General features: G+C 60.5%; 53 protein-coding genes and 1 other RNA gene (1 of these 54 cut by a window edge). 31 read left to right on the forward strand and 23 right to left on the reverse strand.

Annotated features, from left to right (window positions below; genetic code table 11):
• A partial coding sequence (locus JH25_RS29075; RefSeq protein ID WP_236648050.1) for a hypothetical protein occupies positions 1-369 on the forward strand: 369 nt, incomplete at its 5' end.
• Here JH25_RS29075 and JH25_RS11875 read toward each other — a convergent pair.
• Positions 366-830 (reverse strand): TIGR02444 family protein, encoded by a 465-nt coding sequence (locus tag JH25_RS11875; RefSeq protein WP_032878795.1) that lies wholly within the window; start codon positions 828-830, stop codon positions 366-368. The two genes, JH25_RS29075 and JH25_RS11875, sit on opposite strands and share 4 nt — an antisense overlap.
• 50 nt (positions 831-880) lie before the next feature.
• On the opposite strand from JH25_RS11875, the gene JH25_RS11870 reads away from it, so the two are divergent.
• The 5 genes from JH25_RS11870 to JH25_RS11850 all read left to right on the forward strand — a co-directional run bounded on the left by JH25_RS11870 (position 881) and on the right by JH25_RS11850 (position 6,578).
• Positions 881-2,791 carry an ATP-binding cassette domain-containing protein gene (locus tag JH25_RS11870; RefSeq protein WP_032878796.1) on the forward strand — a complete coding sequence of 637 codons (1,911 nt, stop codon included), beginning with the start codon at positions 881-883 and terminating at the stop codon, positions 2,789-2,791.
• Positions 2,791-3,363 (forward strand): mechanosensitive ion channel family protein, encoded by a 573-nt coding sequence (locus JH25_RS11865; protein ID WP_005792426.1) that lies wholly within the window; start codon positions 2,791-2,793, stop codon positions 3,361-3,363. The genes JH25_RS11870 and JH25_RS11865 overlap by 1 nt, the downstream gene beginning before the upstream one ends.
• A gap of 89 nt (positions 3,364-3,452) precedes the next feature.
• Positions 3,453-4,085, forward strand: a complete 633-nt coding sequence (locus JH25_RS11860; protein WP_005792425.1) for a LysE family transporter — start codon at positions 3,453-3,455, stop codon at positions 4,083-4,085.
• Positions 4,086-4,225: 140 nt separating this feature from the next.
• On the forward strand, positions 4,226-6,121 hold the full coding sequence (locus JH25_RS11855; protein ID WP_032878797.1) for an FTR1 family protein: 1,896 nt from the start codon (positions 4,226-4,228) through the stop codon (positions 6,119-6,121).
• A 1-nt stretch (position 6,122) separates the two neighbouring features.
• Entirely contained in the window at positions 6,123-6,578 is a 456-nt protein-coding gene (locus tag JH25_RS11850) for a YaiI/YqxD family protein (RefSeq protein WP_032878798.1), read from the forward strand.
• A 44-nt stretch (positions 6,579-6,622) separates the two neighbouring features.
• On the opposite strand, the gene elbB is transcribed toward JH25_RS11850, so the two are convergent.
• Complete coding sequence (elbB, locus tag JH25_RS11845) at positions 6,623-7,288, reverse strand: isoprenoid biosynthesis glyoxalase ElbB (RefSeq protein ID WP_005792422.1); 666 nt, start codon at positions 7,286-7,288, stop codon at positions 6,623-6,625.
• A 115-nt stretch (positions 7,289-7,403) separates the two neighbouring features.
• Between elbB and JH25_RS11840 the strand changes: the two genes are divergently transcribed.
• Positions 7,404-8,639, forward strand: a complete 1,236-nt coding sequence (locus tag JH25_RS11840) for a sterol desaturase family protein (RefSeq protein ID WP_032878799.1) — start codon at positions 7,404-7,406, stop codon at positions 8,637-8,639.
• Here JH25_RS11840 and JH25_RS11835 read toward each other — a convergent pair.
• Positions 8,620-9,255, reverse strand: coding sequence for a DedA family protein (locus tag JH25_RS11835; RefSeq protein ID WP_032881179.1), 636 nt, complete (start codon positions 9,253-9,255; stop codon positions 8,620-8,622). The two genes, JH25_RS11840 and JH25_RS11835, sit on opposite strands and share 20 nt — an antisense overlap.
• A gap of 208 nt (positions 9,256-9,463) precedes the next feature.
• On the opposite strand from JH25_RS11835, the gene hemB reads away from it, so the two are divergent.
• Complete coding sequence (gene hemB, locus JH25_RS11830; RefSeq protein ID WP_032878800.1) at positions 9,464-10,477, forward strand: porphobilinogen synthase; 1,014 nt, start codon at positions 9,464-9,466, stop codon at positions 10,475-10,477.
• Positions 10,478-10,495: 18 nt separating this feature from the next.
• Positions 10,496-12,718: a polyphosphate kinase 1 gene (ppk1, locus tag JH25_RS11825; RefSeq protein ID WP_005792418.1), complete on the forward strand. Its 2,223-nt coding sequence runs from the start codon at positions 10,496-10,498 to the stop codon at positions 12,716-12,718.
• A gap of 73 nt (positions 12,719-12,791) precedes the next feature.
• On the opposite strand, the gene ppx is transcribed toward ppk1, so the two are convergent.
• Complete coding sequence (ppx, locus tag JH25_RS11820; RefSeq protein ID WP_005792416.1) at positions 12,792-14,294, reverse strand: exopolyphosphatase; 1,503 nt, start codon at positions 14,292-14,294, stop codon at positions 12,792-12,794.
• 479 nt (positions 14,295-14,773) lie between these two features.
• Here ppx and JH25_RS11815 point away from each other — a divergent pair, with 479 nt between their 5' ends.
• The 4 genes from JH25_RS11815 (at position 14,774) to JH25_RS11800 (ending at position 19,282) form a co-directional block, all read left to right on the forward strand.
• Positions 14,774-15,421 carry a DUF1120 domain-containing protein gene (locus JH25_RS11815; RefSeq protein WP_032878801.1) on the forward strand — a complete coding sequence of 216 codons (648 nt, stop codon included), beginning with the start codon at positions 14,774-14,776 and terminating at the stop codon, positions 15,419-15,421.
• Between the two features lie 178 nt (positions 15,422-15,599).
• Positions 15,600-16,229, forward strand: a complete 630-nt coding sequence (locus JH25_RS11810; protein WP_032878802.1) for a fimbria/pilus chaperone family protein — start codon at positions 15,600-15,602, stop codon at positions 16,227-16,229.
• Positions 16,230-16,236: 7 nt separating this feature from the next.
• Positions 16,237-18,738, forward strand: coding sequence for a fimbria/pilus outer membrane usher protein (locus JH25_RS11805; RefSeq protein WP_177327407.1), 2,502 nt, complete (start codon positions 16,237-16,239; stop codon positions 18,736-18,738).
• Entirely contained in the window at positions 18,704-19,282 is a 579-nt protein-coding gene (locus JH25_RS11800) for a hypothetical protein (RefSeq protein ID WP_050549377.1), read from the forward strand. Before JH25_RS11805 ends, JH25_RS11800 begins: the two co-directional genes overlap by 35 nt.
• Here JH25_RS11800 and JH25_RS11795 read toward each other — a convergent pair.
• Genes JH25_RS11795 through JH25_RS11780 form a run of 4 tightly spaced genes read right to left on the reverse strand, consistent with a single transcriptional unit; the run spans position 19,254 to position 22,093 of the window.
• A complete protein-coding gene (locus JH25_RS11795; RefSeq protein ID WP_032878805.1) occupies positions 19,254-19,991 on the reverse strand; it encodes an amino acid ABC transporter ATP-binding protein in 738 nt (245 codons plus the stop codon). The two genes, JH25_RS11800 and JH25_RS11795, sit on opposite strands and share 29 nt — an antisense overlap.
• The gene (locus JH25_RS11790; protein ID WP_032878807.1) at positions 19,978-20,628 is read right to left on the reverse strand and encodes an amino acid ABC transporter permease; all 651 of its coding nucleotides are present in this window, start codon (positions 20,626-20,628) and stop codon (positions 19,978-19,980) included. Before JH25_RS11790 ends, JH25_RS11795 begins: the two co-directional genes overlap by 14 nt.
• Positions 20,625-21,293, reverse strand: coding sequence for an amino acid ABC transporter permease (locus tag JH25_RS11785; RefSeq protein WP_032878808.1), 669 nt, complete (start codon positions 21,291-21,293; stop codon positions 20,625-20,627). The genes JH25_RS11790 and JH25_RS11785 overlap by 4 nt, the downstream gene beginning before the upstream one ends.
• A gap of 14 nt (positions 21,294-21,307) precedes the next feature.
• A complete protein-coding gene (locus tag JH25_RS11780) occupies positions 21,308-22,093 on the reverse strand; it encodes a transporter substrate-binding domain-containing protein (protein WP_032878810.1) in 786 nt (261 codons plus the stop codon).
• A 255-nt stretch (positions 22,094-22,348) separates the two neighbouring features.
• Between JH25_RS11780 and JH25_RS11775 the strand changes: the two genes are divergently transcribed.
• The 6 genes from JH25_RS11775 (at position 22,349) to JH25_RS11750 (ending at position 29,621) form a co-directional block, all read left to right on the forward strand.
• Positions 22,349-23,044 (forward strand): FadR/GntR family transcriptional regulator, encoded by a 696-nt coding sequence (locus JH25_RS11775; protein WP_032878811.1) that lies wholly within the window; start codon positions 22,349-22,351, stop codon positions 23,042-23,044.
• Positions 23,045-23,164: 120 nt separating this feature from the next.
• Positions 23,165-23,494: a thioredoxin TrxA gene (trxA, locus tag JH25_RS11770; RefSeq protein ID WP_032881181.1), complete on the forward strand. Its 330-nt coding sequence runs from the start codon at positions 23,165-23,167 to the stop codon at positions 23,492-23,494.
• Positions 23,495-23,728: 234 nt separating this feature from the next.
• Positions 23,729-24,988: a transcription termination factor Rho gene (rho, locus tag JH25_RS11765; RefSeq protein WP_003176825.1), complete on the forward strand. Its 1,260-nt coding sequence runs from the start codon at positions 23,729-23,731 to the stop codon at positions 24,986-24,988.
• A 156-nt stretch (positions 24,989-25,144) separates the two neighbouring features.
• Positions 25,145-27,127: an acyltransferase family protein gene (locus JH25_RS11760; protein ID WP_032878812.1), complete on the forward strand. Its 1,983-nt coding sequence runs from the start codon at positions 25,145-25,147 to the stop codon at positions 27,125-27,127.
• Positions 27,128-27,186: 59 nt separating this feature from the next.
• Positions 27,187-28,653 carry a 4-hydroxy-3-polyprenylbenzoate decarboxylase gene (gene ubiD / locus JH25_RS11755; RefSeq protein ID WP_003195329.1) on the forward strand — a complete coding sequence of 489 codons (1,467 nt, stop codon included), beginning with the start codon at positions 27,187-27,189 and terminating at the stop codon, positions 28,651-28,653.
• The gene (locus JH25_RS11750; RefSeq protein ID WP_032878813.1) at positions 28,653-29,621 is read left to right on the forward strand and encodes a CDP-6-deoxy-delta-3,4-glucoseen reductase; all 969 of its coding nucleotides are present in this window, start codon (positions 28,653-28,655) and stop codon (positions 29,619-29,621) included. Before ubiD ends, JH25_RS11750 begins: the two co-directional genes overlap by 1 nt.
• Positions 29,622-29,742: 121 nt before the next feature.
• Here JH25_RS11750 and JH25_RS11745 read toward each other — a convergent pair whose 3' ends face one another.
• The gene (locus JH25_RS11745; RefSeq protein WP_005792403.1) at positions 29,743-30,225 is read right to left on the reverse strand and encodes a hypothetical protein; all 483 of its coding nucleotides are present in this window, start codon (positions 30,223-30,225) and stop codon (positions 29,743-29,745) included.
• Between the two features lie 326 nt (positions 30,226-30,551).
• Between JH25_RS11745 and JH25_RS11740 the strand changes: the two genes are divergently transcribed.
• Positions 30,552-32,939, forward strand: a complete 2,388-nt coding sequence (locus JH25_RS11740) for a TonB-dependent receptor plug domain-containing protein (RefSeq protein ID WP_032878814.1) — start codon at positions 30,552-30,554, stop codon at positions 32,937-32,939.
• A 27-nt stretch (positions 32,940-32,966) separates the two neighbouring features.
• A complete protein-coding gene (locus JH25_RS11735) occupies positions 32,967-33,620 on the forward strand; it encodes a gamma-glutamylcyclotransferase (protein WP_032878816.1) in 654 nt (217 codons plus the stop codon).
• On the opposite strand, the gene glpT is transcribed toward JH25_RS11735, so the two are convergent.
• On the reverse strand, positions 33,617-34,954 hold the full coding sequence (gene glpT, locus JH25_RS11730; RefSeq protein WP_032878817.1) for a glycerol-3-phosphate transporter: 1,338 nt from the start codon (positions 34,952-34,954) through the stop codon (positions 33,617-33,619). The genes JH25_RS11735 and glpT overlap by 4 nt on opposite strands.
• 292 nt (positions 34,955-35,246) lie before the next feature.
• Positions 35,247-36,224, reverse strand: a complete 978-nt coding sequence (locus JH25_RS11725; protein ID WP_032878818.1) for an NADPH:quinone oxidoreductase family protein — start codon at positions 36,222-36,224, stop codon at positions 35,247-35,249.
• A gap of 150 nt (positions 36,225-36,374) precedes the next feature.
• On the opposite strand from JH25_RS11725, the gene JH25_RS11720 reads away from it, so the two are divergent.
• Positions 36,375-36,782: a flagellar basal body-associated protein FliL gene (locus JH25_RS11720; RefSeq protein ID WP_032878819.1), complete on the forward strand. Its 408-nt coding sequence runs from the start codon at positions 36,375-36,377 to the stop codon at positions 36,780-36,782.
• A 41-nt stretch (positions 36,783-36,823) separates the two neighbouring features.
• On the opposite strand, the gene JH25_RS11715 is transcribed toward JH25_RS11720, so the two are convergent.
• The 4 genes from JH25_RS11715 to JH25_RS11700 form a co-directional block, all read right to left on the reverse strand.
• Entirely contained in the window at positions 36,824-37,942 is a 1,119-nt protein-coding gene (locus JH25_RS11715; RefSeq protein ID WP_032878820.1) for an ABC transporter permease, read from the reverse strand.
• On the reverse strand, positions 37,942-40,659 hold the full coding sequence (gene rbbA / locus JH25_RS11710; protein ID WP_032878822.1) for a ribosome-associated ATPase/putative transporter RbbA: 2,718 nt from the start codon (positions 40,657-40,659) through the stop codon (positions 37,942-37,944). Before rbbA ends, JH25_RS11715 begins: the two co-directional genes overlap by 1 nt.
• Positions 40,656-41,621 (reverse strand): HlyD family secretion protein, encoded by a 966-nt coding sequence (locus JH25_RS11705; RefSeq protein WP_032878823.1) that lies wholly within the window; start codon positions 41,619-41,621, stop codon positions 40,656-40,658. The genes rbbA and JH25_RS11705 overlap by 4 nt, the downstream gene beginning before the upstream one ends.
• A gap of 68 nt (positions 41,622-41,689) precedes the next feature.
• Positions 41,690-42,139, reverse strand: coding sequence for an EVE domain-containing protein (locus tag JH25_RS11700; RefSeq protein WP_032878824.1), 450 nt, complete (start codon positions 42,137-42,139; stop codon positions 41,690-41,692).
• A gap of 194 nt (positions 42,140-42,333) precedes the next feature.
• On the opposite strand from JH25_RS11700, the gene JH25_RS28685 reads away from it, so the two are divergent.
• Positions 42,334-42,480 carry a hypothetical protein gene (locus JH25_RS28685; protein WP_005792392.1) on the forward strand — a complete coding sequence of 49 codons (147 nt, stop codon included), beginning with the start codon at positions 42,334-42,336 and terminating at the stop codon, positions 42,478-42,480.
• A gap of 7 nt (positions 42,481-42,487) precedes the next feature.
• On the opposite strand, the gene JH25_RS11695 is transcribed toward JH25_RS28685, so the two are convergent.
• From JH25_RS11695 to JH25_RS11685, 4 genes are all read right to left on the reverse strand, one after another.
• Complete coding sequence (locus tag JH25_RS11695) at positions 42,488-43,117, reverse strand: 5-formyltetrahydrofolate cyclo-ligase (RefSeq protein WP_032878825.1); 630 nt, start codon at positions 43,115-43,117, stop codon at positions 42,488-42,490.
• A 58-nt stretch (positions 43,118-43,175) separates the two neighbouring features.
• Positions 43,176-43,354, reverse strand: a non-coding RNA gene (gene ssrS, locus JH25_RS28145) — 6S RNA.
• A gap of 30 nt (positions 43,355-43,384) precedes the next feature.
• Positions 43,385-43,702 carry a cell division protein ZapA gene (locus JH25_RS11690; protein WP_005792389.1) on the reverse strand — a complete coding sequence of 106 codons (318 nt, stop codon included), beginning with the start codon at positions 43,700-43,702 and terminating at the stop codon, positions 43,385-43,387.
• Positions 43,699-43,908 carry a TIGR02449 family protein gene (locus JH25_RS11685; RefSeq protein ID WP_003177365.1) on the reverse strand — a complete coding sequence of 70 codons (210 nt, stop codon included), beginning with the start codon at positions 43,906-43,908 and terminating at the stop codon, positions 43,699-43,701. Before JH25_RS11685 ends, JH25_RS11690 begins: the two co-directional genes overlap by 4 nt.
• 138 nt (positions 43,909-44,046) lie before the next feature.
• On the opposite strand from JH25_RS11685, the gene JH25_RS11680 reads away from it, so the two are divergent.
• From JH25_RS11680 to gcvH, 8 genes are all read left to right on the forward strand, one after another.
• The gene (locus JH25_RS11680) at positions 44,047-44,604 is read left to right on the forward strand and encodes a YecA/YgfB family protein (RefSeq protein WP_032878826.1); all 558 of its coding nucleotides are present in this window, start codon (positions 44,047-44,049) and stop codon (positions 44,602-44,604) included.
• Positions 44,605-44,624: 20 nt separating this feature from the next.
• Entirely contained in the window at positions 44,625-45,947 is a 1,323-nt protein-coding gene (gene pepP / locus JH25_RS11675; protein WP_032878828.1) for a Xaa-Pro aminopeptidase, read from the forward strand.
• Positions 45,944-47,131 (forward strand): 2-octaprenyl-6-methoxyphenyl hydroxylase, encoded by a 1,188-nt coding sequence (ubiH, locus tag JH25_RS11670; protein ID WP_032878830.1) that lies wholly within the window; start codon positions 45,944-45,946, stop codon positions 47,129-47,131. Before pepP ends, ubiH begins: the two co-directional genes overlap by 4 nt.
• Positions 47,132-47,192: 61 nt before the next feature.
• Entirely contained in the window at positions 47,193-48,410 is a 1,218-nt protein-coding gene (locus tag JH25_RS11665; protein ID WP_164699558.1) for a 2-octaprenyl-3-methyl-6-methoxy-1,4-benzoquinol hydroxylase, read from the forward strand.
• Positions 48,411-48,570: 160 nt separating this feature from the next.
• Entirely contained in the window at positions 48,571-49,575 is a 1,005-nt protein-coding gene (locus tag JH25_RS11660; RefSeq protein WP_032878835.1) for an extracellular solute-binding protein, read from the forward strand.
• Between the two features lie 162 nt (positions 49,576-49,737).
• Complete coding sequence (locus JH25_RS11655; RefSeq protein WP_032878836.1) at positions 49,738-51,354, forward strand: ABC transporter permease; 1,617 nt, start codon at positions 49,738-49,740, stop codon at positions 51,352-51,354.
• A gap of 156 nt (positions 51,355-51,510) precedes the next feature.
• Positions 51,511-52,593, forward strand: a complete 1,083-nt coding sequence (gene gcvT, locus JH25_RS11650; protein ID WP_032878838.1) for a glycine cleavage system aminomethyltransferase GcvT — start codon at positions 51,511-51,513, stop codon at positions 52,591-52,593.
• Positions 52,594-52,646: 53 nt separating this feature from the next.
• Positions 52,647-53,030 carry a glycine cleavage system protein GcvH gene (gene gcvH, locus JH25_RS11645; protein ID WP_032878840.1) on the forward strand — a complete coding sequence of 128 codons (384 nt, stop codon included), beginning with the start codon at positions 52,647-52,649 and terminating at the stop codon, positions 53,028-53,030.
• 144 nt (positions 53,031-53,174) lie between these two features.
• Here gcvH and JH25_RS11640 read toward each other — a convergent pair whose 3' ends face one another.
• The 4 genes from JH25_RS11640 to JH25_RS11625 form a co-directional block, all read right to left on the reverse strand.
• Entirely contained in the window at positions 53,175-54,317 is a 1,143-nt protein-coding gene (locus JH25_RS11640) for a DegT/DnrJ/EryC1/StrS family aminotransferase (protein WP_032878841.1), read from the reverse strand.
• A gap of 164 nt (positions 54,318-54,481) precedes the next feature.
• Entirely contained in the window at positions 54,482-54,796 is a 315-nt protein-coding gene (locus JH25_RS11635) for a DUF2388 domain-containing protein (protein WP_003176799.1), read from the reverse strand.
• Between the two features lie 68 nt (positions 54,797-54,864).
• Positions 54,865-55,311 carry an NfeD family protein gene (locus JH25_RS11630; protein ID WP_005792377.1) on the reverse strand — a complete coding sequence of 149 codons (447 nt, stop codon included), beginning with the start codon at positions 55,309-55,311 and terminating at the stop codon, positions 54,865-54,867.
• 10 nt (positions 55,312-55,321) lie between these two features.
• On the reverse strand, positions 55,322-56,099 hold the 3' portion of the coding sequence (locus JH25_RS11625; protein WP_003195285.1) for an SPFH domain-containing protein. 143 nt of this gene lie beyond the right edge of the window; only the last 778 of its 921 coding nucleotides appear in the window; its start codon lies off the right edge, out of view; it ends in the stop codon at positions 55,322-55,324.

The raw sequence follows: 56,099 nt of genomic DNA on the forward strand, positions 1-56,099 counted from the left end.
CCTGCAGCCGCGAAACCAGCAGCCAAGCCAGCCGCTAAACCTGCAGCCGCGAAACCAGCAGCCAAGCCAGCCGCTAAAACTGCAGCTGCCAAACCAGCAGCCAAGCCAGCCGCTAAACCTGCAGCCGCGAAACCAGCAGCCAAGCCAGCCGCTAAACCTGCAGCCGCGAAACCAGCAGCCAAGCCAGCCGCCAAACCTGCTGCCGCGAAACCAGCAGCCAAGCCAGCCGCTAAACCTGCTGCTGCCAAACCAGCAGTCGCCAAGCCAGCCACTCCAGCGGCACCGGCAGCATCCACCGCTCCAACCGCATCGGCCAGCACCACGCCTGCACCGGTAGCGCCAAGCACCACCCCAGCCAGCGCTTCCTAAGCGTCGGTGGCCGCGACGCGCAGCGCCTGCAGCGCGTCGTGGTCAAGGTTGGCGGCTTCGGTCGCCAGGCCTTCAAGCCATTCGTACTGACCCACCACCTCATTGATCGGCCATGCCTGCGCCAAGGTTTCCAGGCGCGCCAGCAGTGTTCGTTCAGCCTCCAGCTCCAGGGCTTTGACCCGCTCGCGCAACGATGCCAGCTGCGTATCCTGCTGCGCCAGGGCTCGCCATTGCACGCGCAGGTATCGCAACGGTTCGACAACCTGCACCCGCCACGGACGGGCAAGCTGTTGCAGCGCCTGCACCCGCTCAGGTGTATGTGCCACACCGCGCCGCTCCAGCCAGGCACCACACAGCAGCAGGCATACATCCGCGCCTTGTTCCTGCAAACGCAGGCAAGCGGCCTCTACACCCGGGCGAGCGTAGGTAGAAAGGGCAAAGCTCCACAGGTCAGCGCACATATTCACACCCAAGCCAGCGGCCAACGAAGCTGGTAGACTCCGCCGCCATTATGATCCGACTTCAAAGCCTAACATTACAGCGTGGCCCGCAACGTCTTCTCGAAGACGCCGAGCTGACCCTGCACGCCGGTCACAAAGCCGGCCTGATCGGTGCCAATGGCGCCGGCAAATCCACGTTGTTCGCCTTGCTGCTCGGTGAGCTGACCCCGGATTCCGGGGACTGCCTGCTGCCGGCCGACTGGCGCATCGCCCATATGCGCCAGGAGATCGACACCCTGGACCGCATCGCGATCGACTACGTGCTCGATGGCGACCTGCGCCTGCGCCAGGTGCAACACGACCTCGCCGAAGCCGAAAAAGCCCAGGACGGTGCCGCCCAGGCCCGTCTGCACGCCGAGCTGGACAGTGCCGACGGCTACACCGCCGACGCCCGTGCCCGCAAAATGCTCGCTGGCCTTGGCTTTACCAACGAACAGATGGACCGCCCGGTCGCCGACTTCTCCGGCGGCTGGCGCATGCGCCTGAATCTGGCCCAGGCACTGATGTGCCCCTCCGACCTGTTACTGCTCGACGAACCGACCAACCACCTGGACCTCGATGCGATCCTGTGGCTGGAAGATTTCCTCAAGAGCTACCAGGGCACCTTGCTGCTGATTTCCCACGATCGGGATTTCCTCGACGCCGTGGTCGACAACATCGCCCACGTCGAACAGAAGAAAATCACCCTCTACCGTGGCGGCTATACCGCGTTCGAACGTGCCCGTGCCGAGCGCCTGGCCCAGCAGCAACAGGCCTTTGAAAAGCAACAGGCGCAACGTGCGCACATGGAAAGCTACATCGCCCGCTTCAAGGCCCAGGCCACCAAGGCCCGTCAGGCCCAGAGCCGCATCAAGGCGCTGGAGCGCATGGAAGAACTGTCGGCGGCCCACGTCGATTCGCCGTTCGATTTTGTGTTCCGTGAGTCGGTGAAGATCTCAAGCCCCCTGCTCGATCTGTCGGACGCTCGCTTGGGCTACGGCGACAAGACCATCCTGGAGAAGGTCAAGCTGCAGCTCACGCCGGGCGCACGCATTGGTTTGCTCGGCCCCAACGGCGCGGGCAAGTCGACGCTGATCAAGAACCTGTCGGGTGAGCTTGAGCCACTGGCTGGCCGCCTGACCCGTGGCGAGAACACGGTGGTGGGCTACTTCGCCCAGCATCAACTGGACTCGCTTGATGCCAAGGCCAGCCCGCTGTTGCACCTGCAACGCCTGGCGCCCACCGAGCGCGAGCAAACCCTGCGCGACTTCCTCGGCGGTTTCGACTTCCGGGGGGCGCGTATCGACGAGCCAGTGCTGAATTTCTCCGGGGGCGAAAAAGCCCGACTGGCCCTGGCCCTGATCGCCTGGGACCGTCCAAACCTGCTGCTGCTCGACGAACCGACCAACCACCTGGACCTGGAGATGCGCCTGGCACTGACCATGGCCCTGCAGGAGTTCAGCGGTGCGGTACTGGTGGTGTCTCACGATCGCCACCTGCTCAAGAGCACCACCGACAACTTCCTGCTGGTGGCCGACGGCAAGGTCGAAGAATTCGACGGCGACCTGGACGACTACGCACGCTGGCTGACCGAGTACCGCCTGCGCAATGCGCCGGCCAGCAACACCCCGGTCAACCCGGACAAGACCGACAAGAAAGCCCAGCGCCAGGCCGCCGCCGCGCTGCGCCAGCAGCTGGCGCCGCACAAGCGTGAGGCCGACAAGCTGGAAGCCGAGCTGGGCAAGGTGCACGAGCGCCTGGCCAAGATCGAAACCAGCCTGGGTGATAGCTCCGTGTACGAGGCGGCGCGCAAGGATGAGCTGCGTGACCTGCTGGCCGAACAGGCCAAGCTCAAGGTGCGCGAAGGGCAATTGGAGGAAACCTGGATGGAGGCCCTCGAACTGCTCGAAACCTTGCAAGCGGAGCTGGAGGCGCTGTCCTGATGGAAGCGTTGCAACTGCCGGTACCGGCGCAATGGGTCGAGCCCGTATGGATCGGCGTGCAAATCCTGCTGATCCTGCTGGCCGGCTACCTGGCCCAGCGCTTCGTCGCCAAGGGCCTGACGCGCCTGGGTGAGCGTTACCCGTTCCCGCCGCAACTGCTGATGCCCCTGCGCGGCGGCTTGCGCTGGCTGATCATGGGCAGTGCGCTGATCTTTGTGCTGGGGCGCCTGGGGGTGTCTGCCACGGTGTTGTGGACGGCGCTGTCAGGGTTTGTCGCGGTAGCGGCAGTGGCGTTCTTCGCCATGTGGTCGGTGCTGTCCAACCTGTTGTGCGCAATTCTGATCTTCACCGTCGGGCCGTTCCGCCTTGGGGATATTGTCGAGTTGGTGGACACCGTCGACAAACCCGGCGTGAAGGGCAGGGTCGTGGCGATCAACCTGCTTTACACCACATTGATCGAAGTAGAAGAAGCCGGGACCAGCAGCGCGATGGTGCAAGTGCCTAACAGCTTGTTCTTTCAGCGCTCGGTGCGCCGTTGGCCTGGCACCCATGTATTTCCGGGCGACCGCTAGCGTTTACATCTTGTAAAAATCTATAGCCAGCCTTCGGTCGGTAGAGTTAGCTTAAAGGCACAATCGCTGACTCCCTTCTGAGGTGCGCAATGGCTCTCGACACATGGCTGGCCTTTTTCCTGGCCAGTTGGATCATCTCCCTTTCTCCTGGCGCCGGTGCCATCGCCTCGATGTCCAGCGGCCTGCAATACGGTTTTGTCCGTGGCTACTGGAACGCCATTGGCCTGCAACTGGGCCTGGCGATGCAGATTGCCGTGGTCGCGGGTGGCCTGGGGGCCATTCTGGCGGCGTCGTCTACCGCGTTCTATGCGATCAAATGGTTTGGCGTGGCCTACCTGGTGTACCTGGCCATCAAGCAATGGCGCGCCCTGCCCATGGACATGACCGATGACGCCGCCGTGCGCCCGATCGGGAAGCCGATGGCGATGATGTTCCGCGGCTTTTTGGTCAACGCCAGCAACCCTAAGGCCCTGGTGTTCATGCTGGCGGTGTTGCCGCAATTCGTGAACCCGCAGGCGCCGCTGTTGATTCAGTACCTGATCCTCGGTGCAACCATGATCAGCGTCGATATGATCGTGATGGCGGGTTACACGGGGTTGGCGTCGAAAGTCTTGCGTCTGTTGCGTACGCCTAAACAACAGAAACGCGTAAACCGCACATTCGCAGGTTTGTTTGTCGGCGCTGCGGGTTTCCTTGCGAGCCTGCATCGCGCTACGGCGTAATTGCCGAAACCGAATCGAAATGTGGGAGGGGCAAGCTCCCTCCCATATTGGATTTAGGGGTGATATGAAATAACACCTTGAGTCGAATTCATTAAAGCTCAACAATAGTGTTACTTCGTATTTCCACTTGAGATTCATTCATGACTGCCCCTTTCCGCTTTCTTGCGTGGCTGCTGTTGCCGGCGCTGATGTCGTGCAGCTTCAATCTCTTGGCCGCGACCGCCGAAGGCGCGCCACAGGCCCTGCATTTGCTGGATTACATCGGCGCCGACTACCCGCCTACGGTAGAGGCAGGCAAGGTGGTAGACGACTCGGAATACCGCGAGCAGGTGGAGTTTCTCGGAGTGTTGCAGGGTTTGGTGGCTGATCTGCCCGACAAACCCGAGCGCGCTGAGTTGATAAGCGGCGTTAATGAATTGCTGGCGGCGGTCACCGCCCATCAGGACGGCGCGAGCGTGGCCCGCCAGGCTCGTCAGTTGGGCGCCAAGCTGGCCGTGGCGTATGAAGTCAGCCAAGCACCGGCCATCACGCCGGACCCGACACGCGGCGTGCCGCTTTATGCCCAGCATTGTTCGGTGTGCCACGGCACTGTCGGCGCCGGTGATGGTCCGGCTGGCATGGGCATGACGCCGCCCCCCGCTAACCTGCGTGACGCCACGCGCCTGGATCGCTTGAGCCTGTATGCGATCTACAACACCCTCGGTCTGGGTGTCGAAGGCACTGATATGCCGTCGTTCGCTGACCAACTGGACGATCGCCAGCGCTGGGACCTGGCGACCTATATCGCCGGTTTCACCGCCGACCCGGCTGCCGCCAAAAGCGAGCAGGCGTTCAACCTCGCCGACCTGGCGCGCCAGACCCCCAATGAAGTGCTCGCCGCTGACGGCCCTGGCGCTGCGGCGACGTTCCGCGCCCAGCGTGCACAGCCGCCACAGGTTCAGCGTGGTCCCGCGCAGTTGCTCGACTACACGGCCGCCACGCTGGACAAGAGCCTCGCGGCCTTCCGCAACGGCGACCACGAGCAGGCCTATGATTTGTCCGTCGCTGCCTACCTGGAAGGCTTCGAGCTGGTGGAAAGCTCCCTGGATAACGTCGACGCCAATGTGCGCAAAGACACCGAGAAGGCCCTGATGGCCTATCGGCAATCGTTGCAGGATGGTTTGCCTATGGAGCAGGTGCAGCAGCGTCTGGACGTTGCCAAAGGCAAACTCACTGAATCCGCCGGCTTGCTGGGCGGCGATGGCCTGAGCTGGTCATTGAGCTATATCTCTGGCCTGCTGATCCTGTTGCGCGAAGGCCTGGAAGCGATTCTGGTGCTAGCGGCGATCCTCGCCTTCCTGCGTAACACCGGCCAGCAGTCGGCGGTTCGCAGCGTCAACGTCGGTTGGGGCCTGGCGCTGTTGGCAGGCTTGGCTACGTGGGCCTTGGCGGCGTATGTGATTGACGTCAGCGGGGCCCAGCGAGAACTGCTCGAAGGCTGCACGGCGCTGTTCGCCAGCGTGATGGTGCTATGGCTCGGCGTGTGGATGCACGACCGGCGTCACGCGGCGGCCTGGCAGGATTACATCAAGAGCAGCCTGGTGGGCGGCGGCGGCCGTTTCGGTTTTGCCGTGCTGGCGTTCTTCTCGGTTTATCGCGAGCTGTTCGAAGTGATCCTGTTCTACGAAACCCTGTGGCTGCAGGCCGGCCCTGCCGGGCACAACGCGGTGCTGGCCGGTGGTGCCACTGCGCTGGTGCTGCTGGTGGGCCTGGCCTGGGTGATCCTGCGTGGCTCGGCGAAGTTGCCGTTGGCGCTGTTCTTCGGCATCAACGCTGCGTTGCTGTGCGCACTGTCGGTGGTGTTCGCCGGGCACGGTGTCAAGGCCTTGCAGGAGGCGGGCATCTTCGGCACGCGGCCGGTGGCGTTCTTTGACTTCGACTGGCTGGGCATCCATGCCGATGCGTATTCGTTGGGCGCGCAGGCTGTGGCGATCCTGGCGATTGTGGTGCTGTATGGCCGCAGCCGGCTGACCGAGAAGCGCCGGGCGGCGGTGTAGCATGCGGGTATGGATCGACGCCGACGCCTGCCCTCGGGCGGCCAAGGACCAGGTAGTGAAGTTTGCCCTCAAGCGCCAGTTCGAGGTGGTGCTGGTGGCCGGGCAGAGCCAGATCAAGCCGAGCTTTTCCTGTGTGAAGCTGATCGTGGTGCCCAGTGGCCCCGACGCGGCCGATGATTACCTGGTTGAGCACGCCGTACCCGGCGAACTGGTGATTTGCAGTGACGTGCCCTTGGCCGATCGGCTGGTGAAGAAGGGCGTCACGGCCCTCGATCCGCGAGGCAAGGAGTTCAGCCCTGCGAACATGAGTGAGCGCCTGGCGGTGCGCAACCTGTTCACCGACCTGCGTGAGCAAGGTCAGATGGGCGGCGGACCACCGCCCCATGGCGAGAAGGATAAGCAGGCGTTTGCCAATGCCCTGGACCGAATCCTTATACGTCTTATGCGCCCAGCCTGACCTGTGGCGAGGGAGCAAGCTCCCTCGCCACAGGCGCCTACCCGTCAGTCGTTCTCGTGGGTCAACTCCAGCACCCGATCCACCAACTTGTTGATCCCTGACGCCACTTCACTGATGTTCTTGCCGAGCATATACGCCGGCGTACTGACCAGCTTGCGCGCCTTGTCCTCGACGATATCTTCCACCGTGCATTCGTGGTGCGTGGCGCCCATCTTGTCCAGGGCAGCCGCTGTGTCGGCATCGTTACCGATGGTGCAGGTCACGCCAGGGCCGTAGATCTTCGCGGCCAGGGCCGGAGAGATGCAGATCAACCCCACCGGCTTGCCTGCTTCGGCAAACGCTTCAGCCAGTTCCAGCACCTGCGGGTTGACGCTGCAGCCGGCGCCCTCCACGGCGAAGTTCGACAGGTTCTTCGCTGCGCCAAACCCGCCCGGCACGATCAGGGCGTCGAAGTCGGCGGCATTGGCTTGGCCAATATCCTTCACTGCGCCCCGGGCGATACGCGCAGACTCCACCAGCACATTGCGCGACTCGGGCATTTCTTCGCCGGTGAGATGGTTGATCACGTGCAATTGCGCAATATCGGGTGCAAAGCATTCCACTTGAGCGCCGCGCTGGTCCAGGCGCAGCAACGTGATCACGCTCTCGTGAATCTCTGCGCCGTCGTATACGCCACAGCCGGAAAGGATCACTGCAATCTTTTTGCTCATGGGCATTTCTCCTGATTCATGGCGTTAAATGTCTACTAATTTGTAACCTGTTGCCAATGGGATCTCACGTCGCTGCACCTAATCTTGATGTAACAAAAATAGACCGGACTAGCCCATGGACTTTGTGCCTTACGCAGTACCGTTTTTTATCGCCCTGATCGTTGTGGAGCTGCTGGCCGACCGTTGGCGCGGTGCACGCAACTACCGAGTAGCGGACGCCATCAACAGCCTCAGCACCGGTGTGCTGTCCACCACGACCGGTTTGCTGACCAAGGGCGTGGGCCTGTTGACCTACGCGTTCGCCCTCAAGCACCTGGCGCTCATCGAGCTGTCGGCCCAGAGTGCCTGGACCTGGGTGTTCGCCTTTGTGTTCTATGACTTCTGTTATTACTGGCTGCATCGCATGGGCCATGAGCGCAATATCCTGTGGGCCGCGCATTCGGTGCATCACCAGAGCGAGGACTACAACCTCACCACCGCCTTGCGCCAGACCAGCACCGGTTTTCTGCTGAGCTGGATCTTCTACCTGCCTCTGGCTGTGGTCGGCGTGCCGCTGGTGGTGTTTATCAGCGTGGCTTCGCTCAACCTGTTGTATCAATTCTGGGTCCATACCCGCCACGTTCCCAAGCTGGGCTGGTTTGAGTGGTTCTTCGTGACGCCGTCCAATCATCGGGCCCACCACGCACAGAATGCTCTCTACATGGATCGTAACTACGGCGGGGTGTTCATTATTTGGGACCGGCTGTTCGGTACTTTTCAAGAGGAAGACGACAACGAGCCGGTGATCTTTGGGGTAACCACACCCCTGGCCAGTTGGAACCCGCTGTGGGCCAACCTGCAGTTTTATGCGCAGTTATGGAGTGACGCCCGGCGCACCGAGAGCTGGTGGGACAAGTTGCGCATCTGGTTCATGCGCACCGGCTGGCGCCCGGCGGACGTCAAAGCCAAATACCCGATAGCCAAGCCGGACCTGAGCCAGTTTCGCAAGTTCGAAGTGCCTTTGGATGCGCGGCAGCAGGTCTACATCGCCTTGCAATTTGCTGCTTATGTGGGCTTTGGCAGTTATCTGATGAATTTCGGTGAGGGCCTGCCTACGGCGGCGTTGGTGCTCGGCTGGGGCGCGATGGCCCTGGGCCTGTTTACGTTGGGGGTGGCACTGGAGAATCGCCCATGGGCGTTGAAGGCCGAGCTGGCGCGCCTGGCGCTGAACCTGCCGTTGGTATGGCTGGCGCCGCTGGTCGGCTTGTGGCCTGCCAGCCCTCTCGCCTGGCTGGGCCTGGCGAGCTACAGCCTGCTCAGCGTGATTGGTCTCTACTGTTGCAGAGGCCGTTTTACTCGGTTGGCGTCTTAGGCGTTTCGACCGAGGCTTGCTCGACAGCCTGTCGCGCCTTGGCCTCGGCACACGCTTGGCGGGCGATGCGAGCATTCTTGAAGCGACGTCGCAGCCACAGGCCAAAACCCAGCACCAGCAAGGCGCCCAGTACCCATAGCTCGTACTTCTTGACGCTGCCGAGCATACCTTCCAGCACCGCACCGAAATGATAGGCCGCAGCCCCCAGTGCAGCGGCCCAGATCGCCGCACCAATACCGTTGAGGATCAGGTAGCGCATCGGCGGGTAACCGGACAGGCCGATCGCCACGGGCATCACCGTGCGCAACCCGTAGACGAAGCGAAAGCTCAGCACCCAGATATCCGGGTGCTTGCGGATATGCTCCAGTGCCTTGTCGCCCATCAACTGCCAGCGCGGCTTGCGTGCCAGCAGCTTGCGGCCGTGCTTGCGCCCCATGTAGTACCAAAGCTGGTCGCCGGCATAGCTGCCAAAAAAGGCAACGACCACCACCAGGTTGATATCCATGTAGCCACGAAACGCCAGGAAGCCTGCGAGTACGAGGATGGTCTCGCCTTCGAAAAACGTGCCGAGAAAGAGGGCAAAGTAGCCGAAGTCATGCAGAAATTGTTGAAGCATGGTCTGGGGTGCTGGCGAAATGAACGCGCAGCCTACGCCTTCACGAAGATTCATGAAAGTATCGAGATGTGTCACGAAGTGAACAATTCCTACATAAATGACGAATGCGACTACAGGTCGCATCGATAAGCACAACTGTCATTCCTTCGTCATAATGGCCGCTTATAACTGCAACGCTCGCCCGTAAACGCGGGCTCAGGAGTCTGTCGTGAGCTTTACCCCTGCCAATCGCCTGTTCCCCGCCACTCGTCTGCGTCGCAATCGTCGTGATGATTTTTCTCGCCGCCTGGTACGTGAAAATGTACTGACGACGAACGATCTCATCCTGCCGGTCTTTGTGCTCGACGGTGAAAGTCGTCGGGAAGCAGTCGCCTCGATGCCGGGTGTGGAGCGTTTGACCATTGATCAGTTGCTGATCGAGGCGGCCGGTTGGGTCGAACTGGGGATCCCGGCACTGGCGCTGTTTCCGGTGACCCCACCGCAGCTCAAGTCTCTGGACGCCGCCGAAGCCTGGAACCCGCAAGGGATCGCGCAGCGCGCCACCCGTGCCCTGCGCGAGCGCTTCCCGGAGCTTGGGGTGATCACTGACGTGGCGTTGGACCCGTTCACCACGCACGGCCAGGATGGCATTCTTGACGAAGAGGGTTATGTTCAGAACGACAGCACCGTCGATGCATTGGTCAAGCAGGCTTTGTCGCACGCAGCGGCGGGCGCCCAGGTGGTTGCGCCGTCGGACATGATGGACGGCCGTATCCAGGCGATTCGCGAAGCCCTTGAGCTGGCCGGTCACGTCAATGTACGAATCATGGCCTACTCGGCCAAATACGCCAGCGCCTATTACGGCCCCTTTCGCGATGCGGTGGGGTCGGCGCTGAACCTGGGCAAGGCCAACAAGGCTTCGTACCAGATGGACCCGGCCAATAGCCAGGAAGCGCTGCACGAAGTGGCGGCCGACCTGGCCGAAGGCGCCGATATGGTGATGGTCAAGCCCGGGATGCCGTACCTGGACATCCTTTATCGGGTCAAAGAGGAATTCAAAGTGCCGACCTTTGTCTATCAGGTCAGCGGTGAATACGCCATGCATATGGCGGCGATCCAGAATGGTTGGTTGAGTGAAGGGGTGATCCTCGAATCCCTGACTGCCTTTAAACGTGCCGGCGCTGATGGCATTCTGACCTACTTCGCCGCCCGCGCTGCCCAATTGCTTAGAGAGCAACAATAGCCCTCACAGGAACACTCGATGAATACCGAAGGACTCTCCGAAGTTGCCGTAAAAGACGCTCACCCGGTGGTTGAACAAGTTTCCCAGACCCCGCCGGAGCTGGAGCCTGCCCCGCCAGCGGTGGTTGCCGAAGCACCTGCGCCGGCACCGGTGGCCGTGGTCACCAACCTGGATGACAGCAGCCTGTACATCCATCGCGAGTTGTCACAACTGCAATTCAACATCCGCGTGCTGGAGCAGGCGCTGGATGAGTCCTACCCGTTGCTGGAGCGGCTGAAATTCCTGCTGATCTTCTCCAGCAACCTGGATGAGTTCTTCGAGATTCGCGTTGCCGGCCTCAAGAAGCAGATCACCTTTGCCCGTGAACAAGCCGGGGCCGACGGCCTGCAACCGCACCAGGCGTTGGCGCGCATCAGTGAGCTGGTACATGGTCATGTGGACCGCCAGTACGCAATCCTCAACGACATCCTGCTGCCGGAACTGGAAAAGCATCAGGTCCGCTTCATTCGTCGTCGTCACTGGACCGCCAAGATCAAGACCTGGGTGCGCCGTTACTTCCGGGACGAGATTTCGCCGATCATTACCCCCATCGGCCTGGACCCTACGCACCCGTTCCCACTGCTGGTGAACAAGAGCCTCAACTTCATCGTCGAGCTTGAAGGTATCGATGCCTTCGGTCGCGATTCGGGCCTGGCGATTATCCCGGCCCCGCGTCTGTTGCCACGCATCATCAAGGTACCGGAAGAGGTAGGGGGCGCTGGCGACAACTATGTATTCCTGTCGTCGATGATCCATGCTCACGCCGATGACCTGTTCCAGGGCATGAAGGTCAAGGGCTGCTACCAGTTCCGCCTGACCCGTAACGCCGACCTGGCACTGGATTCCGAAGACGTTGAAGACTTGGCTCGCGCCCTGCGTGGCGAGCTGTTCTCGCGGCGTTATGGCGATGCGGTGCGTCTGGAAGTGGCGGACACCTGCCCTAAACACCTGTCGGACTACCTGCTCAAGCAGTTCAACCTCGCCGAATCCGAGTTGTATCAGGTCAACGGCCCGGTGAACCTGACGCGCCTGTTCAGCATTACCGGCCTGGACAGCCATCCTGAGCTGCAATACAAGCCGTTCACGCCACAGATCCCGAAACTGCTGCAAAACAGCGAGAACATCTTCAGCGTTGTGAGCAAGCAGGACATTCTATTGCTGCACCCCTTCGAGTCGTTCACCCCAGTGGTCGACCTGCTGCGCCAGGCCGCCAAGGACCCGCATGTTCTGGCCGTGCGCCAGACCCTCTACCGCAGTGGCGCCAACTCGGAAATCGTCGATGCGTTGGTGGATGCTGCGCGTAACGGCAAGGAAGTCACCGCGGTGATCGAGTTGCGTGCGCGCTTTGACGAAGAGTCCAACCTGCAACTGGCCAGCCGTCTGCAAGCGGCCGGTGCGGTGGTGATCTACGGCGTGGTCGGCTTCAAGACCCACGCCAAGATGATGCTGATCCTGCGCCGTGAAGCCGGTGAGATCGTGCGCTACGCCCACTTGGGCACCGGCAACTACCACGCCGGCAACGCCAAGCTCTACACCGACTACAGCCTGCTGACATCCGACGACGCACTGTGCGAAGACGTCGGCAAGTTGTTCAGCCAGCTCATCGGCATGGGCAAGACCTTGCGCATGAAAAAGCTGCTGCACGCGCCGTTCACCCTCAAGAAGGGCATGCTCGACATGATTGCCCGCGAGACCCAGTTTGCCCTCGATGGCAAGCCGGCGCACATCATCGCCAAGTTCAACTCGCTGACCGATCCGAAGATCATCCGCGCGCTGTACAAGGCCAGCCAGTCGGGCGTGCGCATCGATCTGGTGGTGCGTGGCATGTGCTGCCTGCGTCCGGGTATTGTCGGCGTGTCGCATAACATCCACGTGCGTTCGATCATCGGCCGCTTCCTGGAGCACACCCGTGTGTTCTACTTCCTCAACGGTGGTGAAGAGCAGATGTTCCTCTCCAGCGCCGACTGGATGGAACGCAACCTCGATAAGCGTGTGGAGACCTGCTTCCCGGTAGAAGGCAAGAAGCTGATCATGCGGGTCAAGAAGGAGCTGGAAAGCTACCTTACCGACAACACCCACAGCTGGAGCCTGCAGTCGGACGGGCGTTATGTACGCAACACCCCGACCGGCAACCAGAACCCGCGCAGCGCGCAGGCGACGTTGCTGGAGAAGTTGGGTAGCCCGATTCTTGCGGTGAACTAAAACCCAGCACCAGCAAGGTCTAAAAAATGTGGGAGAGGGTTTGCCCCCTCCCACATTTGTTTTGCAGTGTGCTTTAGCGCAGGTTCAGGCTGAACCCCACCCGCGTCAGCCATTCCGCTTCCTGGGCGAAGTCCGCCTGGGTCAGCTGGTTTTCATCCAGCCAGCCCTTGGGGAAGATCACTTCCAGGCTGTCATCAGCAGCGCGCAGTTTTACCTGGGGCATTTCCTGGGTGCCACGAATGTGGTGGAACAGGATTGCAAAGCGCAACAGCGCGCACAGGCGAATCAGCTTGATGCCGTCTTTGCCGAATTCGGCAAATTTGTCCTTGGGAATATTGCGGCGATGGCCGCGCACCAGCAGCGCGAGCATCTGCTGGTCTTCGCGGGAGAACCCAGCCAGGTCCGAGTGCTCGATCAGGTAGGCGCCGTGCTTGTGGTAATGGTAGTGGGCGATGTCCAGGCCCACTTCATGCACCTTGGCAGCCCAGCCGAGCAGCTCGCGCCAGACGCCGTCTTCCAGGTCCCAATCGGCGGCCACCTGGTCGAAAGCGTGCAAGGCTTTGCGCTCCACACGGGCGGCTTGTTCCAGATCGACGTGGTAGCGCTCCATCAGCGAGCTGAGGGTGCGCTCGCGCACGTCTTCGTGGTGATGACGGCCCAGCAGGTCATAGAGCACGCCTTCGCGCAGGGCGCCGTCACAGTGGTCCATGCGTTGCAGTTCGAGGGCGTCGAAGATGGCTTCGAGAATCGCCAGGCCCGCAGGGAAAATGGCGCGGCGATCAGGTTTGATGCCGTCGAAGTCGATTTTCTCCGCATCCCCCAGCTTGAACAGCTTGCGCTTGAGCCACGCCAGACCTTCGGCATTCACCTCGCCAGTGCCATGGCCGCCAGCCTTCAAGGCCAGGCCGATGGCGCGGATGGTGCCGGACGAGCCGATGGCTTCATCCCAGGTCAGGCGGTGCAGGGCATGTTCAATGCTCATGATCTCCAGCCGCGCCGCCGTGTAAGCCTGGGCATAGCGCGCCGGCGTGATCTTGCCGTCCTTGAAGTAACGTTGAGTGAAACTCACGCATCCCATCTGCAGACTTTCACGCAGCAGTGGCTCGAAACGCTGGCCGATGATGAACTCGGTACTGCCGCCACCAATGTCCGCCACCAGGCGTTTGCCGGGCGTGTCGGCCAGTGTGTGGGACACACCAAGGTAGATCAGGCGCGCCTCTTCACGGCCAGAGATAACTTCCACCGGGTGCCCGAGGATTTCCTCGGCACGATGGATAAACTCATTGCGGTTTCGGGCTTCGCGCAACGCGTTGGTGCCGACGATGCGTACGGCGCCAGGCGGCATGCCATTGATCAATTGCGCAAATCGCTTGAGGCAGTCGAGCCCGCGCTGCATGGATTCTTCATTGAGCTTGCGCTCGTCGTCGATCCCGGCGGCCAGTTGCACTTTTTCGCCGAGCCGCTCAAGGATGCGGATCTCACCGTTCTGGGCCTTGGCCACGACCATGTGAAAGCTGTTGGAGCCCAGGTCGATGGCGGCGATCAAGGACAGATTCTTGGCTTGGGATTGCGGCATGGTTTGGGGATCTCGGTCGATAACCTTGCCATCGTGCCACGATCGACCGCTGGAGCCAACGCGTTGTGCTTCGGTAATTTTCCCGATGTGGTCTGTAGGAAAATTTTGGAAAGTTCAGGGCTGCTTCGCAAGTTTCCAGCAAACAAACTTTCCGACGATGTAAGACGTTTTAACCGGATGCAGTTGTAAGTATTTAGATAATTTCTCCTACAGTGAGTGGGACTATATGTTGTTCTATATCTTGCTCAAGACTACAAGGTCGATAGGTTAAAGTAATTTTTATGCTGGCTGGAGCCTACAATAAATACCGTGCTGTCTGATTTTTTATCCGGGCATCTACGCGCCAGACTGTCACTCGGCAATTCTGCCGGGGTGTTATTTATTTATAGTTTTTGTATCAGGGACAATAAGCTGTTGGGCGACGGAGTCGCCAAAACCAAAATAAAGAGCGCCTGCTAACTTCAAGTGACAGGACGAACATGAAAAAAATTATTGGATTGACTTTCGGCATCGCATGTCTGGCTGCGACCCTGCAGGTTCAGGCAAACACGAGCGCCCAGTTAGTCGTCAGGGGGACGATCACGCCTGCAGCGTGCAACCTCAGCCTGGCGGGCAGTGGCATCATCGACTACGGCACTATTCGCTCCGGCGAATTGTCTCGCACGGCATTCAACCCCCGTGAAGAGAGGACCACGTCTCTGGTTATCAACTGCGGCACTACGCCTGCCAGGTTCGGGCTCACCTTTACCGATCTGCAAGCGGGGAGCAAGGTGGCAGGCATCTTGGAGGCGGGCTTTTCCGAAGCGCAGAATTTCGGTCTGGGGATGGCAGCGTCCCGGCGCACTGGTGGCTATTCGGTCACCCTCAGGGACCTCCGCTCTACCGGAACAACGTTGTTTCCGATCATGCGCACCGGGCTCGGTGCCTGGCAGAACAGCGACGGCAGGGTTGCCCAATCGCCCAGCCAGTACTCCTGGCGTAATAGCGTGACCGTCACCCCTGCCGCTATTAGCCAGCTGACAGCCACGGTGGCGGTGAAAGCAGTGATCAACAAGGCCCAGGACTTGGACCTGAGCCGCGACATCTCCATAGATGGGCGCGCCACGCTTGTATTGAGTTACATCTAAACAACCGAAAGCAGCCGATCAAGAAAGCCAACCCTTTCTTGTTGGCTGTTTTTCTTTGGGCGTTGGATGGCCAAACGTCAACTTCATAAGTTGTGGGGAATATTGAGTGCGTGTTTTTTTAATAAGTCTTACGTGGCTATGGAGTGTGTTTTTCAGTGTGGTTGCTACGGCGGACGGGATGTTGCCGGAAACAACTGTGGTCGTGCTTTACGAAGAAGTTGGCGAAGCCTCGATCAATATCAAGAACACCGATGCAGGGCCGGCGTTGCTTCATTCTGTTATTGAAAACGTGCCTGAAGATCTGGAGCCGCTACTGATTGTCACGCCTCCCATTACCCGTGTGGAAGCGGGGGATACGCAACTGGTGCGTTTCATCAGCACGTTGAAGCAGCCGCTCAAGACCCAACGGCTCAAGCGCGTATCTTTTGAGGGCATTCCCCAGGCGCGTGCCGCGGACGGTGCGACCATCGGTATCACTCTTCGGCAGAATCTGCCGTTGATCCTGCATCCCAAAGACTTGCCACGCCACCAAACGCCGTGGGAGCTGCTGAGGTGGGAACGGGTCGCAGAGCGACTCACCGTCCACAACGACAGCGCTTACGTCGTACGCCTGGCGCCGCATGTGCAGCTGCTTCCACAAGGCGTTCAAGCCACACTGCCGCGCACCTATGTCTTGCCGGGTGAGGCATTGGCGTTGAAGGTTGACGGTGCTTTGAGCGATGTGGCGCAGGTTGAGATTCAACCCGCCACGGTCTATGGATTTTCGGTAGATAGCTACCGTGCACCGGTCAACACAGATGCGCGTTGATCGGTTCATGATCGTTTCTTCGGCGCGCGGTATTGCTGGCCCGTTCCGGCCCTGCAAATCCAGATTGTTCATTGGGCTCACGGTGCTATGGGGTTTGCCTGGCATGACGGCTGCGCTGGAGCTTGGTGAGGGATTTGACCTGGCTGCGCTGACGACCCACGGCATAGACCCCCAGGTCTCCGATTACTTTCGCAGTGCGGCGCGCTTTCGTGAAGGTATTCAAATGGTGGGATTGCGCGTCAATGGCAACCCCCTTGGGCTGGTTGATGCTCGGTTCGATTCGCAGGGAGGGCTGTGTTTCACTCCCGGGTTGCTGGAGAAGGCGGGGTTGGTAAAGCCTCGGGAGATCATTCGAGAAGGCGCCACGCCCGATCAGGCGTGTCATGACTTCCTCGGTGCGTTCCCGGCGACCATGGTGCGCTTGCGCCCCGGTACTGACGAAGTGGCGCTGGTGGTGCCGACCCAGGCTTTGCGTGAACCCGAATGGGAGAGCGGGCGTTCTTCCCGGGGCGGCGCGGCCGCGTTGTTCAACTATGACGTACTGGGTTATGACAGCCACTCGCGTAGCGGCCCGACCCGGTTCGTGTCGGCCTATACCGAAGCGGGCTTCAACCTGGATGACTGGATTGTTCGCAGTCGCCAGTTCTATGTGTCCGACAACGGCCATACCCGTACCGAGCACCTGCATGCCTATGCCCAACGGGATATCGCCGCGTTGCAGTCGACCTTCCAGGTGGGCCAGCTCTCCAGTAATAACCCGCTGTTTGGCGGGATCCAGCTGTCCGGCTTGCAGTTCTCCCCTGATGGGCAGTCCAGGGCCCCGGCGGGCGGCAATAATGCGGTGGTCGAAGGCTTGGCCCAAAGCCAGTCGCGAGTTGAAGTGCGCCAGTCCGGGGTGTTGATCCACAGTACATTGGTGCCCGAAGGGCCGTTTCGGTTGACGGGGGTACCGCTGCTCAATGGCACCAGTGACCTTGATGTCAGTGTGATTGACGTGCGTGGCGCCAGGCGCAGTTTTGTCGTGCCGGCGGCTTCGTTCGCGGGTGCTGCCCCATCGGCGCCGGGCTATTACTTTTCGATTGGCCAGCTGCGCAAAACTGCAGGTGAAGAGGGGCCATCACCGGTGGTCGCCATGGGCAGTGGCACCTGGGGGCTGGGGCGCGATGCGTCTGCGGGTTTTGGCTTGTTGAGTACCGATGACTATTGGGCCGCAGGTGGCACTCTGAGCAGTGTATTTTTCCAGCGGGTCTCTGTGAGCGCACGACATAACCTGTCCCGAGATAGCCCCAACGCGGTGTCCGGGTCACGCAGCAGCGTCTCCGTGAGTAGCCCACTGGTTGCCTATCTAGATGTCAACTTAAGTGCAACCACCCAGACGCGCGGTTATCGCGAGGTCACTGAGGCAGGTCGGTCGCTCAGGGGCGATGAGCTGAACTCGCACTTCAAGAACCAATACACCGCGGGCATGAGCTGGGCCGACCCCACACTGGGCATATTTTCGCTGAACTACACTCGCAGTGCTCAATTTGGCGGGCAGACGAGCGAGCACGTATTCGCCTCCTGGAATAAGTCGTTCGGTCGCGTCGATGTCGCATTTATCGCGGACTCGCAAGTGGGCGGTACGCGGGCCCGCCGAGACGCCCCACTGGATGGCAGCCGGCGTGACAGTGCCTTGGATCACGACTTGTCCTTGCGGTTGCAGGTCAGCGTGCCGCTAGGCGGGGATCGGCGTGTGAGCAGCTTCACGAGCCGCCGTGGGGACCACTTCACTGCGGGTACCGCGCTCAGCGAAAGGGTCAACGAGTATGTGAATTACGAAGTCGGCATCGAGCGTGACATGCGGGCCCGGGAGCAGTCAGTGCGCGGGCGGGTGGACCTGTTGCCGCGCTATACCCAAGTGGGCCTGGGCGTCAGCCGCGATTCCCTGGGCACCAGCTATACCGGGCAGTTGCGGGGCGGTGCAGTGGCGCATGAAGGCGGGGTGACCTTATCGCCTTATAGCGTGCAAGACACGTTCGGCATCGTCTCGGTCGGCGATATCGGCTCCGCAAAAATCCAGACGCCGCAAGGCCCTGTCTGGACCGACTTCAACGGCCAAGCGGTGATCGCGGGCTTGCCGGCCTACACCAACAGCCGAGTCGAAGTGCAGACTCAATCCTTGCCCAAACGAGTGGACCTGAAAAACGGCACCCAAGTGCTTACGGCGGGCCGAGGTTCGTTCAATACCGTGGATTTTGACGTAGTGAAAGTACGCCGAATGCTGGTGACTGCGAGCGATCAGCACGGCCGACCGTTACCTCAGGGCGCTTCGGTATTGGGCAAGGGCAACCGCTTTCTCACCAGCGTAGTAGGTGAGGGCATGATTTTCCTCAACGACGTTACGGAGTCGCAAAGCTTGCGGGTTTCATTGCCGGACTCTTCCACTTGCCTACTGCACATTGACCCTGAGGCCAAGCCTGACAATGACAAATTTTATGAAGCCGCATCGGCTGTATGCCGAGGTGATTAAAAAGGCCCTGAGCCCGCCCTTGGCGCTGTTTTGCACACTGCTGGCGCCGTTTGATGCGATGGCTGAAAACTGCCACCTGTCGCTGGGCCAGCCGCGTATCGACTATGGCCAGATACGCAGGGATGCCCTGGTTGAAACCACTACCGTGGTACTGGCAACCCGCTCGTTGAGTGTCAATGTACTCTGCGCCGAGCCTGCGGCCATGGCGTTGCGTTTTGTTGGCGCGGCAGCCGATGGGCAGGGATTTCGGTTCGGTCGCGAGGGGCATTTGCGGCTGAGTATCAAGCATGCCCAGGTAGATGGGCGTACCGTCGGGTGGTCGGCTGCCCACGTGCCAGGTGAGGCGGACAGAGGCCAGTTGTTGCCCGGCCAGGTTTTGGTGGCTCGAGCAGCAGGGGGGCCGGTGGTAGGGCGGCGACTCACCGCCCAGGTCGATATCGATACCCAATTGCCCTTCGATGCCTTGTCGGTGCGCAGGGAGACGCACCTGGAGGCACGGGGCATTTTTGAACTGGTCAGCCCGGCTGTTCAACCGAGCCAATGAAGTTGGCGAGCTCTACGGTACCAGGGTTGGCAAACAACACCTTCGGGTCGCCGGTTTCATGCACTTTGCCTTGGTGCATGAACACCACTTTGTCGCCAACTTCCCGGGCAAAGCGCATTTCATGGGTGACCATGATCAGCGTCATGCCGTCCTGGGCCAGTTGACGCACCACGCTGAGCACCTCATTGACCAACTCCGGGTCCAGGGCCGAGGTAATCTCATCGCACAACAGCACCTTGGGTGACATGGCCAGCGCGCGGGCAATGGCGACCCGTTGCTGCTGACCACCGGACAGCCGATCGGGGAAGGCGTCGAACTTCTCGCCCAGCCCAACGCGTTCGAGCATTTGCCTGGCCAACTGTACCGCTTTGGCCTTGGGCACTTTTTGCACCACTTGCGGTGCCAGCATCACGTTTTCGCCGACGCTCAGGTGCGGGAACAGGTTGAACTGCTGGAACACCATGCCGACTTTCTGCCTCAGGCTGCGCAGGTCGGCGCGGGCGGCATCAAGGTATTCGCCATCGACTTCGATCACACCGTCATTGATCGACTCCAGGCCATTGAGGGTACGCAGCAAGGTGGACTTGCCCGAGCCGCTGCGGCCGATGATCGCCACAACCTGGCCTTCTTCCACCGTCAGGTCGATGCCCTTGAGGACGTGATGATCGCCGTAATACTTATGCAGGGCGGAAATTCTAAGCAGAGGCATGCAGTCTCCTTTCCAGGTAGCGCGCACTGAGGGACAAGGGGTAGCAGAGCAGGAAATAACCGAGGGCCACCAAGCCGTAGACCATAAACGGCTCGAAGGTGGCGTTGGCGAGCATGCCGCCGGTCTTGGTCAGTTCGGTGAAGCCGATGATCGAGGTCACGGCGGTGCCTTTGACCACCTGCACCGAGAAACCCACCGTTGGCGCGACGGCAATGCGCAGCGCTTGGGGCAGGATCACAAAACGCAGTTGCTCAAAAGGGTTCAGGGCCAGACTGGCCGAGGCTTCCCATTGGCCATGGGCGATGGAGTCCACGCAACCGCGCCAGATTTCGGCCAGGTAAGCGCTGGTGAACAGGGTCAATGCGATTGCAGCTGCCAGCCAGGGCGATATGTCCACGCCAAGCAGGGCAACGCCGAAAAACACCAGGAACAACTGCATCAGCAAGGGCGTGCCCTGGAACAGTTCGATATAGGTGCGGGCAATATTGCGTGGGAAAGCTTTGCGGCTGATGCGCATCGTCATCACCAGCAGGCCGATCAGGCCACCGCCCACAAATGCTACCAGTGACAGCAGCAGGGTCCACTGCAGGCCAGTGAGCAGGTTGCGCACGATGTCCCAGAGGGTGAACTCACTCATCGACTGTTCCTCATCACAAACCGCCGGCCGATCCAGTTGAGCAGTTGGCGAATCAGCAGCGCCATGCACAGATACACCAGGGTGGTCAGGGCATAGGTTTCAAAGGCGCGGAAATTACGCGACTGGATAAAGTTGGCGGCAAAGCTCAATTCTTCGGTGGCGATCTGCGAACACACCGCCGAACCGAGCATCACAATGATGATCTGGCTGCTCAGGGCCGGCCACACCTTGCCCAGCGCCGGTAGCAGTACCACGTGACGGAACGCTTCGAAGCGCGTCATCGCCAGCGCGGCGGCGGCTTCCAATTGCCCGCGCGGGATGGCCTGGATCCCGGCGCGGATGATCTCGGTGGAGTACGCCCCCAGGTTGATCACCATTGCCAGCACAGCGGCTTGCCACTCGGTGATTTTCAACCCCAGGGACGGCAGGCCGAAGAAAATAAAGAACAACTGCACCAGAAACGGCGTGTTGCGGATCAATTCGACATACACACCAAAGATCCATGCAAACGGCTGGATCTTCCAGGCCCGCACCACTGCACCGACGGTGCCCAGTGCTACCCCAAGGAGGGCGCCGATGGCCGTCAGTTCAAGGGTAAACAACGCGCCGCGCAGCAGCAGGTCGGTATTGGCCAGCACCGGCACAAAGTCGAATTGATAGGCCATCGTTCAACTCCGCTTCAGAGGTCAGCAGGCAGCGGTTCTTTGAGCCACTGCAGCGCGTTTTTTTCCAGGCTGCCGTCCGCCTTGGCCGCAACCAGGATCTGGTTGACCTTCTCCAGCAGCGCCGGCTCGTTCTTGTTCACGCCTACGTACACCGGCGAATCCTTGAGCTTCACCTTCAGCGCGGGGACGCGTTTGGGGTTGCGTTCGCTGATTGCGACCATGACCACGTTGCCGCTGGCGATCAGGTCGACCTGGCCGGCCAGGTAAGCGGCGATGGTTGAGTTGTTGTCCTCAAAGCGCTTGATCGTGGCTTCCTTGGGCGCCACGGCGGTCAGCTCGATATCCTCGATGGCGCCGCGGGTCACGCTGATAGTCTTGCCCTTGAGGTCGTCGGTGGTGCTGATTGCCGCCTCGGGTGGACCGAACACCGCGAGGTAGAACGGCGCGTAAGCCTTGGAGAAATCAATGACCTTTTCGCGTTCGGGGTTTTTGCCCAGGCTGGAGATCACAAGGTCCACCTTGCCGGTGGTAAGGAACGGAATGCGGTTGGTGCTGTTGACCGGGGTCAGTTCCAGCTTGACCTTGAGCTGGTCGGCCAGCAGCTTGGCGGTGTCGATGTCCAGGCCACGTGGCTGCATATTGGGGCCGACCGAACCAAACGGCGGGAAGTCCTGGGGCACGGCGACCTTGAGGGTGCCACGGGCGACGATATCGTCCAGACCATTAGCCTGGGCGGGTGCCTGGCTCAGCATCAGGCTGGCAAACAGGGCAGTGAGCAGGGCGCTGTAGCGCTTGGTCATGGCAACTCTCCGAAAAAGGCGAAGGAATTTTCTGAGTTTGCTCAGTGCACAGCCCATGCCAGCTCTCTCGGAATGGTCTGTAAGGCACGGATTCGTTGAAGTGCCATGGTCTTACTGGTCTGAACAGTTGCGAGATTTTTCGCACCCTTTTCGAGCGCCGTAAAAAACGCACGGGCCCCTTTGGGGCGTGGCTTGCCGACAGACTTCAATAGCTTTACAACTAGCTCTTCAGCTGACGGGAACCTTGAGTTTTTTATGAATTCCATTGCCCAAGCCGTACCGGAAGCGGCCTTGCAAGCCATCCGCAAACTGATCAAGGAGCAAGGCTTTGGGCCGGGCGAGGCATTGCCTTCGCAACGCGATTTGGCGATGCGGTTGGGCGTGAGCCGGGCGTCGTTGCGCGAGGCCTTATCGTCCTTGAGCGCATTGGGTGTGGTCAGTGTACAGCCGGGCAAGGGCGTGTTCGTGCTGGCGCCGGACCCGCCATCCGAGCTCGCCTGGCCGTTTGCGGCGCAGGCCACACCGCTGGACATCTTCCAACTGCGTTACGCGCTTGAAGGGTTCGCTGCGGGTTTGGCGGCAGTCACATTGACCACGAACGAGCTCGACAGCCTGGAAGACAATGTCGAGGCGATGCGCAAGGTCCTCAAAGCGGGTGACTTCGAAGCCGCCGCCCGGCTGGACTTTGAATTTCACCAGCGCATCCTGTTGGCCAGCGGCAACCAGGCCATGGTGAGTATTCTCAGTGCCAGCGCCGAGGTGTTTCTGGAGAGCCAGAAACTACCGTTCATCCGGCCGGAGCGAGCCATGGAGACCTGGCAGGAGCATCGCAAAATCCTGCGCGCCTTGGCCCGGCGCAGCAGTGCGGCAGCGCAGAAAACCATGCAGGAACACGTTCGCAATGCGGCGTTGCGAACAGGCATCGTGTTTGTGACTGCCGTGACGCCATGAGTTGGCTATATCCCCACTCATGCAACGCCATAGCAAGACTCAATCAGAGGCGGCTTCCTGAACGAGGGAAGGGCAGCTATGATGGGCAACGTTTTTTTTGCTTACAATCCGGAGACATCCATGAGCAACGATCTTATCAAGCACGTCACCGACGCGACCTTTGAGGCCGAAGTACTCAAGGCTGCTGGCCCGGTGCTGGTTGACTACTGGGCTGAATGGTGCGGCCCTTGCAAAATGATCGCTCCGGTTCTGGACGACATTGCAACCACCTACGAAGGCAAACTGACCATTGCCAAACTGAACATCGACGAAAACCAGGAAACCCCGGCCAAGCACGGCGTGCGTGGTATTCCGACCCTGATGCTGTTCAAGAACGGCAACGTCGAGGCCACCAAGGTTGGCGCGCTGTCCAAGTCGCAACTGGCTGCATTCCTCGACGCGAACATCTAAGCGTCGTCAAAAAAGCCCCGAAAATCTCGGGGCTTTTTCGTAAAGCAGGGCTAGACGCTCCGAAACTCAGGTGGTACATTCGGCCCCGCACTGGTTTCTCCACTGCCCCCTGCAAGCCGTCGCCGACGCATTCCTTTTCGATTAGTACGCGATCCTGTCGCCTTCTCTGCGGCGCGGCCTCATTAAGCCAAAAGCTTAATTTCCCCCCTCCATAAATGATTACGTCATTCCTATATGAATCTGACTGAACTCAAGCAAAAGCCGATTACCGACCTGCTCCAACTGGCCGAAGAAATGGGCATAGAAAATATGGCCCGTTCGCGCAAGCAGGACGTGATTTTCTCCCTGCTCAAGAAGCACGCGAAAAGCGGCGAGGAAATCTCCGGTGATGGCGTGCTGGAGATTCTCCAGGACGGCTTCGGCTTCCTCCGCTCCGCAGACGCTTCCTATCTCGCCGGCCCAGACGATATCTATGTCTCGCCGAGCCAGATCCGTCGCTTCAACTTGCGCACCGGTGACACCATCGTTGGCAAGATCCGTCCTCCGAAGGAGGGCGAGCGGTATTTCGCCCTGCTCAAGGTCGACACGATCAACTTCGATCGCCCCGAGAACGCGAAAAACAAGATTCTCTTCGAGAACCTGACCCCGTTGTTCCCGACCGTGCGCATGAAGATGGAAGCCGGTAACGGTTCCACCGAAGACTTGACCGGTCGTGTGATCGACCTGTGCGCCCCGATCGGCAAAGGCCAGCGTGGCCTGATCGTCGCACCGCCGAAAGCCGGTAAAACGATCATGCTGCAGAACATTGCAGCGAACATCGCCCGTAACAATCCTGAAGTTCACCTGATCGTACTGTTGATCGATGAGCGTCCGGAAGAAGTGACCGAGATGCAGCGCACCGTGCGCGGCGAAGTGGTTGCCTCGACGTTCGATGAGCCGCCAACCCGCCACGTGCAGGTAGCCGAAATGGTGATCGAAAAGGCCAAGCGCCTGGTCGAACACAAGAAGGACGTGGTGATCCTGCTCGACTCCATCACCCGTCTGGCCCGTGCCTACAACACTGTGATCCCGAGCTCCGGCAAGGTATTGACCGGTGGTGTCGATGCCCACGCCCTGGAGAAACCGAAACGTTTCTTCGGCGCCGCGCGCAACATCGAAGAAGGCGGCTCGCTGACCATTATCGCCACCGCGCTGGTTGAAACCGGCTCGAAGATGGACGAGGTGATCTACGAAGAGTTCAAGGGTACCGGCAACATGGAGCTGCCCCTGGACCGTCGCATTGCTGAAAAGCGTGTGTTCCCGGCGATCAACATCAACCGCTCCGGCACTCGCCGCGAAGAGTTGCTGACCGCTGACGACGAGCTGCAGCGTATGTGGATCCTGCGCAAGCTGCTGCATCCGATGGACGAAGTGGCTGCCATCGAGTTTCTGATCGACAAGCTGAAAACCACCAAGACCAACGACGAGTTCTTCCTGTCGATGAAACGCAAGTAATACAGCGTTTCAGGTCCAAAAAAATGGCGCCCTTAATGGGGCGCCATTTTTTTTGCGTCGAGATTCTGCGATTTTTGTGGCATAAGTATCCGTTAAGTAACAAAAATTGACGCGTGACTTCGCTCATCCCTTTCGTCGCAGACTGACCACATTCTTATGACCACCCTTGCTTACCGCAGAGACATCGATGGCCTGCGTGCCATCGCTGTCCTTGCAGTCGTGTTGTTCCACTTTGGTGTCCCTGGCATTACTGGCGGTTTTGTTGGCGTTGACGTCTTCTTCGTCATCTCGGGCTTTCTAATCACGTCAATTATCTGGCGAGAGCGTCAAGCTGGACGCTTCAGTTTCATCGACTTCTGGGCTCGCCGTGCCCGACGTATCTTGCCCGCGCTGTTTGTGATGATCGCCGCGACACTGGCAGTGGGTTGGTTTCTGTTGGCGCCCAAGGACTATGAAGAGTTGGGGCGGTCTGCGCATTATCAGGTGACCTTTACCTCGAACCTGTTGTTCTCGCGCCAGCACGGCTATTTCGATGCCTCATCGGACATCAAGCCCTTGCTGCATACCTGGTCATTGGCGGTAGAAGAGCAGTTCTATATTTTCTTCCCATTGCTGCTGACCTTGCTTTCCAGCCGTTTGAAGCACTGGCGCCTGGCATTGTTCGCGGTGCTGCTGGCGTCGTTTGGCATGAGCGTCTGGGCGGTTCAGCATGAGCCACAGAAAGCTTTCTTCCTGTTGCATCTGCGGGCCTGGGAGCTACTGGCCGGTGCGATGCTGGCGGTGCAGCCCAAGCGTGAATGGCGCGCCTCGCCGGCCTTGGCGCAAGGAATCAGCCTGGCTTCCCTGGCATTGATCCTCATCGCTGTATTGGGTTACGACGCGAAAACGCCGTTCCCAGGCGCGACTGCGTTGTTGCCTGTGCTGGGTGTGGTCGGGTTGATCTGGGCCAACGGCCAGCAACAGACTTGGGTCGCTCGCCTGTTGGGCACGCGGATCATGGTGGGTATCGGGCTGATCTCTTATTCCTGGTACCTCTGGCACTGGCCGGTATTCGTGTACGCCAACTACGCCGCGGTGGATGGCTTGAGCGCGCTGGAACTGGCGGGGCTGATGCTGCTTTCGCTGGTGCTGGGCTATCTGTCCTGGCGCTTCGTGGAAACGCCGTTCCGGGAAAAACGTTTGCTGGCTTCGCGTAAGGCGATTCTGGCGTCAGCCATGGTCGGCATTCTGGGGCTGGGCTTCACTGGCCTTGCGATACGCGAAGCTGACGGCGTGCCTTCGCGCTTGTCCGAGCAGGCGTTGCGCTTTGCCCAAGCCAAGAAGTGGAGCCCGGACCTGCTGGCGTGCATGGCCGACAAAGATACGCCCGATGAACGCTTGTTCTGCCATTTCGGCCCCAAAGACCAATCGGTTTCAGCGTTGGTATGGGGTGACAGTCACGCTACCGCGCTGATACCGGCACTCAAAGAGGGCGCTGATCGTCACGATATCAGCCTGGTCGAAGCCAGTTTTGCCGGCTGTATTCCCCTCGATGGCCTGGAGAATATTGCCCGCTGCGCGCATTTCAACCGTCGCGTCGAGAAGGCCATGGCTGAGCAGACATTCAGCGATGTGGTGTTGGCCGCCCGCTGGAGCCTGTATGTGTATGGGCAAATGTCGGGTGACAAGGAGCATGCGCTCAAAGACCCCGGCACTGGCCAGTATGTGCGTGCCGTCGCCGAGCAACGCTTCGCCCAAGGCTTGCGTGAACGCATCCAGGGTTTGCGTGCTGCCGGCCATAAGGTCTGGCTGGTCAAGGAAGTGCCGCTGCAGGAAATCATCGTGCCTTACCGTCTCAGCCGGTTGGCGATGATGAACCGGCCCGTGAGTGGTGAAGGGCTGGCCGTGGCCGAGCATGTGAAGCGCCAGGCGTTCATCACGCAATTGTTTGACGAACTGGCGGCTGCCGACAGTGGTGTCGCGGTGCTGGACCCTGCGCCCCTGCTGTGCGGCGCCGATGGTTTGTGCCGGGTCGAACTCAATGGTCGCGCGCTGTATACCGACGATAACCATCTGTCAGACGTGGGGGCGCGACACATTGAAGCCTTCCTTGAGCCATTGTTCAGTTCGTTGCAATCACGCAGCTTGACGGCCAATTAAGCTGCCAGCCGCCCTCAGAGCAGGTAGGATGTACGCCTATTTTACGGGTGGCATGGTTAATGAAATTCAAGGATCTTCGGGATTTCGTGCAGCAACTTGAGCAGCGCGGAGAGTTGAAACGTATCCAGATGCCGATTTCTCCGGTACTGGAAATGACTGAGATTTGCGACCGCACCTTGCGCAACAAGGGCCCGGCGCTGCTGTTCGAAAACCCGACCGGCTTTGATATCCCGGTGCTGGGCAACCTGTTCGGTACGCCCGAGCGCGTAGCCTTCGGCATGGGTGCCGAGTCGGTCAGCGAGCTGCGCGAGATCGGCAAGTTGCTGGCGTTTCTCAAGGAGCCCGAGCCGCCCAAGGGCTTGAAGGACGCCTGGTCGAAGTTGCCGATCTTCCGCAAGATCATCGCCATGGCGCCCAAGGTGGTCAAGGATGCGGTGTGCCAGGAAGTGGTCATCGAAGGCGATGATGTCGATTTGGCCATGCTCCCGGTCCAGACGTGCTGGCCGGGCGATGTCGGCCCGCTGATCACGTGGGGCCTGACTGTCACCAAAGGCCCGAACAAGGATCGCCAGAACCTCGGCATCTACCGTCAGCAAGTCATTGGCCGCAACAAGGTGATCATGCGTTGGCTGAGCCACCGTGGCGGCGCACTCGACTTCAGAGAGTGGTGTGAAAAACACCCGGGCAAGCCGTTCCCGGTGTCCGTGGCCCTGGGGGCCGACCCGGCGACCATTCTCGGCGCCGTGACACCTGTGCCCGATAGCTTGTCCGAATACGCCTTCGCCGGCCTGTTGCGCGGTAATCGCACCGAATTGGTCAAGTGCCGCGGTAACGACTTGCAGGTGCCGGCTACCGCCGAAATTATCCTCGAGGGCGTGATTCACCCGGGTGAGATGGCCGATGAAGGCCCTTACGGCGACCACACCGGCTATTACAACGAAGTCGACAGCTTCCCGGTGTTCACCGTCGAGCGCATCACCCATCGGGTCAAACCGATCTACCACAGTACCTACACGGGGCGTCCACCCGATGAGCCGGCGATTCTCGGAGTGGCGCTCAACGAAGTGTTCGTACCGATCCTGCAGAAGCAATTTCCGGAAATCACCGACTTCTACCTGCCGCCCGAGGGCTGTTCGTACCGCATGGCCATCGTGACCATGAAGAAGTCGTATCCGGGCCATGCCAAGCGCGTCATGTTGGGTGTGTGGTCGTTTTTGCGACAGTTCATGTACACCAAGTTCGTTATCGTGACCGACGACGACATCAATGCGCGGGACTGGAACGACGTGATCTGGGCCATCACCACGCGCATGGACCCCAAGCGCGATACGGTGATGATCGATAACACGCCGATCGACTACCTCGACTTTGCCTCGCCGGTATCGGGCTTGGGTTCGAAAATGGGCCTGGATGCCACCCACAAATGGCCGGGTGAAACCACTCGCGAGTGGGGCCGGGTGATCGTCAAGGATGAAGCCGTCACCGCGCGTGTCGATGCGATCTGGAAAGAATTGGGAATAGATTGATGCGTGTAACCCTGCAACCTTCCGGCGCTGTACTGGAGCTGGTCCCTGGCGAACGAATCCTCGAAGGTGCACGCCGCCTGGGGTACGAATGCCCCCAGGCCTGCCGCAATGGCGTGTGCCATGTGTGTGCGGCGTTGCTGGTGGAGGGCCGGGTAAGCCAAGCTGGTGAAGTGCGCGACCATGGCGAGTTCTATACCTGCATCGCCGAGCCGCTGGAAGACTGCATTGTGTTGTGGGATGGCGTACTCGCGCCAGGAGAGTTGCCGTTGCGCAAATTGTCATGCCAATTGATCGAGTGCGTGGAAGTCGGCGGCGATGTCTGGCGTGTGCGCCTGCGCGCCCCGGCCGGTAAGGCGGTGCGTTACCACGCCGGGCAATACTTGATGCTCGAACGGGAGAACGGCGAGAAATCGGCGTTCTCCCTGGCTTCTGCACCCCATGCCGGGCGTGAGTTGGAGCTGCATGTGCTGGTGCGCGAGGACAGTGCGCGCAACCTTATCGAACAATTGCAGCGCAACCAGATGGCCCGTGTGGAACTGCCGTTCGGTGACACCCACCTGGCCGAGTTGCCGGACGGACCACTGGTGCTGATGGCCGCCGGTACCGGTATGGCGCAGATGCACAGTCTGATCGAGCACTGTCGCGCTTCGGGCTTCAAGCACCCGGTGCACCTGTACTGGGGCGTAAGGCGCCCGGAAGATTTCTACCAGATCGAGCACTGGGATCAGTGGCTGCAACTGCCCAATCTGTTCCTGCACAAAGTGGTCAGCGACCTCTGTGGCTGGGAAGGGCGCTGCGGTTTGCTGCACGAGGTGGTGTGCGAGGACATTGCCGATCTCAATAGCGTGCATGTCTACGCCAGTGGTTCGCCAGCAATGATCTACGGCACCCTGGATGCATTGGTCGATGCCGGTATGGATGCGCACCGTATGCGCGCCGATGTCTTCGCCTATGCCCCACGGCCCTGAAGTGTTGCGCTGAATAATGTGGGAGCTGGCTTGCCTGCGATAGCGGTGGGTCAGTATCTCATTTGCCGACTGGCGCACCGCTATCGCAGGCAAGCCAGCTCCCACAGCGGTCAGTGTCGTGTCAGAAGCGTAAGCCAGTCGTCACCATCGCTGCATTGAACCCCAGCAACACCAGCTCCGCCGCGACCGGCCCGTAATGGGTACCCACGGACGGAATGATCACTGGCGCTACGCCAAAACGATTCAAGGGGATCTTGTCGCGATACTCGCCGCGATAGCCCTGGATCAACCCACCGGTCAACTTCGCATACACCGGGTAGTCGGCCATGTCGTAGCGCTTGCCCGCATAGGCATAGTACGAGCGTTGGCGGAACGAGTTGCGAAAGGTCACCCCGCCATACACCAGGCCCGACGCCTCATTGCGCTCCAGGCCGATCAGGTCCTGTTTGTTGTTGTGTTGCGGGTCGGGTGCAAAGTGCCGGGTGTAGACGCTTGTCTGGGCGTACCAGAAGCCTTTGTCGTCAGTCGCCGTTGGCGTTTCGCTAGCCAGTGCAGTGGTGGCCTGGGCAAGCAGTAACAGGCCAGGCAATCGGAATTTTTTCATGGCGACCTCGGTAGTCGATTTGATGAACGGCTAAGTGGGTCGTTACAGGCGCGCCAGTTTGACGGCTTGGCACGCGCCCAGGCTGAACCGGGGCTGAAAGTACCGGGATTAGCCGCGTGGATCCTGACGAATGGGTGAGCGTGCTTATGCTTTTGCTTATTCTTTTAAGGTATTTATTCTGGATGATGAATATCTTTAAGCTATATCGCAACGGACTACCGACTTCACCGACCATAACCAGATACTGACCGCCACCGCCCGCCAGCCGGATCGATCGTACGAACTTCGCGCATTGCAGTTCTATTTTTGATTCAAAGGGGAGCGGTATGGGGAGCTACAGGAAACACGCGCTATACACGGCGATTTTGTCGGCCAATTTGCTGACCGTTGTGGGATTCAATCCAGTTCTGGCAGACGAAACTTCTGCGGTTGATGCACCTAAACTCGACACTGTGATCGTCACCGGCACCCGCGCCCAAGAGCGCACCGCCAGTGCATCGCTGTCGCCAATCGACGTAATCTCCGGTGAAAACCTGCGCAGTACCGGCTCCGATGAGCTGGGTGCCGTATTGGCGCGGCTGATACCGTCGATCAACTTCCCCCGGCCAAGCCTGGTGGACGGGGCCGAACTGGTGCGTCCGGCGCAGTTGCGCGGTTTGTCGCCGGACCAGGTGTTGGTACTGGTCAACGGCAAGCGTCGACATACCAGTGCCTTCGTCAACCTGGGCGGTGCGGTTGGGCGCGGTTCGGCCCCGGCAGACTTGAATGCTATCCCGCTGTCGGCGGTGGACCATATCGAGGTGCTGCGCGACGGCGCTTCTGCCCGTTACGGCTCCGACGCGATCGCCGGGGTGATCAACGTGATCCTCAAAAACGCCGACCATGGCGGCTCGGTGTCCAGCAAGTTTGGCGAGTACAAAAAGGGTGATGGCATCCAGCGTAATGTCAGTGGTAATACGGGCCTGGCATTGGGCGACAATGGCTTTATCAACCTGTCTGCCGAAGGCGCCGACAACGACTACACCAACCGCGCCGGCGACGATTACCGCCCAGGCAGTATTGGCTCCACCACCTACGGCCAGCGTGTGTTCCGCCAAGGTGAGCCGGCCACCAATGAAGGCAAATTCCAGTTCAACTCGGAATATTCCTTCAGCGATGCAGCCGAGTTCTACACCTTCGGTGGCTACAGCAAGCGCCGCGGTGAGACGGCGGCCTTCTACCGTGCGAGCAACGCATCCAACAACATCAAGGCGCTAAACCCCAACGGCTACCTGCCACTGATCAAAGGCAACCTGGAAGACACCTCGCTGGTGGTGGGCCTGCGCGGCCTGCTGGCCTACGACTGGCATTACGACTTGTCGGCCAACTACGGCAAGAATCAGTACGAACTGGGCACCGAAACCATCAACACCTCCCTGGGCCTGGCAACGCCGCGCAAGTTCAACAACGGCACCCTGAGCAACGATCAAAAGCAAGTCAGCCTGGACCTGTCCCGTGAGTTCGATGTGGGCTTTCTGCCGTATCCGGTCTCTGTGGCGTTCGGCGGTGAATACCTGCATCAGGGCTATGAAATCGAGGCGGGCGAGCCAGCGTCCTATTACCAGACCGGCAGCTCCGGCCTGGGCGGTTTCCGCGATGCCGATGCCGGCACCAGCACGCGGCATAACTGGGCACAGTACCTGGACCTGGAAACCAACTTCACCGAAAAACTCAGCGCCTCGGCCGCCGTGCGCCATGAGGATTACAGTGACTTTGGCTCCAACGTCAGCGGCTCGCTGTCGGCCCGCTACGACTTCACCCCCCAGGTGGCCTTGCGCGGCAGCATCTCCAACGGTTTCCGTGCGCCGTCCCTGGCCCAGCAGAATTTTGCCTACACCTCATCGCAGTTGATCGGCAGCACCATCCAGGAAGCCGGCACCTTCCCGGCCAACAGCCAGGTGGCACGCCTGCTCGGTGCCGAGGACCTCAAGGCCGAGAAGTCGCGCAACTACAGCCTCGGCCTGGTGCTGGAGCCGGCCGATGACCTGACCGTCACGCTCGATGTGTACCGCATCGACATCCGCGACCGCATCAGCCTGTCCTCCAACCTCAATCTCAACCCGGCCACGGTTGCCTACCTGCAAGCCAACGGTGTCGGCAATATCAACTACACCACCGCCCGGTACTTCACCAACGCCACGGACACCAGCACCGATGGCGTCGACCTCGTGGCCAATTATCGCTACCAGTTCGATAACGGCATCCGTTGGAACAGCACCCTGGGCTATAACTACAACCACACCAAGGTCACCGATGTGAAAGCCAACCCTGCGGTACTCGATAGCCTGGGGGCCAACCTGGTGCGAGTGGACCGTCGCGAACGTATCGGCTTGCTGGGCGACACCACACCCCAGCACAAACTGAGCCTGGGCAACGACTTCACCTTCGGCCAGTGGGCGCTGCACAGCAACCTGGTGCGCTATGGCGAGTTCACCAGCTATCAGGCGGACAAGATCAACGACCAGACTTTCAAGGCCGCCTGGGTGCTGGACCTGTCAGCCGACTACAAGCTCAAGAACTGGACCTTCACCCTGGGTGGCGACAACGTTACCGACAAATACCCAGAGAAGGTTAATGCTTACGCCAGCAGCGGCGGCAATCTCGCCTACAGCACTTTTTCGCCGTACGGTTACAGCGGCGCGTTCTATTACGGTAAAGTCGCTTACAACTGGTAACACACAGGAGGCGCACCGCTTTTCGCCATGACCGCCATTGAAACCGATCTTCTGCAATTGGCTTACCCTCCGCGGCTCGATCTGGGGCCGCAACTCACTCACGAACAATTGATGAGCTCGATGCAAGCCACCATGGCTCGGCACAAGGGTGGGCCGGTGTGGCTGTTTGCGTATGGTTCGCTGATCTGGCGCCCTGAGTGCTCGTCGACCGAGCGGGTGCGGGCTCGGGTTCACGGTTATCACCGTGGCCTGTATTTGTGGTCACACGAGCATCGCGGTACGCCGGAGCTGCCGGGGTTGGTGTTTGGGCTGGATCGCGGTGGTTCCTGCAGCGGGTTTGCCTACCGCTTGCCGGAGGACCAGTTGGAGGCCTCGCTTTACGCCCTATGGCAGCGTGAGATGCCTTACCCCTCGTACCGGCCGCACTGGCTCAGTTGCCGATTGGAAGATGGCAGCACCGTGCAGGCGTTGGGGTTTGTTCTGGAGCGGCACTTGCCCAGCTATGCCGGCAACTTGCCCGATATTGTGCTTAATCATGTGCTGCAAAGCGCTTGCGGGCGTTACGGCACGACTCGCGATTATGTCGAGCAGACCGTGAACGCCCTGCGTAGCCACGCCATGCCAGATAAAAACCTGGAGGCGCGGCTCAAGCGTTGTGCCAAAGATTGCTCTGCCGATTAACGCGCCGAGCTGACGCTGTTGGTGTGCCACAGCGTGGGGATCAGGAACGCGATCGCCAGTACACAGGCACCAATCAGCAGCACGAAACCACCGTCCCAGCCGAAATGGTCAACCGTGTAGCCCATGGCCGCACTGGCTGCTACCGAACCGCCCAGGTAACCGAACAAGCCGGTGAAACCCGCGGCAGTGCCGGCGGCTTTTTTCGGTGCCAGCTCCAGCGCCTGCAGGCCGATCAGCATGACCGGGCCGTAGATCAGGAAGCCGATTGAGAACAGCGCAATCATGTCGATCATCGGGTTGCCCGGCGGGTTGAGCCAGTAAACCAGGGTCGCCACGGTGACCAGCGCCATGAACACGATACCGGTCAGGCCGCGATTGCCACGGAAGATTTTGTCCGACATCCAGCCGCACAACAACGTGCCTGGGATACCGGCCCACTCATAGAAGAAATACGCCCAGGACGACTTATCGACCGTGAAGTGCTTGGCTTCTTTCAAGTAGGTCGGCGCCCAGTCCAGTACGCCGTAGCGCAACAGGTAGACGAACACGTTGGCGAAGGCGATGTACCACAGCATTTTGTTGCGCAGCACGTACTTGACGAAGATTTCCTTGGCGCTGAATTCGTCTTCGTGGCTGGCGTCGTAGCCTTCCGGGTAATCGTTCTTGTACTTCTCGATAGGCGGCAAGCCCACCGATTGCGGGGTGTCGCGCATGGTGATGAAGGCAAACGCCGCGACCGCCAGGGCCACGGTGGCCGGCACGTAGAAGGCAGCATGCCAGTCGTTGAACCACGCCATGCCCAGCAGGAACAGCGGGCCGATCAAGCCACCGCCGACGTTATGCGCCACGTTCCACACGGACACCACGCCGCCGCGTTCTTTCTGCGACCACCAGTGCACCATTGTCCGCCCACTCGGCGGCCACCCCATGCCCTGGGCCCAGCCGTTGATGAACAGCAAAATGAACATCATGGTCACGCTGGACGTTGCCCAAGGTGCGAAACCGAAAATGAACATCACCCCCGCTGAAACCAGCAGGCCGAACGGCAGGAAGTAACGTGGGTTGGAGCGGTCGGACACCAGCCCCATGAGGAACTTGGATAAACCGTAGGCAATCGCAATCGCCGACATCGCCAGGCCCAGTTCACCACGGGTGTAACCCTCGTCGATCAAGTAGGGCATGGCCAGGGAGAAGTTTTTGCGCAGCAGGTAGTAGCCGGCGTAACCGAAGAAAATACCAGCGAAGATCTGCCAGCGCAGCCGTCGGTAGGTACTGTCTATTTTTTCTTCAGGCAGAGGCGCCTGGTGTGCGGCAGGTCGAAAGAAAGCAAACATTCAAGAGCTCCAAATTTCTTGTTTTGACTGCGGATGCGAATGTTACAGTTTCGTTACCGAAAATAGCATCGCCTCTTATCTGCAAACACAGGAAACGAGAGCAATTGCATGTTCTTTTACGAACATGTCGTAAATAGATAAGTTGTGGTCGTAATCCGTTCTCTTGAACACCGAGGATCAAAATGTGGGAGGGGGCTTGCTCCCGATAGCGGTGGTTCAGTCACTCATGTACTCACTGACCGACTCCTATCGGGGGCAAGCCCCCTCCCACAAGGACCGCATTTCAGATCAATCAGCGTGTCTGGACGACGACCTTACCCACTGCCTTGCGCTGCCCCAGGTCATTAATCGCCTGGGCAGCCTGCTCCAGCGGATACACCTGCGACACCAACGGCTTCAACTTGCCCTCGGCATACCACGTGAACAACTGCTGAAAATTCGCCGCGTTATCCTGCGGCTGGCGCTGGGCAAACGAGCCCCAGAACACCCCAACTACCGCCGCGCCCTTGAGCAATGCCAGGTTCACCGGCAATTCGGGAATGCGCCCGCTGGCAAACCCCACTACCAGCAGGCGGCCGTTCCAGGCGATGGCGCGGACGGCCTGGTCAAACAGGTCGCCGCCCACCGGGTCGTAGATCACATCCGCGCCATTGCCGTCGGTGAGGCGTTTGATCTCGTCCTTGAGGCTGGTTTCGCTGTAGTTGATCAACTCATCAGCCCCGGCCGCCTTGGCCACCGCGAGTTTGTCGGCGCTGCTGGCGGCGGCGATCACGCGTGCGCCCATGGCCTTGCCGATTTCCACCGCGGCCAGGCCCACACCGCCGGAGGCGCCTAGCACCAGCAGGGTCTCACCGGGTTGCAGGTTGGCGCGCTGTTTAAGCGCGTGCATCGAGGTGCCGTAGGTCATGCTGAAGGCGGCGGCGATGTTGAAGTCCATGCTCGGCGGAATCGGCAGCACGTTATAGCCAGGCACCGCGACCTGCTCGGCAAAGCTGCCCCAACCGGTCAACGCCATTACGCGGTCACCGACCTTCAAGTGGCTGACTTTCTCACCCACCTCGCTGACCACGCCCGCCGCTTCGCCACCGGGTGAGAATGGAAAGGGCGGCTTGAACTGGTACTTGCCCTCGATGATCAGGGTATCCGGGAAGTTCACCCCGGCCGCGTGCACGTCCAGCAGGATTTCGTTCTTCTTGATCGCAGGGCTGGCGATCTCTTCCAGCACCAGGGTTTCGGCGGGGCCGAAGGCTTTGCACAGCACAGCTTTCATCGGACTATTCCTTTTGGCATCGTGGCCGATAAGTGTAGGAGGGTGCGCCCGTGGGTCAACGAGCATACCCGCGCCTGATAAGCCCCCATAAGCTTGTGCTCAGCCTTGCTAGCGTTATGCTACCGGGCAAACGAATTCGAGGAATGAACTGTGAAAGCGTGGATCCTGTTGATGCTGGCCCTGACGTTGCCGATGGCTGTCCAGGCCGAAGAGGCCAAGGAAGGCGAGGTGCCGAAGGTCAGCTATATCAGCCTGACGCCGCCATTCGTAGGCAACTATGGCCTGGATGGCACGGCGAAGCTCAAGGTTTACAAGGCCGATATCGCCCTGCGCGTGACCGGCACCGAAGCAGCTGCGGCGGTCAAAGCCAACGATCCGTTGATCCGCAACCAGCTGGTGGCGCTGTTTACCCAGCAGACCAGCGAGGCCATGAGTACGGTCGAAGGCAAGGAAAAGCTGCGTCAGGAAGCCCTGAAACAAACCCAGCAAGTGATGAATGACGAGACCGGCAAGCCGATGGTGGAAGATTTGCTCTTCAACAATCTGATCATCCAGTAAAGCCGGCGCTTAGCGCCATTCGCGAGGTCCTGCCAGGCGTCTCAGGAAGCCAGGCTCTTGCGAAACCGCGCCAACGCCACCGCAAAAAACACCAAGCCAATCGCCGTCAGGGCCAGCAAGTCTGGCCACACCACGCTCAACCCCGCATCCCTGAATAGAATCGCTGCACTCAAGCTTACAAAATGCGTCGATGGCGAGCCCTGCATCACCCACTGCAACCATTCGGGCATGCTATCCAGCGGCGTACTGCCGCCAGAGAGCAACAGCATGGGAATGATCACCGGGATCGCCAGCAGGCCGAACTGCGGCGTCGAGCGGGCGAGAGTGGCGAGGAAGATCCCCAACGCAGTACTCGCAAATAAATACAGGGCCGTCACCAGCAGGAACAGGCCCAATGACCCGGCCAGCGGCACGCCGAGCAAGCCTTTGACCACCAGTTCCAGGGACAGCCACGTACACAACACCACCACCAGCATGTTGCTCCAGATTTTTGCCAGCATGATCTCCAGCGCGGTCAGGGGCAGCACCAGCAGATGGTCGAGGGTGCCGTGCTCGCGTTCGCGCAGCAGGGCGGTGCCGGTCAGCACGATGGCGAGGATGGTGATGTTGTTGACGATCTGGATCACCGCCAGGAACCAGCCACCTTCCAGGTTGGTATTGAACAACGCCCGGGTGGTCAGCAGGGCCGGAGCTTTGCCGGCAGCATCGGCCTGGCTGCTGTAGGTCAGCAGTTCGCGTTGGAAAATCCGCCCGATGTAACCCGCACCCATGAATGCCTGGCTCATCGCCGTGGCATCAACGTTCACCTGCACCCCCGGCTGGCGCCCCGCCAGCAGGTCGGCCTGGAAATTCGCCGGTACATTGACGACGAAGGTGTATTGGCCGCTGTCCATGACCCTGTCCAGCTGGTCGTAGGCCAGTGGCGCCGGCGCCTGGAATTCCGGTGGTTGCAGGGCCTCGGCCATTTGCCGCGAGAGCGCGCTGTGATCTTCATCGACAAAGGCCACGCTGGCGTTGTGCACGCCAATCACTGAACCGGCAGCGGGCATGTAGATCGCCACGGTGAAGGCGTAGAACAGAAATAGTAGCAACACGCTGTCGTGGCGCAGGCTGGTGAGTTCCTTGAGCCCCAGGCGCAGGATATGGGCGAGCTTGTGCATCAGGCCTCCTGCTTCTTGAGCATCACCAGGCTCAGCCCGGTGAAACCGACGAAAAACCCGAACAACGCCAGGCACTGCGGCCACAACTGCCGCAGGTCCAGAGCCTTGGTGAAGGTGCCCACCGCAATATCCAGAAAGTGCCCGGCCGGAAACAGCGTGCCCATCAGCGCCGCCGCACCTTCCAGGGACGAACGCGGCACGATCAGCCCGGAAAACTGGATGGTCGGCAGGCTGGTGATAATCATGGTGCCGAGGATCGCCGCGATCTGGGTACGGGTGAACGCCGAGATCAGCAGGCCCATGCTCGTGGTCGCCAGTACGTACAACAGGCCACCGAAAGCCAGGGTCAGGCCGCTGCCTTTGAACGGTACACCGAACAACCAGCGGTTCATCGCCACCAGCAGCGCCAGGTTGACCAGACTGACGGCCAGGTAGGGCGCCTGTTTGCCCAACAAAAACTCCAGGCGTGTCAGTGGCGTGGCATAGAAGTTGGTGATCGACCCCAGTTCCTTCTCGCGCACGATGCCAAGGGCGGTGAGCATGGCCGGAATAAACGCCAGAATCAGCGCCATCACGCCAGGGCCAATGGCATTCACGCTGACCACGTCCTGGTTGTAGCGAAAGCGTGTTTCAAGCTTGACGGCGGCCCGGTTGTTCAAGGGTAAGCTACTGAGTTCAGCCAGTTGCGCAAGGTTGCCCTGGTGCACGGCCTCCACGTAGTTGCGGCTGGTTTCAGCGCGAAACGGCATGCCGCCGTCGAGCCAGGCCGCGACGGTGGGCTGGCGGCCGGCGTAGAGGTCACGGCCAAAGCCGGGTGGGATCTCCAGGGCCAGCTTGATTTCCGAACGTTGCAGGCGCCGGTGCAATTCGTTGGCGTCGCGAATGGGTGCTTGCTCGGCGAAATAGCGCGAACTGCGAAATGCCTCTAGATAGGCGCGGCTTTGCGGGGTCTGGTCCTGGTCGTAGACGGCGAAGGCGAGGTTTTCCACGTCCAGGGAAATCCCGTAGCCGAAGATCACCATCATGAACATCGCCCCGAGCAGGGCGAAGGCCATGCGTACCTTGTCGCGCAGCAGCTCCTTGCCTTCGCGGCTGGCCACGGCTAACCACCGCGCCAGGCTGAAGCCGTGTTTGCTCGCGGGCGGCGCGTGGGCATCGTTGACCGTTGCACGGGGCGCGCTGGATTCGGGTTCGCCCTGGGCCTGCTCCAGGCAGGTGACGAAAGCCGCCTCCAGGGTATCGCCGTGGAACTGCTGTTGCAGCGCCTCGGGCGTGTCGCAGGCCAACACCTTGCCGGCATGCATCAAGGAGATGCGGTCGCAGCGCTGGGCTTCGTTCATAAAGTGGGTGGACAGGAAGATGGTCACGCCTTGTTGGCGCGACAACTCGATCAGCAACCGCCAGAAATCATCCCGTGCCGCCGGGTCGACACCCGAGGTGGGCTCATCGAGGATCAGCACTTCCGGGCGATGCAGCACCGCAACCGCCAAGGACAAACGCTGGCGCAGGCCAAGGGGTAACTCGCCGGAGGGCTGTTCGGCCACTTCACCCAGGTCGAAACGTTGGATCAGTTCATCAATGCGCGGACCGCTGTCGGCCTTGGGCAAGTCGAACAGTTGCGCATGCAGCACCAGGTTCTGGCGCACGCTCAGTTCGCCATACAGCGAGAAGCTCTGCGACATGAAACCTACGCGCTTGCGGGTCGCCAGGTCCTTGGCGTCCACCGGCTTGCCCAGCAGGATTGCACTGCCCTCGGTGGCCGGCATCAGCCCGGTCAGCACTTTCATGGTGGTGGTCTTGCCGCAACCGTTGGAACCGAGGAAGCCGAAGATCTCGCCGCGGCCAATGGCAAAGCTGACGTTGTTCACCGCGGTGAAATCGCCAAAGCGCAGGGTCAGGTCGTGGGCTTGAATGGCGATATCGGCGTTGCCGCCTGTGCGCGGTGGAATTACCAGCGGCTGGCTGTCGTGAGCACTGTCGCCCTGGAAGTGGGTGAAGGCCTCATCCAGCTTGCCGCTGGGCGTTATCGCCGCCAGTTCGCGGCTCAGTCCATCGGCGATCAACCTGCCACGGTCGAGCATCAGGCAATGCTCGAATTGCTCGGCCTCTTCCATGTAGGCGGTGGCCACCAGCAGTGTCAGTTGCGGGCGCTCACTGCGTACGCTATCTACCAGCTCCCAGAAACGCCGGCGGGACAGCGGGTCGACGCCGGTGGTGGGCTCGTCGAGGATCAACAGGTCCGGATCATGGATCAGCGCGCAGCACAGGCCGAGCTTCTGCTTCATACCGCCGGAGAGCTTGCCTGCCGGGCGCTCGGCAAAACGTGCGAGGTCGGTGGCGAGCAGCAGGTTGTGCATGCGCTGGTCGCAATCGGCTTTCGACAGGCCGAACAAGGTGGCGAAGAAACGGATGTTCTCGCTGATGGACAGCTCGGGGTACAGATTGCCGCCCAGACCCTGGGGCATAAAGGCGATGCGCGGGTACAGGCTGTTGCGATGGCGACGGTCTTGGATAGAACCGCCGAGCACCTGCAACTGGCCCTCCTGCAGCTTTTTAACCCCGGCGATCAGACCCAGCAGGCTCGACTTGCCGGCGCCGTCCGGACCTATCAACCCGCAGCGGGTACCGGCTGGCAAGCTGAAGGCAACGTCGAGCAGTGCCTGTTGCTTGCCGTAGCGGTGGTTGATCCCCGTGGCGTGCAGCGCCAGGCCGCTCATTGCAGGTTGGCCGGCCAGTCGACATCGGCCGTGCGTACATAGCCCGCGCCGGGCATGCCCGGTTTGGCTTGTGGCACGGCGCTGGGCTGAGTCAGGCGCAATTTGACGCGGAACACCAGTTTTTGCCGCTCATCGCGGGTTTCGACTTCCTTGGGAGTGAACTGGGATTTGGCCGCGACAAAACTGATTTTGGCCGGCAGCGCTTGCTGGGGCAGGGCGTCGAGCAGGATGCGCGCTTCACTGCCGACGGTCAGGCGGCCGGTGACGGATGCGGGCAGGTAGAGATTCATGTACTGGTCATTGGGGTCAATCAGCAGCAACACGCGACCACCCGCGCCGAGCACTTCGCCCGGCTCGGCCAAGCGCAATTGGATGATGCCGTCGATGGGCGCACGCAGGCTGCTGTCGTCGATTTCGCTGGTGAGTTGGGCGACTTGGGCCTGGGCCGCACCGATCGCGGCCTTCACTGCGTTGACTTGGGCTTGGGCCGCGATCACCGCCGCATTGCCGGTGTTCTGGCGCGCCTGCTGCTGGTCGATCAATTGGCTGCTGGCAAAGCCGCGCCGGTACAGCTCTTGGGTGCGCTTGAGTTCCTGGCTGGCCAGCAGTTGCTCGCTTTGGCGCAACTGCACGTTGGCTTCAGCAGAGGCGAAGTTTTCCCTGGCGCGTAACACCTCTGCTTCGGCCTGGGCGCGCTGGGCTTGCAGGGTGCGGGTGTCCATGCGTGCCAGCAACTGGCCCTTGAGCACTTTGTCGCCTTCATCCACGTGCACTTCGGCCAGGCGCCCGGGGATCTTGGCGGCGATTTGCACTTCGGTGGACTCCAGGCGCCCATTGCCCATGCTCAAGCCCTCGGGCAGGCGGTCCTGGGTCGAACGCCAGTAGCCAAAGGCCCCCGCCCCCAGCAAGAGGACGATCAGGGCGATGGCGAACAGACGGGACGTATGGTGGTTCGTAGACATGGCTGCATCCTGCGGCGTTAGCGTCCAGTGTGATGGGTTTGGCCCGTGAGGGTCTTGATATCGGTCAGTTAAAGCAGCTGAAGGATGGCCGTCCATTGTTCAGGCGTGACCGCCATGACCGAAAGCCGGCTACCTTTCTGCACCAGCGGCATTTCGGCAAGAGCGGTTTGCTGCTTTAGATAGCCCAGGCCCAGCACCTTGGGGAAGGTGTTGACGTGGCCCACGGTGATGGCACTCCACGGATTTTTCTCCGCACTGGCCTTGGCGTCGAAATAATGGCTGTCCGGTTCCAGCGCTGTAGGATCCGGGTAGGCGGCCTCGACGATTTTGCCGATGCCGGCAATCCCTGGCTCCGGACAGCTGGAGTGATAGAAGAAAAACTCATCGCCCACCGCCATGGCGCGCAGAAAGTTGCGCGCCTGATAGTTGCGAACCCCATCCCAGCGCGCTTCGCCGAGCTTTTCCAGGTCCTCGATGGACAATTCGTCAGGCTCGGATTTCATCAGCCAGTAGGCCATTTTTGGGCTCCTGAAAAAGGCATTGGGCAAGTTGTCGGGCAATTGCATGACAAACCGACAGTCGGTTGGCGTCAAGGTTTGCGTGTTGGTTCACGTTACCGCAGAATGCGCGCTTTTAGGCTTGGCGCAGCTGCAACGGACTACTTTGGAACGTTGTTGTCATCGTGTACGAGGTGCCTGAAGGGGGGCAATCGATGCAACGTAAACCGGATTTACTATGGATTTTGGTTATTTTGTTTGGTCTGGGCGTTGTGACCACCGGGTATGCCCAGAGCTTGTGGTCGAACAAGGCCGACGCACCGGTTGAACTCTCGCCAGTGCAGCAACAATTCAAGCGTTAATAAGGCTTCAAGGCGTCGCTGGTTCCAGCGACGTTTGTGCAACATACCAGTGCTTATCGGTGACAGTGCCCGCCAGCGGCACGTCCCAACTTGCCTGCGCCAAGCGGTCTACCTGCTGACATTCATGGGCCAACCCCAGCAAGGTCGGCTTGCGCCAGCTTTTGCGCCTGGCCAGGTAGGCCAGGCTGCGGTCGTAGAATCCGCCACCCATGCCCAGGCGTCCGCCTTCGCTATCGAACCCCACTAACGGCAACAGCACCAGGTCGAGCGCCCAGACTTTGCGCTGCTGGTGGACATTGACCCGCGGCTCAAGAATGCCAAAGCGGTTGGGCGACAACTTATCCCCAGGCCGCACGCGCTGGAACACCATCTTGGTGCGCGGCCAGGCACTCAGTACCGGCAGATAGGTGGCCTTGCCACGGCGCTGCGCCGCGCGCAGCAGCAGGCGCGGATCGATTTCGCCGTCCGTCGGCAGGTATAAGGAAATATGTTTGGCCCGGCGAAACAGCGGGTGCTGCGCCAGTTGCCGGTACAGGCCAAGGGCGGCCTGGCGCTGCTCGCTCGGCGTGAGGGCACGGCGGGCCTTGCGCAACATGCGTCGAAGTTGCGGACGGGACAGCGGCGCAGGTTCGGTCATGGCTTATCGGCTCATAAAACAATGCCAGTCCTGGGACTGGCATTGAGTTTGGGAATTCAGGCTCCCCGACAGAGCCGCTGTCGACTTAGCCCTTGAACCCGAAAGTTCAAGGTGGAAGAAGCAGTAGGCTTTAAGGCTTTCCGTCTAGCGGACATGCACACCAGCCCAACGTGCAACTTCCAGGGTAGTGCGAATCGGCTCAGGGACATCGCCGACTGGCAAACACGCCAGGGAGTGGGGCGAGTATACCTTAAACAGACTCGGCAATCAGCCCTTGGGTGCGTCGGAATCGGTGGAAAGCACCAGATCCACGCGCTCGAGCAGGTCACGCACTTGCTCGCGGGTCGAGCCGCTGGCCTGCACGTCAGGGCGTTCCTGCTTGTGCAGCAGATCGTGGGTGATATTCAGCGCGGCCATCACGGCGATGCGGTCGGCGCCGATCACTTTGCCGCTGCTGCGGATTTCACGCATCTTGCCGTCCAGGTAACGCGCAGCGCTCACCAGATTGCTGCGTTCTTCCTGGGGGCAGATGATCGAATATTCTTTGTCGAGGATCTGCACGGTAACGCTATTGCTTGAACTCATGAGTCTTGCTCCAGGGCCTTCAGGCGCGAAATCATCGATTCGACCTTACGCCGGGCGATTTCGTTTTTTTCAATGAGGTGAGCGCGTTCCTCGCGCCAGGTCTTTTCCTGAGCTAATAGGAGTCCGTTTTGACTCTTTAGTTGCTCGACCCGATCAATTAGCAGTTCGAGTCTGGCCATCAGCGCTTGCAGGTCGGTGTCTTCCATTGGGTTCCACTGGATTTGTCTGATGAATGGCAACTGCAGGATAAACGATCTGACGCCCTCGATAGTCTTGGTGCGTCTGCCGGTGCTAGGATACAGCGCTCCATTCTAGACATTGCGCCGTCTGGCGCCTAGCTCACCATGCCCATTCAGAATTCCCCGTACGACGCTTTTTCCAAACTGCTGAGCACCAGCGGTCACCCATGCTCGCCTGCCGAACTGCACGGCGTGCTGTTGGGCCGCAGCTGCACCGGCGTGGGCTTTGATGCCGACAACTGGCTGGCCGACGTGGCCGAGCTGCTGGAAACCGAACCGACCGAAAACGTGCGTAACGCGCTGATCGGCCTGCAAGAGATGGTCAAGGGCGAGCTGACCGGTGACGACGTCACCGTGGTTCTGCTGCTGCCGACCGACGACGCCCCACTCACCGAGCGTGCTGCTGCCCTGGGCCAGTGGTGCCAGGGTTTCCTCCACGGTTTCGGCGTGAACGCCGGTGGCCTGGAGCTGGGCACCGACGCCAAGGAAGTGCTGCAGGACCTGGCAGCCATCTCCCAGGTGCAAGATGCCCTGGAAGAGTCCGAAGACGGCGAAGGCGACTACATGGAAGTGATGGAATACCTGCGCGTCGCGCCGTTGCTGCTGTTCACCGAGACCAAAAAGTCTGCTGAACCTGCTGCACCCAAGCCTTCGCTGCATTAAGAAAGGAACCCCATCTGCCCATGATTCATATCCCCAAAGCGGAATACACCCGTCGCCGCAAGGCGCTCATGGCGCAGATGGAACCCAACAGCATCGCGATCCTGCCGGCAGCCGCCGTGGCCATCCGCAACCGCGATGTCGAGCACGTGTACCGCCAGGACAGCGACTTCCAGTACCTGAGCGGTTTCCCCGAGCCCGAAGCGGTGATCGTGCTGATGCCCGGTCGCCAGCATGGCGAATACGTGTTGTTCTGCCGTGAGCGCAACGCTGAGCGCGAGCTGTGGGACGGCCTGCGCGCCGGCACTGAAGGCGCGATCCGCGACTTTGGCGCCGACGACGCATTCCCTATCACTGATATCGACGACATCCTGCCCGGCCTGATCGAAGGCCGCGACCGGGTATATTCGGCCATGGGCAGCAATGCCGAATTCGACCGGCATGTGATGGAGTGGATCAACGTGATCCGTTCCAAAGCGCACCTGGGCGCCCAGCCACCGAACGAATTCGTTGCCCTGGATCATCTGCTGCACGACATGCGCCTGTATAAATCGGCGGCAGAGGTAAGGGTGATGCGCGAAGCAGCGCGCATTTCCTGCGCGGCCCATGTGCGGGCGATGCAGGCCAGCCGTGCGGGTTTGCATGAGTTCAGCCTGGAGGCCGAGCTGGATTACGAGTTCCGTAAGGGCGGTGCGAAAATGCCAGCCTACGGTTCCATCGTCGCCGCCGGACGCAACAGCTGCATCCTGCATTACCAGCAGAATGACGCGCTGCTCAAGGATGGCGACCTGGTGCTGATCGACGCCGGTTGTGAGATCGACTGCTACGCCAGCGACATCACCCGCACCTGGCCGGTCAACGGCAAGTTTTCGCCTGAGCAAAAGGCGATCTACGAGATTGTGCTGGCCTCCCAGGAAGCCGCCTTCAAGCAGATCGCACCGAACAAGCATTGGAACCAGGCCCATGAGGCTACCGTGCAGGTCATCACCGCCGGCTTGGTGAAGTTGGGGTTGCTGCAAGGTGACGTTGACGAACTGATCGCCAGCGAAGCCTACCGCGCTTTCTACATGCACCGCGCCGGCCACTGGCTGGGCATGGATGTGCATGATGTGGGCGAGTACAAGGTCGGCGGTGAATGGCGAGTGCTGGAAGTCGGCATGGCCTTGACCGTGGAACCGGGCATCTATATTTCCCCGGACAACCAGAACGTGGCAAAGAAATGGCGTGGCATTGGCGTACGCATCGAGGATGACGTGATAGTGACCAAGCAAGGCTGTGAAATCCTGACCGGCGCGGTGCCCAAGACCGTTGCCGAGATCGAAGCACTGATGGCGGCTGCCCGATGAGCCGGGTCAACCTGGCGATTATTGGTGGTGGCCTGGTGGGTGCCAGCCTGGCCCTGGCGTTGCAGGCTGGGGCCAAGGCACGTGGCTGGAAGATCGTGCTGATCGAACCCTTTGCCCCGGGCGACAGCTACCAGCCCAGTTACGATGCGCGTTCTTCGGCGCTGTCCTTTGGTGCCCGCCAGATTTATCAGCGTCTGGGCCTGTGGCAGGACATTGCCCGCCGCGCCGAACCGATCAAGCAGATCCACGTATCGGACCGCGGGCGTTTCTCTACCGCGCGCTTGTCCGCCATGGAAGAGGGCGTACCGGCTCTGGGCTATGTGGTGGAAAACGCCTGGCTGGGCCAATGCCTATGGCAAGGCCTGGATAAAGACGTCGTCGGCTGGCGCTGCCCCGCGGAAGTCACGCGCATGGAGCCGCTGCCTGATGGCTATCGCCTGACCCTCAACGATGAAACCGTGCTGGAATGCGACCTCGCGGTGTTGGCCGACGGCGGCCGCTCCGGCCTGCGCGAGCAACTGGGCATTGGCGTGAAGACCCGGCCCTACAACCAGAGCGCACTGATCGCCAATATCACCCCGAGCGAAGCCCACAATGGCGAAGCGTTCGAGCGCTTTACCGATGAGGGGCCGATGGCCTTGCTGCCGCTGCCGGACAACCGCTGTGCGCTGGTCTGGACCCGCATCGGCATGGACGCCCAGCGCCTGGCCGACCTTGACGAGCGCAGCTTCCTGAGCGAGTTGCAGGGCGTACTCGGTTATCGCCTGGGCACCCTCAAGCAAGTGGGCGCCCGTCATCTGTACCCGCTGACCCTGGTGGAAGCTGAAGAGCAAGTGCGCTCGCATCTTGCGGTCCTCGGCAATGCCGCCCACAGCCTGCACCCGATTGCCGGGCAGGGGTTCAACCTGTCCCTGCGCGATGCCAATGCCTTGGCCGAAGCCTTGTTGGCCGGCCCGGCAGTGCCAGGTGACCTGGCGACGTTGCAAGGCTATCGGGATCGCCAGCGCCTGGACCAACAACTGACCGTAGGCTTTTCCGATCAGGTCACACGCTTGTTTGGCAGCGGCCAGCCGCTAATGGCGCTGGGCCGTAACCTGGGCTTGCTCGGCCTGGATCTGTTGCCGCCGGCCAAACGCTGGTTCGCCCGCCAGGCCATGGGGCTGGGGGTGCGCTCCGATGTTTGAGCCGGCCCATCACTTTATTGGCGGCCTGTGCCGCACACGAGACAAGGCTTAAAGCATGGACATGCGCGCAGATGTGCTGATTGTCGGGGCCGGAATGGTCGGAAGCGCCCTGGCGCTGGCGTTGCAGGGCAGCGGCTTGCAGGTGCTGCTGCTCGACGGCAGCCCGCTAAGCGTCAAACCGTTCGAGCCGGATGCGGCATTTGAACCGCGGGTGAGCGCGTTGTCCGCTGCCAGCCAGCGCATCCTCGAACGCCTGGGCGTGTGGGACGGCATCGTCGAGCGTCGCGCCAGCCCTTACGGCGAGATGCAGGTGTGGGACGGCAGCGGTACCGGGCAGATTCACTTTTCGGCAGCCAGCGTGCATGCCGAGGTGCTCGGGCATATCGTCGAAAACCGTGTGGTGCAGGATGCCTTGCTGGAGCGCTTGCACGACTGCGACCTCGGCCTGCTGGCCAATGCGCGCCTTGAGCAGATGCGCCGCTCCGGCGATGACTGGCTGCTGACCCTGGCTGACGGGCGCAAATTGCGTGCGCCGCTGGTGGTGGCCGCCGATGGCGCCAACTCCGCAGTACGCCGCCTGACCGGCACCCCGACCCGCGAGTGGGATTACCTGCATAACGCGATCGTCACCAGCGTGCGCAGCAGCCAGCCGCACCAGCGCACGGCCTGGCAACGCTTTACCGATACCGGCCCGCTGGCGTTCCTGCCGCTGGTACGGGATGGGCAGGAAGATTGGTGTTCGATTGTCTGGTCGACCACGCCGGCTGAATCCGAGCGCCTGATGGCCCTGGATGATGAACGCTTCTGCCGGGAGCTGGAGCGCGCCTTCGAAGGGCGCCTGGGCACTGTGATCAGCGCCGACCCGCGAGTTTGCGTGCCGTTACGCCAGCGCCATGCCAAACGCTACGTGGCCGAAGGCCTGGCACTGATCGGTGATGCTGCCCACGTTATTCACCCGTTGGCGGGGCAGGGCGTGAACCTGGGCTTTCTTGATGCGGCGGTATTGGCCGAGGTGTTGTTGGCGGCCACCGAGCGCGGCGAGCGCCTGGCAGATGTTAAGGTGCTGAGTCGTTACGAGCGGCGGCGCATGCCCCACAACCTGGCGCTGATGGCGGCAATGGAAGGCTTTGAGCGCTTGTTCCAGGCGGATCAACTGCCGCTGCGCTGGCTGCGTAATGCCGGCCTGAAAATCGTCGACCAGATGCCCGAAGCCAAGGCAGTGTTTGTGCGCCAGGCGCTAGGTTTGACTGGCGATCTACCAGAACTCGCTAAACCCTGAATTGAAACACAGTCCCCTGTGGGAGGGGGCTTGCCCCCGATGAGGCCCTCAACCCTCGCGCATATTCGGGCTGTGCAACATCTGGTAACGCCTCCACCGAGCGTTACCAAATGTGAGTCCTTATCATTTGCCCTCAATTTGCAAATGAGAGACCGCACCCATGTTGGCACCCAAGCGCCTCCTGACTGCCCTGGCACTCACCCTGATCGGCAGCACCACCGTGCAGGCAGCCGACGAAGTCGTGGTCTACTCCTCGCGCATCGATGAGCTGATCAAGCCGGTATTCGATGCCTACACCAAGAAGACCGGGGTGCAGGTCAAGTTCATCACCGACAAGGAAGCGCCGCTGATGCAGCGCATCAAGGCCGAGGGCGAGAACGCCACCGCCGATCTGCTGCTCACCGTCGACGCCGGCAACCTCTGGCAGGCCGAGCAAATGGGCATCCTGCAACCGTTCACTTCCGCTGTGATCGACAAGAATATCCCGTTGCAATATCGCTCATCGGCCCACGCCTGGACCGGCTTGAGCCTGCGTGCGCGCACTATCGCCTATTCCACCGAGCGGGTGAAACCGGGCGAACTGACCACCTACGAAGCCCTGGCAGACAAGCAATGGGAAGGCCGCCTGTGCCTGCGTACCGCGAAAAAAGTCTACAACCAGTCACTGACCGCCACGTTGATCGAAACCCATGGCGCGGCCAAGACCGAAGAGATCGTCAAGGGCTGGGTCAACAACCTGTCCACCGACGTGTTCTCCGATGACATCGCCGTGCTGGAAGCCATCAATGCCGGACAGTGCGACGTGGGTATCGTCAATACCTACTACTACGGCCGCCTGCACAAGCAGAAGCCGGATCTGGCGGTGAAACTGTTCTGGCCGAACCAGGGCGACCGTGGCGTGCATGTGAACCTGTCGGGCATCGGCCTGACCAGGCACGCGCCGCACCCGCAAGCGGCCAAGGCACTGGTGGAGTGGATGACCACGCCTGAGGCGCAGAAAATCTTTGCCGACGTGAACCAGGAGTTCCCGGCCAACCCGGCGGTACCGCCATCGGCGGAAGTGGCGAGCTGGGGCAAATTCGTGGCCGATACCTTGCCGGTAGAAGTGGCGGGCAAGCGCCAGGCTGAAGCCATTCGCCTGATGGATCGCGCTGGCTGGAACTGAATGTGTAAATTGCCACAGATCTAAATGTGGGAGGGGGCTTGCCCCCGATAGCGGGGTATCAGTCTAATCATCATTGACTGGCACTCCGCTATCGGGAGCAAGCCCCCTCCCACATTGTTTTGTGTTTGTCTTCGAATAGTCTGTTCTATAGAGAGCTTTTCCTTGGCCCACCCCGCCCAACGCCGCTGGTACCTGCCGGTCTTCACCGTCGCCGCCCTGGTGCTGCTGCCGCTGAGCGTGCTGCTGCTGTCCTGGCAAAGCATCGACCACCAGATCTGGTCCCACCTCTGGGACACCCAGATGCCGCGCTTGCTGGGCAACACCCTGACCCTGGTACTCGGCGTCGGTATTGGTGTGACGCTGCTGGGCGTGAGCCTGGCTTGGCTGACCAGCCTCTGCGAATTCCCCGGGCGACGTTGGCTCGATTGGGCGCTGATGCTGCCCTTTGCGATCCCGGCTTATGTGCTGGCCTTCGTGTTCGTCGGTCTGCTGGATTTTGCAGGGCCCGTGCAAACCCTGCTGCGCGAATGGTTCGGCAATGGGCTGCGCTTGCCGCGAGTGCGCTCCACCAGCGGCGTGATCATCGTGTTGGTGCTGGTGTTCTATCCCTACGTTTACCTGCTGGCGCGCACGGCGTTCCTGGCCCAGGGCAAAGGCTTGATGGAAGCGGCGCGGGTATTGGGGCAATCGCCATGGCAAGCATTCTGGCGCGTGGCGTTGCCGATGGCGCGACCAGCGATTGGTGCCGGTGTGGCCCTGGCGTTGATGGAGACCCTGGCAGATTTCGGCGCCGTCTCGGTGTTCAATTTCGATACCTTCACCACGGCTATCTACAAAACCTGGTATGGCTTTTTCAGCCTTTCCAGCGCCGCGCAACTGGCCAGCCTGTTGCTGCTGGTTGTGATGTTGGTGCTGTATGGCGAGCGGCGCGCGCGCGGGGCCAGCCGGCCGAGCAATGAGCGGCCACGCGGCAAGGCGTTGTACCACCTGCACGGGTTCAAGGCCGTGGCGGCCAGCGCCTGGTGCGGCCTGGTATTTGCCTGTGCGTTTGTGATCCCGATGCTGCAACTGGTGGCCTGGTTCTGGCAGCGCGGGCGCTTCGACCTGGATGAGCGCTATACGGGCCTGATCGTCCACACCCTCTACCTGGGTGGTATTGCCGCGCTGATTACGGTCAGCGTGGCGATGATCCTGGCCTTTGCCAACCGCCTGGCGCCGACCCGGGCGATTCGCTCCGGTATCAGCCTGGCCAATGTCGGTTATGCCTTGCCGGGCTCGGTGCTGGCGGTGTCGATCATGCTGGCGTTCAGCTACCTGGACCGCGAACTGGTGGTGCCACTGTCCGGCTGGCTGGGCGGCGCGGGCAGGCCCTTGCTGTTGGGCAGCCTGTCGGCATTGGTGCTGGCTTACCTGGTACGGTTCCTGGCAGTGGCCTACGGGCCTTTGGAAAACAGCCTGGCGCGCATTCGTCCGTCATTGCCCGAAGCTGCACGCAGCCTTGGGGTGAGCGGTCCACGACTGTTTTGCAAAGTGTATCTGCCGTTGTTGTTGCCCGGCACCCTGAGCGCGGCGCTGCTGGTGTTCGTGGATGTACTCAAGGAAATGCCCGCGACATTGCTGATGCGCCCGTTTGGCTGGGACACGCTGGCGGTACGGATCTTCGAGATGACCAGTGAAGGTGAATGGGCGCGGGCTTCTTTGCCGGCGTTGACCCTGGTGCTGGTCGGGTTGTTGCCGGTCATCGGGCTGATCCGTCGCTCTGCTCGGCAAATCGGTTAGGTGCCAGTCCTACGGCATGAGGCTACAATGCGCGGCATTCGGTGCGCTCCGTCTTTCGGATCGACCTGCTGTATGTGGCTGCGGGCCTTGTAAATCAAGGTGTTCGGCACAAGTGGCAGCTCTGCGCACCTTCGCCAAGCCCGGAAGGAGAAACCCATGGGACAGCGTACGCCTTTGTATGACCTGCATCTCGCCCTCGGCGCGAAAATGGTCGATTTTGGCGGTTGGGATATGCCTTTGCATTACGGCTCGCAGGTTGAAGAACACCATCAGGTGCGGCGCGACTGTGGGGTGTTCGATGTATCTCATATGACCGTAATCGATGTCACCGGCCCTCAGGCCAAGGAATGGCTTCAGCACCTGCTGGCCAATGACGTCGATCGATTGCACGGCTGCGGCCGTGCGCTGTACAGCGCCATGCTCAACGAGCAAGGCGGAGTGGTGGACGATATGATCGTCTACCGAACCGAAACCGGGTACCGGCTGGTGGTCAATGCCGCCACCCGCGATCAGGATATGGCCTGGATGCAGGCGCAACTGGGCGCTTACCAGGTGCAGCTGCATGAGCGGTCCGAATTAGCCATGCTTGCCATCCAAGGGCCCCACGCCCGGCATAAGATCGCCGAACTGGTGACTCAGTCCCGTGGCATCCTGATCCACCAGCTCAAGCCGTTCGAAGGCCATGCCGACGGCGACTGGTTTATCGCCCGTACCGGCTACACCGGCGAAGACGGCCTGGAAATTGTCCTGCCCGCCGACCAGGCACCGGGTTTTTTCAACGATCTGGTGGGGGCGGGCATTTCACCTATCGGCCTCGGCGCCCGCGATACCTTGCGCCTGGAGGCCGGCATGAACCTGTACGGCCAGGATATCCATCAGCAGGTATCGCCCCTCGCGGCCAATATGGCCTGGAGCATTGCCTGGGAACCTGCCGGGCGCAATTTTATCGGTCGTGCTGCGCTGGAAGCGGAAAAGGCGGCCGGTGTGCAGTTCAAATTGGTCGGGCTGGTGCTGGAAGAGCGTGGAGTTTTACGCGCTCACCAAGTGGTTCGTATCGCCAATGTTGGCGAAGGAGAGATCACCAGTGGTAGTTTCTCGCCTACGCTAAGCAAATCCATTGCCCTGGCGCGCGTACCGGCGGCGACTGCCGACCGGGCCGAAGTGGAAATCCGCGGCAAGTGGTACCCGGTTCGAGTGGTCAAGCCGACCTTCGTACGCCATGGCAAAACCTTGATCTAACTATTTTCCGGCAGGCCAATGGCCGCTGACATTTCTTCTTGAGGACACAGACTATGAGCAATATCCCTGCCGACCTGCGTTTTGCCGAAAGTCACGAATGGGCCCGTCTGGAAGCTGATGGCACCGTGACTGTCGGCATCTCCGACCATGCACAGGAAGCTTTGGGTGATGTGGTGTTTGTTGAACTGACTGAAGTGGGCAAGGTGTTTGCCGCTCAAGATCAGGCGGGTGTGGTGGAGTCGGTCAAAGCAGCTTCGGATATCTACTCGCCGATTGCCGGCGAAGTGATTGCTGTCAACGAAGAGCTGAGTGGCAGCCCTGAGCTGCTGAACTCTGACCCTTATGGCGCCTGGATCTTCAAGCTCAAGCCAAGCGACAAGGCTGAACTGGACAAACTGCTGGATGCCGCCGGCTACAAAGCCGCCATCGGCGACTAAACGCAATAGCTGCAACAGCACACATCAATGTGGGAGCTGGCTTGCCTGCGATTGGATCACCCGTGTATCACCGATACACCGAGGTGCCTGCATCGCAGGCAAGCCAGCTCCCACAGTTGATTGGGGTGTGCCTGCTGGTTGTGTTCAGTCTTTCTTCAGTACCGCTTTAACCGCCGCTACAGCCCGCTCCACATCCGCCTCTGTCATTGCCGTGAACATCGGCAACGACACGATCAAACGCCCAACACGCTCCGCCACCGGGAACATGCCTTCCTTGAAACCCTGTGCCCGATACAGGCTCAGCAAGTGGATCGGCGGGTAGTGATAGCCAATGCCAACGCCGTGGGCCTGCATCTGCTCCATGAACGTTGCGCGAGCAGGCAAGCCGTCCTGGCGCTCCGGCAACACCAGTTGGAACAGGTGCCAGTTGCTGTTCTCGAAATCCGCCGGCGGCAGTTGCGCGCCATATTTCTCTTCGAAGTCACTGCCAAAGCACTGGAAGTAGTGGCGTGCCAGGTGCTGGCGGTGGGCCGTGATCTTCTCGATATGCGCAAACTGCCCCAGGCCAATGGCGGCGGCGATGTCGGTCATATTGAACTTGCCGCCCAGGACATCCACATCCAGGCCATCGAAACCGGTGCGGGTCACGCCCTGCAGGCGATACTTCTCTGCCAGGCGAGCCTCCTCGGCGTTGTTCAACACCAGGCAGCCACCCTCGGATGAGGTGATGTTCTTGTTCGCCTGAAAGCTGAACGACACGAAGTCACCGGTTGCACCGATGCGTTCCCCGTCCCAGCTGGAGCCCAAGGCTTGCGCGGCGTCTTCGACGATACGCAGGTTGTACTTGTTGGCCAGCGCGTAAAGCATCGGCATGTCCAGGGGCAAGCCCGCCAGGTAGACCGGGATGATCGCTTTGGTACGTGGTGTGATTGCCGCCTCAACCTGGGCCAGGTCAATGTTGCGGGTAATCGGGTCGATATCGGCGAACACTGGAGTAGCGCCGACTTCGAGGATGACGTTGGCGGTGGCCACCCAGGAAATCGGTGTCGTGATGACTTCATCCCCAGGCCCGATACCGGCGATGCGCAAGGCGATCTCCATGGTGCAGGTGCCCGAGTTGAAGGTGCGCACCGGCCTCCCGCCAAAGTATTCCGACAACTGCGCCTCGAACGCCTGCACTTTTGGCCCGCTGGTGATCCAGCCGGAACGCAGGACATCGCCGACTGCCGAAATGGTGGCTTCATCAATGGTCGGTTTGGAAAACGGCAGGAAAGGCTGTTGGCTCATGACGAAGAAGGCATCCGTTCAAGATAGGCGATGAATGTTAAACGTGTCAGTAACGCATGGTTGCACGGCAAGACTGAATATAGCCTGTCGCTTATGAACGATTCGTCATAGGGCAGGCAAAAAAATGCCGCTTGAAAAAGCGGCATTTTTTATCGGTGCGGCTGTTACTCGGTTACAGCATTCTTCGCCAGGATGGCGTTAGCCAGTTCCATGTCCGTGGCCTGAAGGCCAGGGTTGTCGGCGCGGACCTTCTGCATGGCCGCTTCCAGGTACGGGCCGCGGATGCCGCCGTCGCTGGCGACGAAGCTGCCCGCGTCGTCCTGGGCGGCGACTACCAGCTTGTGGTCCTTGAATGTCAGGTAAGTCGAGCCAGTGGTGGCGCCCGACGAGATGACATTACGCCAAAAGCTATCGGCCATGGCTGAGCCGACAGGTAGGGAAAGCACAGCGAGGGTTGCGACAGCATATTTAAGACGCATGATGGGTGACTCCGGTGGGTTATCTGTACGTTTTGATTGTAGTTAAGTCGATCCAGTTCCATCACTGACTAAACAGTTTCAACCTCTAAAATCACCCCATCCTGGCCAACCACGCGTACTTGAGCGCCTGCTGGGGCATCGGCACCGGTGACCATCCACACGCCATCGCCGACTTTAATCTTGCCCCGGCCATCCACAATCGCCTGATGCACCATGAAGGTGCGCCCGATCAATTCGGAGCCGCGCTCGTTCAACCCCGGTTGATCGCTGACCTTGGCGCTGCTGCGTTGGCGCTTCCACCAATACACGGCCGTCAGGATCGACAGCATGGCGAACAGCAGCAGTTGCCACTCCAGCCCGAGTGGCGGGACCAGGAACTTGATCACCCCCACTGCGGCCGCGGCGATACCCATCCACAGCAGGTAACCGCCGGCGCCGAACACCTCAAGAATCAACAGCACGGTGCCCAGCGCCAACCAGTCCCAGAACGACAAATGCAGCAAAAAGTCCCACATGGTGTTGGCCTCAGCCTTTCTGGTTGCCAAAAGTTGCCTTGACGATTTCGCCTATACCGCCCACGGCGCCAATCACCTGGCTGGCTTCCAGCGGCATCAGGATGACCTTGCTGTTGTTGGCCGACGCCAGCTTGCCCAAGGCATCGATGTATTTTTGCGCGACGAAGTAGTTGACCGCCTGCACATTGCCCGACGCGATGGCTTCGGACACCACTTGTGTCGCTCGAGCTTCGGCTTCGGCCTGACGCTCACGTGCTTCGGACTCCAGGAACGCGGCCTGGCGGCTACCTTCGGCTTCAAGGATCTGCGCCTGCTTCTTGCCTTCGGCCGTCAGGATCGCCGACGCACGCAGGCCCTCGGCTTCGAGGATCTGTGCACGCTTGATTCGCTCGGCTTTCATCTGGCCGGACATGGCGGCCATCAGGTCGGCAGGTGGGCTGATGTCCTTGATCTCGATACGGGTGATCTTGATGCCCCACGGCGCAGTGGCTTCGTCCACGGTGCGCAGCAGCTTCTCGTTGATGCCATCACGCTGGCTGAGCATGGCATCAAGCTCCATGGAGCCCAGGACGGTACGGATATTGGTTTGCAGCAGGTTGCGGATTGCGTGTTCGAGGTTGTTGACCTCGTAGGCCGCCTGGGCGGTGTTGACCACCTGGAAGAAGCACACGGCATCGATCTGCACGGTGGCGTTGTCGGCAGTGATGACTTCCTGGGGCGGAATATCCAGCACGCTTTCCATCACGTTGATCTTGCGACCGATGCGGTCCATGACCGGGATGATGATG

It is taken from the genome of Pseudomonas sp. BRG-100 (genome assembly GCF_000737955.1).
GTDB lineage: Bacteria > Pseudomonadota > Gammaproteobacteria > Pseudomonadales > Pseudomonadaceae > Aquipseudomonas > Aquipseudomonas synxantha_A.

Excerpts from the sequence above, each read along its gene's own strand:
- JH25_RS11690 (WP_005792389.1), bottom strand. The coding sequence starts at position 43,702 with ATGAGTTCAAGCAATAGCGTTACCGTGCAGATCCTCGACAAAGAATAT.
- JH25_RS11705 (WP_032878823.1), bottom strand. The coding sequence starts at position 41,621 with ATGTCTACGAACCACCATACGTCCCGTCTGTTCGCCATCGCCCTGATC.
- JH25_RS11795 (WP_032878805.1), bottom strand. The coding sequence starts at position 19,991 with ATGCCTCTGCTTAGAATTTCCGCCCTGCATAAGTATTACGGCGATCAT.
- trxA (WP_032881181.1), top strand. The coding sequence starts at position 23,165 with ATGAGCAACGATCTTATCAAGCACGTCACCGACGCGACCTTTGAGGCC.
- gcvT (WP_032878838.1), top strand. The coding sequence starts at position 51,511 with ATGGGACAGCGTACGCCTTTGTATGACCTGCATCTCGCCCTCGGCGCG.
- elbB (WP_005792422.1), bottom strand. The coding sequence starts at position 7,288 with ATGAGCAAAAAGATTGCAGTGATCCTTTCCGGCTGTGGCGTATACGAC.
- pepP (WP_032878828.1), top strand. The coding sequence starts at position 44,625 with ATGATTCATATCCCCAAAGCGGAATACACCCGTCGCCGCAAGGCGCTC.
- JH25_RS11695 (WP_032878825.1), bottom strand. The coding sequence starts at position 43,117 with ATGACCGAACCTGCGCCGCTGTCCCGTCCGCAACTTCGACGCATGTTG.
- JH25_RS11800 (WP_050549377.1), top strand. The coding sequence starts at position 18,704 with ATGAAGCCGCATCGGCTGTATGCCGAGGTGATTAAAAAGGCCCTGAGC.
- JH25_RS11855 (WP_032878797.1), top strand. The coding sequence starts at position 4,226 with ATGACTGCCCCTTTCCGCTTTCTTGCGTGGCTGCTGTTGCCGGCGCTG.
- JH25_RS11745 (WP_005792403.1), bottom strand. The coding sequence starts at position 30,225 with ATGAAAAAATTCCGATTGCCTGGCCTGTTACTGCTTGCCCAGGCCACC.
- JH25_RS11805 (WP_177327407.1), top strand. The coding sequence starts at position 16,237 with ATGATCGTTTCTTCGGCGCGCGGTATTGCTGGCCCGTTCCGGCCCTGC.
- JH25_RS11870 (WP_032878796.1), top strand. The coding sequence starts at position 881 with ATGATCCGACTTCAAAGCCTAACATTACAGCGTGGCCCGCAACGTCTT.
- JH25_RS11760 (WP_032878812.1), top strand. The coding sequence starts at position 25,145 with ATGACCACCCTTGCTTACCGCAGAGACATCGATGGCCTGCGTGCCATC.
- ubiH (WP_032878830.1), top strand. The coding sequence starts at position 45,944 with ATGAGCCGGGTCAACCTGGCGATTATTGGTGGTGGCCTGGTGGGTGCC.
- JH25_RS28685 (WP_005792392.1), top strand. The coding sequence starts at position 42,334 with ATGCAACGTAAACCGGATTTACTATGGATTTTGGTTATTTTGTTTGGT.
- JH25_RS11835 (WP_032881179.1), bottom strand. The coding sequence starts at position 9,255 with ATGCTTCAACAATTTCTGCATGACTTCGGCTACTTTGCCCTCTTTCTC.
- JH25_RS11700 (WP_032878824.1), bottom strand. The coding sequence starts at position 42,139 with ATGGCCTACTGGCTGATGAAATCCGAGCCTGACGAATTGTCCATCGAG.
- JH25_RS11630 (WP_005792377.1), bottom strand. The coding sequence starts at position 55,311 with ATGTGGGACTTTTTGCTGCATTTGTCGTTCTGGGACTGGTTGGCGCTG.
- glpT (WP_032878817.1), bottom strand. The coding sequence starts at position 34,954 with ATGTTTGCTTTCTTTCGACCTGCCGCACACCAGGCGCCTCTGCCTGAA.
- JH25_RS11735 (WP_032878816.1), top strand. The coding sequence starts at position 32,967 with ATGACCGCCATTGAAACCGATCTTCTGCAATTGGCTTACCCTCCGCGG.
- ppx (WP_005792416.1), bottom strand. The coding sequence starts at position 14,294 with ATGCCGCAATCCCAAGCCAAGAATCTGTCCTTGATCGCCGCCATCGAC.
- JH25_RS11840 (WP_032878799.1), top strand. The coding sequence starts at position 7,404 with ATGGACTTTGTGCCTTACGCAGTACCGTTTTTTATCGCCCTGATCGTT.
- JH25_RS11790 (WP_032878807.1), bottom strand. The coding sequence starts at position 20,628 with ATGAGTGAGTTCACCCTCTGGGACATCGTGCGCAACCTGCTCACTGGC.
- JH25_RS11850 (WP_032878798.1), top strand. The coding sequence starts at position 6,123 with ATGCGGGTATGGATCGACGCCGACGCCTGCCCTCGGGCGGCCAAGGAC.
- JH25_RS11725 (WP_032878818.1), bottom strand. The coding sequence starts at position 36,224 with ATGAAAGCTGTGCTGTGCAAAGCCTTCGGCCCCGCCGAAACCCTGGTG.
- JH25_RS11665 (WP_164699558.1), top strand. The coding sequence starts at position 47,193 with ATGCGCGCAGATGTGCTGATTGTCGGGGCCGGAATGGTCGGAAGCGCC.
- JH25_RS11750 (WP_032878813.1), top strand. The coding sequence starts at position 28,653 with ATGCGTGTAACCCTGCAACCTTCCGGCGCTGTACTGGAGCTGGTCCCT.
- JH25_RS11810 (WP_032878802.1), top strand. The coding sequence starts at position 15,600 with ATGTTGCCGGAAACAACTGTGGTCGTGCTTTACGAAGAAGTTGGCGAA.
- ubiD (WP_003195329.1), top strand. The coding sequence starts at position 27,187 with ATGAAATTCAAGGATCTTCGGGATTTCGTGCAGCAACTTGAGCAGCGC.
- JH25_RS11860 (WP_005792425.1), top strand. The coding sequence starts at position 3,453 with ATGGCTCTCGACACATGGCTGGCCTTTTTCCTGGCCAGTTGGATCATC.
- JH25_RS11785 (WP_032878808.1), bottom strand. The coding sequence starts at position 21,293 with ATGGCCTATCAATTCGACTTTGTGCCGGTGCTGGCCAATACCGACCTG.
- JH25_RS11635 (WP_003176799.1), bottom strand. The coding sequence starts at position 54,796 with ATGCGTCTTAAATATGCTGTCGCAACCCTCGCTGTGCTTTCCCTACCT.
- JH25_RS11640 (WP_032878841.1), bottom strand. The coding sequence starts at position 54,317 with ATGAGCCAACAGCCTTTCCTGCCGTTTTCCAAACCGACCATTGATGAA.
- JH25_RS11775 (WP_032878811.1), top strand. The coding sequence starts at position 22,349 with ATGAATTCCATTGCCCAAGCCGTACCGGAAGCGGCCTTGCAAGCCATC.
- rbbA (WP_032878822.1), bottom strand. The coding sequence starts at position 40,659 with ATGAGCGGCCTGGCGCTGCACGCCACGGGGATCAACCACCGCTACGGC.
- rho (WP_003176825.1), top strand. The coding sequence starts at position 23,729 with ATGAATCTGACTGAACTCAAGCAAAAGCCGATTACCGACCTGCTCCAA.
- JH25_RS11875 (WP_032878795.1), bottom strand. The coding sequence starts at position 830 with ATGTGCGCTGACCTGTGGAGCTTTGCCCTTTCTACCTACGCTCGCCCG.
- gcvH (WP_032878840.1), top strand. The coding sequence starts at position 52,647 with ATGAGCAATATCCCTGCCGACCTGCGTTTTGCCGAAAGTCACGAATGG.
- JH25_RS11740 (WP_032878814.1), top strand. The coding sequence starts at position 30,552 with ATGGGGAGCTACAGGAAACACGCGCTATACACGGCGATTTTGTCGGCC.
- JH25_RS11680 (WP_032878826.1), top strand. The coding sequence starts at position 44,047 with ATGCCCATTCAGAATTCCCCGTACGACGCTTTTTCCAAACTGCTGAGC.
- JH25_RS11780 (WP_032878810.1), bottom strand. The coding sequence starts at position 22,093 with ATGACCAAGCGCTACAGCGCCCTGCTCACTGCCCTGTTTGCCAGCCTG.
- JH25_RS11815 (WP_032878801.1), top strand. The coding sequence starts at position 14,774 with ATGAAAAAAATTATTGGATTGACTTTCGGCATCGCATGTCTGGCTGCG.
- JH25_RS11685 (WP_003177365.1), bottom strand. The coding sequence starts at position 43,908 with ATGGAAGACACCGACCTGCAAGCGCTGATGGCCAGACTCGAACTGCTA.
- JH25_RS11715 (WP_032878820.1), bottom strand. The coding sequence starts at position 37,942 with ATGCACAAGCTCGCCCATATCCTGCGCCTGGGGCTCAAGGAACTCACC.
- ppk1 (WP_005792418.1), top strand. The coding sequence starts at position 10,496 with ATGAATACCGAAGGACTCTCCGAAGTTGCCGTAAAAGACGCTCACCCG.
- JH25_RS11865 (WP_005792426.1), top strand. The coding sequence starts at position 2,791 with ATGGAAGCGTTGCAACTGCCGGTACCGGCGCAATGGGTCGAGCCCGTA.
- JH25_RS11660 (WP_032878835.1), top strand. The coding sequence starts at position 48,571 with ATGTTGGCACCCAAGCGCCTCCTGACTGCCCTGGCACTCACCCTGATC.